Annotated in this window: 55 protein-coding genes, 5 tRNA genes and 2 pseudogenes (2 of these 62 cut by a window edge); 36 read left to right on the top strand and 26 right to left on the bottom strand. The window is 47.6% G+C overall.

Features of this window, described 5'->3' with window-relative positions:
- The 4 genes from GJV52_RS07620 to tyrS form a co-directional block, all read left to right on the top strand.
- Window positions 1-272 carry the 3' end of a hypothetical protein gene (locus tag GJV52_RS07620; RefSeq protein ID WP_100563118.1) on the top strand. The gene continues 403 nt to the left of window position 1, outside the view, so the window shows 272 of its 675 coding nt (coding positions 404-675); its start codon lies beyond the left edge, outside the window; the stop codon is at window positions 270-272.
- Between the two features lie 144 nt (window positions 273-416).
- Window positions 417-1,928: a ubiquinone biosynthesis regulatory protein kinase UbiB gene (gene ubiB / locus GJV52_RS07615; protein ID WP_100563116.1), complete on the top strand. Its 1,512-nt coding sequence runs from the start codon at window positions 417-419 to the stop codon at window positions 1,926-1,928.
- A 192-nt stretch (window positions 1,929-2,120) separates the two neighbouring features.
- Window positions 2,121-3,212 (top strand): redox-regulated ATPase YchF, encoded by a 1,092-nt coding sequence (ychF, locus tag GJV52_RS07610; protein ID WP_100563114.1) that lies wholly within the window; start codon window positions 2,121-2,123, stop codon window positions 3,210-3,212.
- Window positions 3,213-3,283: 71 nt separating this feature from the next.
- Window positions 3,284-4,582, top strand: a complete 1,299-nt coding sequence (gene tyrS / locus GJV52_RS07605) for a tyrosine--tRNA ligase (RefSeq protein WP_100563112.1) — start codon at window positions 3,284-3,286, stop codon at window positions 4,580-4,582.
- A gap of 200 nt (window positions 4,583-4,782) precedes the next feature.
- Here tyrS and GJV52_RS07600 read toward each other — a convergent pair whose 3' ends face one another.
- The 8 genes from GJV52_RS07600 to ccoN all read right to left on the bottom strand — a co-directional run bounded on the left by GJV52_RS07600 (window position 4,783) and on the right by ccoN (window position 12,735).
- Window positions 4,783-6,366: an L-lactate permease gene (locus GJV52_RS07600; protein WP_095502094.1), complete on the bottom strand. Its 1,584-nt coding sequence runs from the start codon at window positions 6,364-6,366 to the stop codon at window positions 4,783-4,785.
- A 512-nt stretch (window positions 6,367-6,878) separates the two neighbouring features.
- Window positions 6,879-7,511: a 7-carboxy-7-deazaguanine synthase QueE gene (locus GJV52_RS07595; RefSeq protein WP_369832019.1), complete on the bottom strand. Its 633-nt coding sequence runs from the start codon at window positions 7,509-7,511 to the stop codon at window positions 6,879-6,881.
- Window positions 7,511-7,933, bottom strand: coding sequence for a 6-carboxytetrahydropterin synthase QueD (gene queD, locus GJV52_RS07590; RefSeq protein WP_095502092.1), 423 nt, complete (start codon window positions 7,931-7,933; stop codon window positions 7,511-7,513). The genes GJV52_RS07595 and queD overlap by 1 nt, the downstream gene beginning before the upstream one ends.
- Window positions 7,934-8,002: 69 nt before the next feature.
- A complete protein-coding gene (gene queC, locus GJV52_RS07585; RefSeq protein ID WP_100563110.1) occupies window positions 8,003-8,662 on the bottom strand; it encodes a 7-cyano-7-deazaguanine synthase QueC in 660 nt (219 codons plus the stop codon).
- 407 nt (window positions 8,663-9,069) lie between these two features.
- Entirely contained in the window at window positions 9,070-10,470 is a 1,401-nt protein-coding gene (gene ccoP / locus GJV52_RS07580) for a cytochrome-c oxidase, cbb3-type subunit III (RefSeq protein WP_100563108.1), read from the bottom strand.
- Window positions 10,471-10,500: 30 nt separating this feature from the next.
- Window positions 10,501-10,665 (bottom strand): cbb3-type cytochrome oxidase subunit 3, encoded by a 165-nt coding sequence (locus GJV52_RS07575; protein WP_095503269.1) that lies wholly within the window; start codon window positions 10,663-10,665, stop codon window positions 10,501-10,503.
- A gap of 4 nt (window positions 10,666-10,669) precedes the next feature.
- On the bottom strand, window positions 10,670-11,281 hold the full coding sequence (gene ccoO, locus GJV52_RS07570) for a cytochrome-c oxidase, cbb3-type subunit II (protein ID WP_100563106.1): 612 nt from the start codon (window positions 11,279-11,281) through the stop codon (window positions 10,670-10,672).
- Window positions 11,282-11,304: 23 nt separating this feature from the next.
- A complete protein-coding gene (gene ccoN, locus GJV52_RS07565; RefSeq protein ID WP_195690029.1) occupies window positions 11,305-12,735 on the bottom strand; it encodes a cytochrome-c oxidase, cbb3-type subunit I in 1,431 nt (476 codons plus the stop codon).
- A gap of 338 nt (window positions 12,736-13,073) precedes the next feature.
- On the opposite strand from ccoN, the gene GJV52_RS07560 reads away from it, so the two are divergent.
- Entirely contained in the window at window positions 13,074-14,825 is a 1,752-nt protein-coding gene (locus tag GJV52_RS07560; protein WP_100563102.1) for a M61 family metallopeptidase, read from the top strand.
- Between the two features lie 56 nt (window positions 14,826-14,881).
- Window positions 14,882-15,322, top strand: coding sequence for a TIGR01244 family sulfur transferase (locus tag GJV52_RS07555; protein WP_095503273.1), 441 nt, complete (start codon window positions 14,882-14,884; stop codon window positions 15,320-15,322).
- An 83-nt stretch (window positions 15,323-15,405) separates the two neighbouring features.
- On the opposite strand, the gene GJV52_RS07550 is transcribed toward GJV52_RS07555, so the two are convergent.
- The 4 genes and pseudogenes from GJV52_RS07550 to GJV52_RS07535 form a co-directional block, all read right to left on the bottom strand.
- Window positions 15,406-15,843, bottom strand: coding sequence for an ExbD/TolR family protein (locus GJV52_RS07550; protein WP_095503274.1), 438 nt, complete (start codon window positions 15,841-15,843; stop codon window positions 15,406-15,408).
- A 3-nt stretch (window positions 15,844-15,846) separates the two neighbouring features.
- Window positions 15,847-16,506, bottom strand: coding sequence for a MotA/TolQ/ExbB proton channel family protein (locus GJV52_RS07545; protein WP_095503275.1), 660 nt, complete (start codon window positions 16,504-16,506; stop codon window positions 15,847-15,849).
- 87 nt (window positions 16,507-16,593) lie between these two features.
- Window positions 16,594-17,544, bottom strand: coding sequence for an energy transducer TonB (locus tag GJV52_RS07540; RefSeq protein ID WP_100563100.1), 951 nt, complete (start codon window positions 17,542-17,544; stop codon window positions 16,594-16,596).
- A gap of 347 nt (window positions 17,545-17,891) precedes the next feature.
- A pseudogene (locus tag GJV52_RS07535) lies at window positions 17,892-18,323 on the bottom strand (Rrf2 family transcriptional regulator); the annotation flags it as partial.
- Window positions 18,324-18,489: 166 nt separating this feature from the next.
- On the opposite strand from GJV52_RS07535, the gene GJV52_RS07530 reads away from it, so the two are divergent.
- Both GJV52_RS07530 and GJV52_RS07525 read left to right on the top strand, forming a co-directional pair.
- Window positions 18,490-18,867, top strand: coding sequence for a hypothetical protein (locus GJV52_RS07530; RefSeq protein ID WP_095503278.1), 378 nt, complete (start codon window positions 18,490-18,492; stop codon window positions 18,865-18,867).
- Between the two features lie 72 nt (window positions 18,868-18,939).
- Complete coding sequence (locus GJV52_RS07525) at window positions 18,940-20,097, top strand: NnrS family protein (protein WP_100563096.1); 1,158 nt, start codon at window positions 18,940-18,942, stop codon at window positions 20,095-20,097.
- A 65-nt stretch (window positions 20,098-20,162) separates the two neighbouring features.
- On the opposite strand, the gene GJV52_RS07520 is transcribed toward GJV52_RS07525, so the two are convergent.
- The 5 genes from GJV52_RS07520 to GJV52_RS07495 all read right to left on the bottom strand — a co-directional run bounded on the left by GJV52_RS07520 (window position 20,163) and on the right by GJV52_RS07495 (window position 25,089).
- The gene (locus tag GJV52_RS07520) at window positions 20,163-21,035 is read right to left on the bottom strand and encodes a prephenate dehydrogenase (protein ID WP_369832055.1); all 873 of its coding nucleotides are present in this window, start codon (window positions 21,033-21,035) and stop codon (window positions 20,163-20,165) included.
- 113 nt (window positions 21,036-21,148) lie between these two features.
- Window positions 21,149-21,943 (bottom strand): 3'-5' exonuclease, encoded by a 795-nt coding sequence (locus GJV52_RS07515; protein WP_095503281.1) that lies wholly within the window; start codon window positions 21,941-21,943, stop codon window positions 21,149-21,151.
- A gap of 742 nt (window positions 21,944-22,685) precedes the next feature.
- Window positions 22,686-23,555 carry a lipid A biosynthesis lauroyl acyltransferase gene (locus GJV52_RS07510; protein ID WP_095503282.1) on the bottom strand — a complete coding sequence of 290 codons (870 nt, stop codon included), beginning with the start codon at window positions 23,553-23,555 and terminating at the stop codon, window positions 22,686-22,688.
- Between the two features lie 130 nt (window positions 23,556-23,685).
- Window positions 23,686-24,228 (bottom strand): crossover junction endodeoxyribonuclease RuvC, encoded by a 543-nt coding sequence (ruvC, locus tag GJV52_RS07500; protein ID WP_095503283.1) that lies wholly within the window; start codon window positions 24,226-24,228, stop codon window positions 23,686-23,688.
- Between the two features lie 54 nt (window positions 24,229-24,282).
- A complete protein-coding gene (locus tag GJV52_RS07495; protein ID WP_095503284.1) occupies window positions 24,283-25,089 on the bottom strand; it encodes a carbon-nitrogen hydrolase family protein in 807 nt (268 codons plus the stop codon).
- Between the two features lie 102 nt (window positions 25,090-25,191).
- Here GJV52_RS07495 and GJV52_RS07490 point away from each other — a divergent pair, with 102 nt between their 5' ends.
- Entirely contained in the window at window positions 25,192-25,533 is a 342-nt protein-coding gene (locus tag GJV52_RS07490) for a porin family protein (RefSeq protein WP_095503285.1), read from the top strand.
- A gap of 59 nt (window positions 25,534-25,592) precedes the next feature.
- On the opposite strand, the gene rfaQ is transcribed toward GJV52_RS07490, so the two are convergent.
- Window positions 25,593-26,672, bottom strand: coding sequence for a putative lipopolysaccharide heptosyltransferase III (rfaQ, locus tag GJV52_RS07485; RefSeq protein WP_100563092.1), 1,080 nt, complete (start codon window positions 26,670-26,672; stop codon window positions 25,593-25,595).
- 139 nt (window positions 26,673-26,811) lie between these two features.
- Between rfaQ and msrAB the strand changes: the two are divergent.
- Both msrAB and GJV52_RS07475 read left to right on the top strand, forming a co-directional pair.
- Window positions 26,812-27,771 (top strand): annotated as a pseudogene (gene msrAB, locus GJV52_RS07480) (bifunctional peptide-methionine (S)-S-oxide reductase MsrA/peptide-methionine (R)-S-oxide reductase MsrB); the annotation flags it as partial.
- Between the two features lie 69 nt (window positions 27,772-27,840).
- Window positions 27,841-28,221 (top strand): hypothetical protein, encoded by a 381-nt coding sequence (locus GJV52_RS07475; RefSeq protein ID WP_095503288.1) that lies wholly within the window; start codon window positions 27,841-27,843, stop codon window positions 28,219-28,221.
- Window positions 28,222-28,346: 125 nt separating this feature from the next.
- On the opposite strand, the gene GJV52_RS07470 is transcribed toward GJV52_RS07475, so the two are convergent.
- The 4 genes from GJV52_RS07470 to dnaA form a co-directional block, all read right to left on the bottom strand.
- Window positions 28,347-29,855, bottom strand: a complete 1,509-nt coding sequence (locus tag GJV52_RS07470; protein ID WP_095503289.1) for a catalase — start codon at window positions 29,853-29,855, stop codon at window positions 28,347-28,349.
- 697 nt (window positions 29,856-30,552) lie between these two features.
- Window positions 30,553-32,946: a DNA topoisomerase (ATP-hydrolyzing) subunit B gene (gyrB, locus tag GJV52_RS07465; protein WP_100563089.1), complete on the bottom strand. Its 2,394-nt coding sequence runs from the start codon at window positions 32,944-32,946 to the stop codon at window positions 30,553-30,555.
- 263 nt (window positions 32,947-33,209) lie between these two features.
- Window positions 33,210-34,313, bottom strand: a complete 1,104-nt coding sequence (gene dnaN, locus GJV52_RS07460) for a DNA polymerase III subunit beta (RefSeq protein ID WP_095503291.1) — start codon at window positions 34,311-34,313, stop codon at window positions 33,210-33,212.
- Between the two features lie 79 nt (window positions 34,314-34,392).
- Window positions 34,393-35,952: a chromosomal replication initiator protein DnaA gene (dnaA, locus tag GJV52_RS07455; protein ID WP_095503292.1), complete on the bottom strand. Its 1,560-nt coding sequence runs from the start codon at window positions 35,950-35,952 to the stop codon at window positions 34,393-34,395.
- 373 nt (window positions 35,953-36,325) lie between these two features.
- Between dnaA and rpmH the strand changes: the two genes are divergently transcribed.
- The 4 genes from rpmH to yidC all read left to right on the top strand — a co-directional run bounded on the left by rpmH (window position 36,326) and on the right by yidC (window position 38,892).
- Window positions 36,326-36,460 (top strand): 50S ribosomal protein L34, encoded by a 135-nt coding sequence (gene rpmH / locus GJV52_RS07450; protein ID WP_002214728.1) that lies wholly within the window; start codon window positions 36,326-36,328, stop codon window positions 36,458-36,460.
- Window positions 36,461-36,462: 2 nt separating this feature from the next.
- Window positions 36,463-36,807 (top strand): ribonuclease P protein component, encoded by a 345-nt coding sequence (gene rnpA, locus GJV52_RS07445; RefSeq protein WP_095503293.1) that lies wholly within the window; start codon window positions 36,463-36,465, stop codon window positions 36,805-36,807.
- On the top strand, window positions 36,804-37,025 hold the full coding sequence (gene yidD / locus GJV52_RS07440) for a membrane protein insertion efficiency factor YidD (RefSeq protein WP_095503294.1): 222 nt from the start codon (window positions 36,804-36,806) through the stop codon (window positions 37,023-37,025). Before rnpA ends, yidD begins: the two co-directional genes overlap by 4 nt.
- Before the next feature lie 223 nt (window positions 37,026-37,248).
- A complete protein-coding gene (gene yidC / locus GJV52_RS07435) occupies window positions 37,249-38,892 on the top strand; it encodes a membrane protein insertase YidC (RefSeq protein ID WP_100563087.1) in 1,644 nt (547 codons plus the stop codon).
- 80 nt (window positions 38,893-38,972) lie between these two features.
- On the opposite strand, the gene GJV52_RS07430 is transcribed toward yidC, so the two are convergent.
- The 3 genes from GJV52_RS07430 to GJV52_RS07420 form a co-directional block, all read right to left on the bottom strand.
- The gene (locus GJV52_RS07430) at window positions 38,973-39,413 is read right to left on the bottom strand and encodes a hypothetical protein (RefSeq protein ID WP_100563085.1); all 441 of its coding nucleotides are present in this window, start codon (window positions 39,411-39,413) and stop codon (window positions 38,973-38,975) included.
- 79 nt (window positions 39,414-39,492) lie between these two features.
- Window positions 39,493-40,203, bottom strand: coding sequence for an SAM-dependent methyltransferase (locus GJV52_RS07425; protein ID WP_095503298.1), 711 nt, complete (start codon window positions 40,201-40,203; stop codon window positions 39,493-39,495).
- Window positions 40,204-40,377: 174 nt separating this feature from the next.
- The gene (locus GJV52_RS07420; protein ID WP_095503299.1) at window positions 40,378-40,968 is read right to left on the bottom strand and encodes a Maf family protein; all 591 of its coding nucleotides are present in this window, start codon (window positions 40,966-40,968) and stop codon (window positions 40,378-40,380) included.
- A 53-nt stretch (window positions 40,969-41,021) separates the two neighbouring features.
- Here GJV52_RS07420 and GJV52_RS07415 point away from each other — a divergent pair, with 53 nt between their 5' ends.
- The 19 genes from GJV52_RS07415 to GJV52_RS07325 all read left to right on the top strand — a co-directional run bounded on the left by GJV52_RS07415 (window position 41,022) and on the right by GJV52_RS07325 (window position 54,893).
- Window positions 41,022-41,522, top strand: a complete 501-nt coding sequence (locus GJV52_RS07415) for a YceD family protein (protein WP_095503300.1) — start codon at window positions 41,022-41,024, stop codon at window positions 41,520-41,522.
- 34 nt (window positions 41,523-41,556) lie between these two features.
- Window positions 41,557-41,736, top strand: coding sequence for a 50S ribosomal protein L32 (gene rpmF / locus GJV52_RS07410; protein WP_095503301.1), 180 nt, complete (start codon window positions 41,557-41,559; stop codon window positions 41,734-41,736).
- Window positions 41,737-41,880: 144 nt separating this feature from the next.
- A complete protein-coding gene (locus GJV52_RS07405; protein ID WP_100563083.1) occupies window positions 41,881-42,408 on the top strand; it encodes a phosphoribosyltransferase in 528 nt (175 codons plus the stop codon).
- Between the two features lie 140 nt (window positions 42,409-42,548).
- Window positions 42,549-43,622, top strand: a complete 1,074-nt coding sequence (gene plsX, locus GJV52_RS07400) for a phosphate acyltransferase PlsX (protein ID WP_095503303.1) — start codon at window positions 42,549-42,551, stop codon at window positions 43,620-43,622.
- Window positions 43,623-43,809: 187 nt separating this feature from the next.
- On the top strand, window positions 43,810-44,772 hold the full coding sequence (locus GJV52_RS07395) for a beta-ketoacyl-ACP synthase III (protein WP_100563081.1): 963 nt from the start codon (window positions 43,810-43,812) through the stop codon (window positions 44,770-44,772).
- A gap of 53 nt (window positions 44,773-44,825) precedes the next feature.
- Window positions 44,826-45,197 carry a DUF1294 domain-containing protein gene (locus GJV52_RS07390; protein WP_229436934.1) on the top strand — a complete coding sequence of 124 codons (372 nt, stop codon included), beginning with the start codon at window positions 44,826-44,828 and terminating at the stop codon, window positions 45,195-45,197.
- A gap of 9 nt (window positions 45,198-45,206) precedes the next feature.
- Entirely contained in the window at window positions 45,207-46,133 is a 927-nt protein-coding gene (fabD, locus tag GJV52_RS07385) for an ACP S-malonyltransferase (RefSeq protein ID WP_100563079.1), read from the top strand.
- A gap of 150 nt (window positions 46,134-46,283) precedes the next feature.
- Entirely contained in the window at window positions 46,284-47,276 is a 993-nt protein-coding gene (locus GJV52_RS07380) for a hypothetical protein (protein WP_100563077.1), read from the top strand.
- A 3-nt stretch (window positions 47,277-47,279) separates the two neighbouring features.
- Window positions 47,280-48,134, top strand: coding sequence for a glycosyltransferase family 2 protein (locus GJV52_RS07375; RefSeq protein ID WP_095503307.1), 855 nt, complete (start codon window positions 47,280-47,282; stop codon window positions 48,132-48,134).
- On the top strand, window positions 48,134-48,967 hold the full coding sequence (locus GJV52_RS07370; RefSeq protein WP_097784576.1) for a glycosyltransferase family 25 protein: 834 nt from the start codon (window positions 48,134-48,136) through the stop codon (window positions 48,965-48,967). The genes GJV52_RS07375 and GJV52_RS07370 overlap by 1 nt, the downstream gene beginning before the upstream one ends.
- Before the next feature lie 183 nt (window positions 48,968-49,150).
- Window positions 49,151-49,902 (top strand): IS5-like element IS1301 family transposase gene (locus GJV52_RS07365; protein WP_096121706.1). Its coding sequence is split into 2 segments (ribosomal slippage): window positions 49,151-49,370 and window positions 49,370-49,902, totalling 753 coding nucleotides; the frame shifts between segments, so codons are not numbered across the junction.
- Between the two features lie 93 nt (window positions 49,903-49,995).
- On the top strand, window positions 49,996-51,042 hold the full coding sequence (locus GJV52_RS07360) for a glycosyltransferase family 4 protein (protein WP_154212881.1): 1,047 nt from the start codon (window positions 49,996-49,998) through the stop codon (window positions 51,040-51,042).
- Window positions 51,043-51,270: 228 nt separating this feature from the next.
- Complete coding sequence (fabG, locus tag GJV52_RS07355; protein ID WP_095501593.1) at window positions 51,271-52,017, top strand: 3-oxoacyl-ACP reductase FabG; 747 nt, start codon at window positions 51,271-51,273, stop codon at window positions 52,015-52,017.
- A gap of 297 nt (window positions 52,018-52,314) precedes the next feature.
- Window positions 52,315-54,297 (top strand): cation:proton antiporter, encoded by a 1,983-nt coding sequence (locus GJV52_RS07350; protein ID WP_100564073.1) that lies wholly within the window; start codon window positions 52,315-52,317, stop codon window positions 54,295-54,297.
- 71 nt (window positions 54,298-54,368) lie between these two features.
- Window positions 54,369-54,444 (top strand) — tRNA-Val (locus tag GJV52_RS07345).
- A gap of 34 nt (window positions 54,445-54,478) precedes the next feature.
- Window positions 54,479-54,555 (top strand) — tRNA-Asp (locus tag GJV52_RS07340).
- Window positions 54,556-54,591: 36 nt separating this feature from the next.
- A tRNA-Val gene (locus GJV52_RS07335) sits at window positions 54,592-54,667 on the top strand.
- Between the two features lie 34 nt (window positions 54,668-54,701).
- A tRNA-Asp gene (locus GJV52_RS07330) sits at window positions 54,702-54,778 on the top strand.
- A 39-nt stretch (window positions 54,779-54,817) separates the two neighbouring features.
- A tRNA-Val gene (locus GJV52_RS07325) sits at window positions 54,818-54,893 on the top strand.
- A gap of 187 nt (window positions 54,894-55,080) precedes the next feature.
- Here the strand turns inward: GJV52_RS07325 and GJV52_RS07320 are convergent.
- Window positions 55,081-55,620, bottom strand: coding sequence for an OmpA family protein (locus tag GJV52_RS07320; protein ID WP_095501591.1), 540 nt, complete (start codon window positions 55,618-55,620; stop codon window positions 55,081-55,083).
- Between the two features lie 230 nt (window positions 55,621-55,850).
- On the opposite strand from GJV52_RS07320, the gene glyQ reads away from it, so the two are divergent.
- Both glyQ and msbA read left to right on the top strand, forming a co-directional pair.
- A complete protein-coding gene (gene glyQ / locus GJV52_RS07315; protein WP_095501590.1) occupies window positions 55,851-56,756 on the top strand; it encodes a glycine--tRNA ligase subunit alpha in 906 nt (301 codons plus the stop codon).
- Window positions 56,757-56,914: 158 nt separating this feature from the next.
- On the top strand, window positions 56,915-57,671 hold the 5' end (the start) of the coding sequence (gene msbA / locus GJV52_RS07310; RefSeq protein ID WP_100564071.1) for a lipid A export permease/ATP-binding protein MsbA. Its footprint extends 1,094 nt past the window's final position; the window shows 757 of its 1,851 coding nt (coding positions 1-757); the start codon lies at window positions 56,915-56,917; the stop codon falls past the right edge of the window.

Genomic DNA, 57,671 nt, shown 5'->3' with positions numbered 1-57,671 from the left:
AGCGCATTGAATGGCAAGAAAAACTGGCCTTTGAGCACAAAAAGCAAACTGAAATCGCCCACAAGCTCAAACAAGAACGCGAACGCGAAGAGAAAATTCTGCGTAAACAGATTCGTGCGGAATTAGAAGAAAAATTGCTTGAAGAGTTAGGCAAAAATCCCGATTTAGTCGCCATTGCAGCCAAACGCAAAAATATCTTAATCGGTGTGGTCGCTTTTATTCTGATGATTATCTTAGTGGCAGCAGGTTATTTTTCCGCTAAATTGCTGTAAATTTTCTGACCAAAGGCCGTCTGAACCCATTCGTTTCAGACGGCCTTTTTGTTTGCCTCCCCATTTATGCTCAATAGAATGTTTTGGCTCAAGCCTTGCAATGATTTATAATTCGTCCATCTTCAGCGCAACCGAATGCCCACCATGAAATGGCTCAAACGCATTAAAACCATCTTCCGCACACTTTATCTTTACGGACTCTCTGATTTATTTATCAACCACATCCAGCAAGATTGGTTGCGCAACATCATCGGCAAACTGCCGCAATCTGCCGAATATCAAGACCAAACCCTGCCCGTACGTTTACGCTTGGCTCTGGAAAGTCTCGGCCCGATTTTCATCAAATTCGGCCAAGTTTTATCCACCCGCCCCGATTTGATTCCCTACGAATACGCGATTGAACTGGCGAAACTGCAAGACCGCGTCCCGCCGTTTGACGCGCAACTGTCACGCCGCCAAATCGAAAAAGCCTTAGGCCAATCGATTGAAACCCTGTATGCCGAGTTTGAAACCGAACCGGTCGCCAGTGCCTCGATTGCCCAAGTGCATAAAGCGCGTTTGCACAGTGGCGAAGCAGTGGCGGTGAAGGTATTGCGCCCGAATATCCTGCCGGTTATCGAACAGGATTTGGCACTGATGCGCTTAGGTGCCGGCTGGTTGGAACGCTTATTCGCAGACGGCAAACGCCTGAAGCCGCGCGAAGTCGTCGCTGAATTCGACAAATACCTGCATGACGAATTAGATTTAATGCGCGAAGCCGCCAATGCCAGCCAGCTTGGCCGCAACTTCGCCGGCAGCGACATGCTGATTATTCCCAAAGTATTTTACGATTATTGCAGCCGCGATGTATTGACCATCGAATGGATGGAAGGCACGCCGGTTTCTGACATCCCCGCGCTCAAAGCCAAAGGCATCGATCTAAAAAAACTGGCCGATTACGGCGTGGAAATTTTCTTCACGCAAGTATTCCGCGACGGTTTTTTCCATGCCGACATGCACCCGGGCAATATCTTGGTCGCCGACGACAACCGCTACATCGCGCTTGATTTCGGCATTGTCGGCAGCCTGACCGACTACGACAAACGCTATTTGGCGATTAATTTCCTCGCCTTTTTCAACCGCGATTACCACCGCGTCGCCACCGCCCACATCGAATCAGGCTGGGTGCCGGCCGATACGCGCGCGGAAGAACTCGAAGCCGCCGTGCGCAGCGTGTGCGAACCGATTTTCAACAAACCAATTTCGCAAATTTCATTCGGCTTGGTACTGATGCGCTTGTTTGAAGTGAGCCGCCGCTTTAATGTCGAAATCCAACCGCAACTGGTTTTGCTGCAAAAAACGCTGCTCAACATCGAAGGCTTAGGCCGCCAACTCGACCCTGATTTGGATTTGTGGGCGACCGCCAAGCCGTTTCTCACCAAATGGATGAACGAGCAAATCGGCCCGAAAGCCTTATTCAATAACCTGAAAAACGAAGCCCCCGACTGGACGCAAATCCTGCCGAGCCTGCCGCGCAAACTCAATGCGCTGGTCGATGAAAACCGCCAACAGGAAATGCGCGATGCGTACCTGCATTTGATTAAAGTGCAGCAACGGCAAAGCCTGTGGCTCGGTTTGATTGCCATTGCCCTGCTGCTGATTTTGATTTTTAAATAAGTGAAGGCCGTCTGAAAGAATCTGTTTTCAGACGGCCTAAATGATTTAGCCAAGATTTCATTTACACGATACATTATTCGAGGCCGTCTGAAAAGCAACACACCTTTTTCAGACGGCCTTGTCATCCAACCTTACAAACGAATTATGCTATAATTGCCCGTTTAAAATTTTTAGCAAATATCAGGAAAAAACATGAGCTTAAAATGCGGCATCGTCGGCCTGCCCAATGTCGGCAAATCCACCCTGTTCAACGCCTTAACCCAATCGGGCATTGAAGCGGCCAACTACCCTTTCTGCACCATCGAACCGAATGTCGGCATTGTCGAAGTGCCTGACCCACGCATGGCCGAATTGGCGAAAATCGTCAATCCGCAAAAAATGCAGCCTGCCATTGTGGAATTCGTCGATATCGCAGGTTTGGTGGCCGGTGCCAGCAAAGGCGAAGGCTTGGGCAACCAATTCTTGGCCAACATCCGCGAAACCGATGCCATCGTGAATGTGGTGCGCTGTTTTGATGATGAAAACATCGTCCACGTTGCCGGTAAAGTCGATCCGATTGCTGACATCGAAACCATCGGCACCGAATTGGCCTTGGCCGACTTAGCCAGCGTGGAGAAAGCGATTGTCCGCGAAGAAAAACGTGCCCGCAGCGGCGACAAAGATGCACAAAAATTAGTCGATTTGTGCAAAAAATTATTGCCGCATTTAGACGAAGGCAAGCCCGTACGCTCATTCGGCTTGGATGCCGAAGAATTGGCCATGTTGCGCTCATTATTCCTGCTCACTGCTAAACCGGCCATGTACGTCGGCAACGTGGCTGAAGACGGTTTTGAAAACAACCCGCATCTCGACCGCTTAAAAGAATTGGCTGCCAAAGAAAATGCACCGGTTGTGGCCGTATGCGCCGCCATGGAAAGCGAAATTGCCGAATTGGAAGACGATGAAAAAGCCGAATTCCTCGCCGAAATGGGCTTGGAAGAACCAGGCTTGAACCGCCTGATTCGCGCCGGCTATGACTTGCTCGGTCTGCAAACCTACTTCACCGCTGGCGTCAAAGAAGTGCGCGCATGGACCATTCACAAAGGCGACACCGCTCCACAAGCCGCCGGCGTGATTCATACCGATTTCGAACGCGGCTTCATCCGCGCCCAAGTGATTGCCTATGAAGACTTCGTGGCCTTAGGTGGCGAAGCCAAAGCCAAAGAAGCCGGCAAAATGCGCGTCGAAGGCAAGGAATATGTCGTGAAAGACGGCGATGTGATGCATTTCTTGTTTAATGTGTGATTTGATAAATGCTTGCAACATTCAGACGGCCTGAGTCAATAAAGGCCGTCTGAAAACATCATGGAACGAATATGAGCTTATTAAAAGACCTACAAGCGCGTGGTTTGATCGCGCAAACTACTGATATTGAAGCTTTGGAAGCTTTGTTAAACGAACAAAAAATCGCTTTATATTGCGGCTTTGACCCAACCGCCGACAGCTTACACATCGGCCATTTGTTGCCGGTATTGGCATTGCGCCGTTTCCAACAGGCCGGCCATACACCGATTGCGTTGGTCGGCGGTGCAACCGGTATGATTGGCGACCCAAGCTTTAAGGCTGTAGAGCGCAGCTTGAATTCTGCCGACACCGTAGCCGGTTGGGTGGACAGCATCCGCAATCAGTTGAAACCGTTTTTGAGCTTTGAAGGCGACAATGCCGCAGTAATGGCCAATAATGCCGATTGGTTCGGCCAAATGAACTGCTTGGATTTCCTGCGCGACATCGGTAAGCATTTTTCAGTCAATGCAATGTTGGCGAAAGAATCGGTGAAACAGCGTATCGACCGTGATGATGTGGGTATTTCGTTTACCGAATTTGCCTACACGCTGCTGCAAAGTTACGATTTTGCCGAGCTGAACCAACGCCATGGTGCATTGCTGCAAATCGGCGGTTCCGACCAATGGGGTAACATCACCAACGGCATCGACCTCACCCGCCGACTGCATCAAAACCAAGTATTCGGTTTGACCCTGCCGCTGGTGACCAAATCAGACGGCACCAAATTCGGCAAAACCGAAGGCGGCGCGGTATGGTTGAATGCGAAGAAAACATCGCCGTATCAATTCTACCAATTCTGGCTGAAAGTGGCCGATGCCGATGTGTATAAATTCCTGAAATTCTTTACGTTCTTGAGCATTGAAGAAATCGATGCCATTGAAGCCAAAGACCAAGCCAGCGGCACCAAGCCTGAAGCACAACGCATCTTGGCTGAAGAAATGACCCGCTTAATTCACGGTGAAGCAGCTTTGGAAGCGGCTCAACGCATTTCTGCCAGCTTGTTTGCCGAAGACCAAAGCAACCTGACCGAAGCCGACTTTGAGCAACTCGCCCTTGACGGCTTGCCTGCGTTTGAAGTATCCGGCAGCGTCAATGTGGTAGAAGCCTTGGTAACCAGCGGTTTGGCGCAATCAAACAAAGAAGCCCGCGGCTTTGTCAACAGCAAAGCAGTCGTGATTAATGGTGCCGCCGTGACCGAACCGAACAATCCGAACCATGCTGCAGAAAAACCGGACGATGCTTATTTACTGACCGATGAACACAAGCGTTTTGGTAAATACACTATTCTGCGCCGTGGTAAACGCAACCATGCTTTATTGGTGTGGAAATAAACGGATTTAGATTTCTAATCTACTGACGAGGCCGTCTGAATATATTTTCAGACGGCTTTTCTCATTGAAACGAAACATACAAACTTTTCAAATGATATATTTGAATAACATTCCAGATTCTATTAGCCAATCATACTCATCATAAAAAAATGCCGTCTGAAACTTTTCAGACGGCATTTCAATGGTTATTTAAAAATTGATTACATGAAGAAAATCAGCGCCACCAAGACGGCAATCACACCATAAATCGCCATCGGAATCACGGTTTTCTTAATAATCGCACCTTCGGATTTATCGATACCCAATACGGTACACACGGCGATAATGTTGTTGATACATACCATGTTACCCATCGCACCACCTACCGACTGCATGGCCAAAATCAGTGTTACCGACAAGCCGGTATCCAAAGCGATTTGCTGTTGAATTGGGCCAAATGTCAGGTTAGATACAGTGTTCGAGCCTGAGAAGAATGCACCGATGGCACCTAAGTAAGGCGAGAAGTAAATCCAGTTGTCACCGGCAACCGCTGCAAATTCTTTACCGATGATTTTCACCATCGAATCATCACCGCCGACCATCATCAATTTCACCATAATCAGCGCACCCATCAAAGCGAGCAATGGTTTTTTGGTTTGATTGAAGGTGCCAACATAGAATGTCCATGCATCTTTGAATTTGGTTTTATATAGCAGGATACAAATCCACACGGTAATCACAAACGGAATCCAAGCCGGCACATACAGGGTTTGGTAACGTTCTGATACTGCTTCACCGAAAATGTTGCTAAACATAATGGTCAGCGATTGGGTGACGGTAATGTCGCTCAAACCCGGCAGCGAGAAGCTGAACCATGGCTCAGTGCTGGTAAGCAAACCTTTAATACCGAGCTGTTTGATACGGGTAATCACCAGCATACCGATCAGCATACCCAATGGTGCCAAGGCTTTGGCTACTTGCGCCAAAGGCACTTTTTCCATGTTAACATCTTTTGGATAGTCTTTGCTCAAACCCCAGCCTTTGTTGGCGGCAAATACAGAAATCATCAAACCGATGGCACCGGCCACCAAAGCAGGGAACTCTTCATTCACCATTGCCAATGCAACGTAAGGAATGGTACATGAGAACACGCTGATGCCGATAAAGCCCAAGTTCTTGCGAATTTCTTCTTTAGAAACGATGAAGCTCAAGCCGATCACCGGAATCACAAAAGCAGCAAAGAAGTGGATGATACCGGTTTGCTTACCGATACTCAAAATATCGGCAGGCGTCAGATTCAACGGCGCAAAACCAAACCAAGTCGGGGTACCCACCGCACCGAACGATACCGGCACTGAGTTCATCACCAACGTAAAGATGGCTACACGCAAAGGGTTGAAGCCCAAGCTCATCAAAATTGGGGCGGCAATCGCAGCAGGCGTACCGAAACCGGATGCACCCTCAATCATAAAGGCAAACGCCCAACCGATAATCATCAATTGCGCAATCGGATTTGGGTTAATGTTGGCCAACCATTTACGGATGATGTCGATACAGCCAGTAGTTTCCATCATGCGGTTAAACATAATCGCACCGAAAATCACGGTAATCGGCGTCAAAGTTGATACCAAACCGGAAGCAGCAGTGGCATTCAACAACATGAAATCATCACCAAAATAGGTGATCTTAATCATATAAATCAACGCCGCCACAATCGGTAAAGCGATATAGGAAGGCATGCTGTTTTTTTTCACCATCAACCAAATCAGCAAAACGATGGGAAAAATACTGAGAAAAAGTGCCATACAGAAAATCCTTGTATTACGTGTAAAGCATCCAATCAAGACAACCAAATAAAAAACGCTTGTCTTAATCTACCCTAAACCTGCAGCGACTAAGGAAGCCGTAATTTAAAATTGGTCACACCAATTTACTTATTATGCCGATTACTTTACGTAATCCTATGTAAGCGGTCAAGTTTTTTCTGATTATCGTTAGGTAAATCCATTAAAATGCAAAGAATTATTTTTTAAAATGAATATGTTATTAGGAATACTTCAAAAGTATTAGAAAAAATACCAAATGATTTTCAAAACCTGTCTGTTTTCTTGAGCATAAATCTTGGCTTATGTTCAATAATAAATTAAAAATATTCATCTATATTTTTTGATTATTGAATATACATTCATAAAAATCTCAGAACTGTTGAGAAAATACTACAAAAGAACTACATCTCAATAGTCTTTACTCAAAGCTTAAATATAATAAAGGCCATCTGAAATACACTTCAGACGGCCTCGGTATGAATGTTTAACGTTTACTCAATTCCTGCCCATTTATGCGTTTGCACACTTAATTGCCAATGCACGGTTGTATGGGCGCGGCTGTTGAGCAGACCGATTTGGCGGATGGTATCGTAAATGTTCATCACACCATTTCGCTCACAAGGCGATAAATAAAAATGCTCGGCTTGAATTTTTCGTTCCATCTGTTCGCAAAAGGCCAACACATCACCATCGGCAACAATGCGCACTTCATCGGCTTTTTCAATGCAGCTTTTAGCATATTTATCTGCGTAACACGCCTTTGGGCTGGTGGCGACAAAATCAATTTGTATGGGCGTAGGATTCAGGCCATTGGTTTCCATACATAAATAATAACCTGCCGCTTTCAGCGTGTTGAGCAAGGTATCCAAATGCGGCTGAATGGTTGGCTCACCACCGGTAATGATGATGTTACGCGCACGATAATTTTTCAGACGGCCTAAAATCTCGTGCAGGCTCATCATTTCAAAACGCAGATAATCGGTATCACACCACGAGCAGGCCAAGTTACATTTACCCAAACGGATGAAAATAGCAGGCATACCAGTGTTGTAGCCCTCGCCTTGCAAGCTTTCGAATATTTCGACAATGCGGTATTGCGGGTTAGCAGGCTCAATCGGCACCATCATGCGCCCTCATATTCGGCGCAGGAAGTCGGCGTTTCCCAGAGCTTGACGCTGCATACTTTTAAGCCGGCTTGCTTTAATCGCGTAAACATTTCCATGCTCATATTTTCGGCGGTGGTGCGATAATTTAAGCGTAAGATTTTCATGTTCCAGCCGTCTAATAAAGCGGCAATTTGGCTTTCACGCTCGTTGCTGCCATCGTAGATAAAGGCATGATCAAAGGGATCAATGATCTCTTGTTTGACTATGGCTTTTAAATCGGTGAAATCCATCACCATACCGTCTTTGGCACCACCTTGAATTAAGCCGTCTGAAACGGTAATTTCGAGTTTGTAGGTGTGGCCGTGTAAGTTTTGGCACTTACCATCGTGACCATCTAACATGTGAGATGAATCGAAAGAAAAGATTTTAGTGATTTTCATGATGTATTCTTTGAGGCCGTCTGAAACTTTTCAGACGGCCTTTGTTGTAGAAAATAAGAAAGAATCTGTTCAGATGGCCTGTTTACTTTCCAGATATTCCTGTAACCCGCGTTCGCGCAACACGCAGCTTGGGCATTCTCCGCAGCCGCCGACCACGCCGTTGTAACAGGTATGCGTTTGCTCACGGACATAATCCAAATAGCCCAACTCATCGGCCAGCGCCCATGTCTGCGCTTTGGTCAGGTACATCAAAGGCGTGTGGATTTGGAAATCATAGTCCATCGCCAAATTGAGGGTAACATTCATGGATTTCACAAACACATCGCGACAATCGGGATAGCCGGAAAAATCGGTTTCGCAGACCCCTACGATGATGTGTTTGATGTTTTGACCTTTGGCGTAAATAGCGGCATACATTAAAAACAGGGCATTGCGGCCATCGACAAACGTATTCGGCATACCGTTAGCGGCCGTCTGGATATCTGCACCCTCTTCCATCAAAGCATTGTGGGTAATCTGCCGCATTAAGCTCAAATCTAATACAGTTTGCGCAATGCCTAAATCCTGGGCAATCCAATGCGCGCGTTCCAATTCGATGGAGTGGCGCTGACCATAGTGAAAAGTAATGGCTTGGACATTGTCCCGGCCATAGGTTTGAATCGCCTGAAGCAGGCAAGTAGTAGAATCTTGGCCACCGGAAAAGATGACCAAGGCTTTTTGATTGTGCATATTGATTCCTAGTTTTGGTATCGCGGGAGGGTTACGAACCGCGTGAATAGAAAAAGAAAACCGTCTTTTCAGACGGCCTTTTTGAAAGAAATTTATTATAACCGATTTTTCAGACGGCCTTAAATAGTTTATAACTGCTTCTATTAATTAGGCTGAGACCTTCGTAAAACTCAATTTGAACTACGAAAACTATACTCGTCATTCCCGAGCAGGTGGGAATCCAGTGTGTCAAATTACTAAAGAAGTTAAACACTCCTGAAGCTGATCGGTCTGAATTCCCTCCAGCACGGGAATGACGGTTTAAAAATTCCTAAAAATTTACTAGTTTTACAAAAGCCTCAGGCCGTCTGAATATAAACAGCTGAATGCAAAAAAGCCACTCTTTCGAGTGGCTTTTCATCAGAAGATTAACCTTCCAATTTGACTTCTACGCGACGACCTTGAACGTCATTACCTTGTGCGGCAGTTGTGTTTTCAGGTTTACGCAATTCGATGCTTTCAGCTTTTACACCTTGTGCTTCAAAAAATGCCTGAACTGCTTGGGCACGTTTTTTAGACAATTCGGCATTCGCTGCAGCGTCACCAGTGCTGTCGGTATAACCGCTTACCACCAAACGTTTACCTTCTTTAGCGGCTGTAACCAAATCAGCTACGACGGTTTCTGCATTAGCAGCCACATCGCTTTTACCGGTTGCAAAGAAGAATACTGCGCCATCGTTTGCATTGTAAGATACTTCAGCAACGTCAGCGGCCGGTGCAGTATTTGCAGTTGCAGCAGGTGCGCTGGCAGCAGAAGCTGCTTCAGTTGCAGGAGCGGAAGCTTCACTCGCAGCGACAGCCGGAGCCGCAGCGGCAGGTTCTACTTTTTTCGCTGGTGCTTTACCGTCTTTATTTGACAAGCCCCAAACATAGGCGGTCATGATGTGTAATTTATCTTTATCCAAGAAATTACCCCATGCCGGCATTTGGTTATGGCGACCGTTGGTAATGGTTTCGATAATGGCTTTTTGCGTACCGCCCCACAACCAAACGTCATCAGTCAAGTTAGGACCCAAACCTTGGATACCTTGGCCTTTGTCACCGTGACAGGTGAAACAGTTGGCCGGAGCACCGTTAAACAAAGCCTGACCGCGGGCAGCGCGTTCTTCGTCGTATTGGTCTTTACCTTTAGACAAAGACATTACATAGTTCGCAACGTCTTTCACACGTTCTTCACCCAATTGCGGACCCCATGCAGCCATCACACCGGTACGGCCTTTTTCGATGGTTTCAGAGATTTGCTCAGGCTCGCCACCCCACAACCAATCGTGGTCGGTCAAGTTAGGGAAACCTTTAGAACCTTTGGCATCCGAACCGTGACATTGGATACAGTAAGTATCGAACATGTTTTTACCGATTTGTTGGGCTTGCGGATCTTTCGCCACTTGCTCAATCGGCATTTTGGCAAACTTAGCATACAGCGGTTGGTATTGTTCGTTTGCTTTAGCCACTTCTTTTTCGTATTGGTTGTGACTGGTCCAATTCAAGATACCTTTCCAGTCGCCTACCCCCGGATACAGCACCAAGTAAACGGCACCGAAAATCCAAGTGAAGACATACAACCAAAACCACCAACGCGGCAACGGATTGTTATATTCTGCAATACCGTCCCATTCGTGGCCTGTGGTTTCGACTTCCTCGCCTTTTTTCGGCTGTTTCACCACATTTTGTGAGAAAAGCAGCCAAGCCAAACCGATAAAGCTGAGCAGGACAATGGCGGCAATGTATATATTCCAGAAATTACTGGTAAATTGGGATGTTGTGTTCATTCTTTTGCTCCGTGACCACGGATTAACCGGTTATCGCCCGTTTTTATCAGACGCATCTTCATTATTGTCAAAAATACTGCTGGCTGCTTCATCATAATTTTGTTTATTGCGTCGGCTGAACACAATATAGATGACCAGCATGAAGCTGACAAAAATCAGCAGCGTAAAAAGCGAGCGAATCCAGTTAATATCCATGATGTTACCTTACGTTTTTCAATGCCAAGCCCAAACCTTGCAAGTAGGCAATCACTGCATCCAGCTCGGATTTGTTGGTCAACATTTCCGGTGCTTTTTGCAATTCTTCATCGCTGTAAGGCGTGCCTACGGCGCGCAATGCTTTCATGCGTGCCACAGTGGCTTCAGCGTCTACCTTGTTACGTGCCAACCATGGGAATGCCGGCATATTGGATTCAGGAACCACGTCACGCGGATTCAGCAAGTGGATGCGGTGCCATTCATCAGAATAGCGACCACCAACACGCGCCAAATCAGGACCGGTACGTTTCGAACCCCATTGGAACGGACGGTCGTAAACAGACTCGCCGGCAACAGAGTAATGACCGTAACGCTCGGTTTCTGCACGGAAAGGACGAATCATTTGTGAGTGGCAGTTGTAACAACCTTCACGCACATAAATATCACGACCCGCCACTTGCAGCGCATTGTAAGGCTTCACACCCGGAGCAGGTTCGATGACTGCTTTCGTGCCAAACAAAGGCACAACTTCAATCAACAAGCCGAAACTGATTACAATCACAGTGAAAATAATCAGAAAGCCGACTTTTTCTTCAGCTAATTGTTGTAATTTCATTTGGTAGCCTACTTTCTTGTTATTTAGTGGTGTTGTTGAGAAACCGCAGGGATCTCAGCTTCAACAGGTTTGCCACTGATTGCAGTACGGTAAACGTTGTACGCCATGATACACATACCAGCCAAATACATCAGACCACCTACTACACGGATTGCATAATAAGGCATAGTACGTTTTACAGACTCAACAAATGAGTAGGTCAAAGTACCGTCGTCATTCAACGAACCCCACATCAAACCTTGCATCACACCGGCAATCCACATCGCAGCGATGTACAACACCACGCCGATGGTGGCAATCCAGAAGTGTGCTTCAATCAATTTCACGCTATGCATTTGGGTTTTACCAAACAGACGCGGAATCAGGTAATAAATCGAACCGATGGTTACAAAACCTACCCAACCCAATGCGCCGGCGTGTACGTGTGCAACAGTCCAGTCGGTGTAGTGGCTCAAGGCGTTAACGGTTTTGATCGACATCATCGGGCCTTCAAAGGTCGACATACCGTAGAAAGACAGGGAAACGATCAAGAATTTCAAAATCGGGTCGGTACGCAGTTTATCCCACGCGCCAGACAAGGTCATGATACCGTTGATCATACCGCCCCAAGATGGTGCGAACAGAATCAGCGACAAAACCATACCCAAAGATTGTGTCCAGTCAGGCAATGCGGTGTAGTGCAAGTGGTGAGGACCTGCCCACATATAAGTGAAAATCAATGCCCAGAAGTGAACCACAGACAAACGATAAGAGTAAACCGGACGGCCTGCTTGTTTTGGAACGAAGTAGTACATCATGCCCAAGAAGCCTGCAGTCAGGAAGAAACCTACCGCATTATGGCCATACCACCATTGAACCATTGCATCGATGGCACCGGCATACACCGGGTAAGACTTCATGAAGTCGGCAGGAATGCTGATGTTGTTCACAATGTGCAGCAAGGCAACGGCCAAGATGAAACCGCCGTAGAACCAGTTGGCCACGTAAATGTGTTTTACTTTACGTTTGGCGATGGTGCCGAAGAATACGATTGCGTAAGCCACCCATACCAAAGTAATCAGGATATCGATTGGCCATTCCAATTCGGCATACTCTTTAGCTTGGGTAAAACCCATCGGCAAAGTGATGACTGCTGCTACAATAACCGCTTGCCAACCCCAGAAGGTAAATGATGCCAACCAGCCGCCAAACAGGCGGGTATTACAGGTACGCTGCACCACATAATAAGAAGTGGCAAACAGACCACAGCCACCAAATGCGAAAATTACCGCATTGGTGTGCAATGGACGCAGACGGCCAAAGTGGAACCAAGGTCCGATTTCAGATAAATTAAGAGCCGGCAAGTATAATTGGGCGGCGACAATCACACCGACCAACATACCCACGATGCCCCAAACTACAGTCATGATGGCGAACTGGCGCACCACTTTGTAGTTATAAGTTTGTGTGTCCATGGGAGTCTCCATAAATTATGGGAATTGAAAATTTTTGCTTTACCCGCCCGAATGTTTTCTACGTTTCCACAAAAAACATTAAGGCAAAGTATAAATTTTTCTAAATTTAACATATATACAAGATTGAGCCAAGCAATATTACATTTCTTCCGCTCAAGCGAATATGTAACCTAAAAAATAAAAAATTATAATAATCAAATAATTAAAACAAATGAGCTCTAATAAAAGGCATACATTTTTTTCAAGCCCCGTTTTTTTAAAGGCTTTTTGATGTAAATTAAATATCAGACACTGTATGCCAACGTTATTCATTAATTTTAACAAACTAAGCAATAGATATGATTAATTACAAAATCTCATTCCGCCCTTTGAGTCATGAATATCAAATTACATTGAGTTTCAATCAAGACAATGATTTACCTATTGAATTCAGCCTACCCAACTGGGTGCCGGGCAGCTATCTGATTCGTGATTTCTCCCGACATATCACGCAATTAAGTGCTTCTTGCAATGGCCATACTGTTGCATTGACGCAATTGACCAAAAACAAATGGCAGGCAAACGGCCAAAAAGGTGAGTGGCAAATTTGCTACACCGTTTATGCGTTTGACTTATCCGTACGCGGTGCGTTTTTAAGCACCGAACGCGGCTTCTTCGATGGCGCTTGTCTTTTTTTAAAGATTCATGGCTGCGAAAACCTGCCACACAGTGTTTCCCTAAAAGACTTTCCCAACCAATGGCAAATCGCTACTACCCTACCGCAAACCGCCACACACCAATTTCAGACGGCCTCTTATGCCGATTTAATCGACCACCCTGTCGAAATGGGCAAGATTGAATTTTTAGACTTTACCGCAACCGGCATTCCCCACCGCATTGCCCTGAGCGGCTTTTATCGCGATTTTGACCGCCAACGTTTTGTCGATGATATTCAAAAAATTTGCGAAACCGAATTGGCCATGTTCTCTGAGCCTGCGCCGTTTCAAGAATATCTGTTTATGCTGCATGTCGGCGACAACATCTACGGCGGCCTCGAACACATCAGCAGCACCGCCCTTTTGGCCGACCGCAACAGCCTGCCGCCGCACAATATGGGCGAAGCCAACGAAGCCTATACCCAATTGCTCGGCCTGTTCAGCCACGAATACTTCCACGCCTGGAATGTGAAATCGATTAAGCCCGAAGCATTTGTGCCTTACGACCTCGATCAAGAAAGCTACACTGAGCAACTGTGGGCATTTGAAGGCATCACCTCTTATTATGATGATTTGTTCTTGGCACGCAGCGGCGTGATTGACAGCAATGCTTATTTAAATCTGCTCGCCCAATCGATTACCCGTGTGCAACATACAAAAGGCCGTCTGAAACAAACCTTGGCCGAATCCAGCTTCACCGCATGGAACAAGTTTTACAAGCAAGATGAAAACAGCAGCAATGCCATCGTCAGTTATTACCAAAAAGGTGCGCTGGCGGCATTGTGTTTGGATGTACTGATTCGCCAAAAAAGCGGCGGCAAGCATTCATTAGACAGCGTGATGCAGCAGCACTATCGCGATTGGGTCAACACCGGCCAAGGCATTCCGGAAAAACAATGGCAAGAGCGTTGCCAACAGATCACCGGCTTGGATTTGCAATCATTTTTTCAGACGGCCTTATACGGCACCGATGACCTGCCCTTGCAAGAATGCTTGGCGCACGTCGGCGTCACATTGGATTGGCAGCCCTTGCCGCGCAGTCATGGCGGTGGCTTGGCGGGCGAAACCGTTTGCGTCAAACTCGCCAGCGATTTCGGCGCACGTTTCAAACAAAGCGGCGACAGCGCCACCCTGACACACGTATTTAATGGCGGCAGCGCAGAAAATACGGCTTTGTGTCCACAAGACAAAATCATCGCGCTTAACGGCTATGCCTGCACTGACTTGGCCGCGCAATGGGCGCAATTGGCTGTCGGCGAACGCGCCACACTGCACTTTTTCCGCAGCGGCGTACTGCACCAAACGCACATCACCGTGCAAGCCGTGGAAGCGAATACGGCTTTGTTGAAAGTTGCCAACCAAGATTTGGTAGATAAATGGTTGTTTAACCGCTAAACTTTCAGATGGCCTGATAAAAGGCCGTCTGAAAATTGTCGAAAGGAAGGAAAATCATGGCTATTTTGAAATTGAGCGAACAATTATATGTATCACCACAACTGACCGAACAAGATGCAAAAGATGCCGCGCAATTGGGCATTCAAACCGTTATCTGCAACCGCCCGGACGGTGAAGAAGAGAATCAACCTTCTACCATGCAAGTGCAACAATGGCTGTCGGCAGAAGGCATTACTTCATTCAAACATCAGCCTGTTGTCGCACCGAATATCACCGCTGCCGATGTTGTCGCATTTCAAGATTTATTGCAGCAAGCCGGCCAACCCGTTTTGGCCTATTGCCGCACCGGCACGCGCAGTTCTTTATTGTGGGCTTATCATCAAGTGCAAAACGGCATGAGCGTTGCCGAGGCCAAAGCTGCTGCTGCCGAAGCCGGCATTGATTTAAGCAATTTTGAAGCACGTTTGCAGGAAGCTGCCAAGCATAAATTAGCTTAATTCCGCATCGTAAAAGGCCGTCTGAAACGTTTCAGACGGCCTGTTCAACAGATAAGCGGAAATATTTCCACCGCTTTCAACGGTTATTCTGCTTTGGTCTCTGTAACGAAACCGATTTTGCTGATACCGGCTTCGCGCGCAGCACCTAGGGCTTTGTTGACATAATCGTATTCCACGGCCTTATCCGCTGCAATGGCGACGATAGCATCTTCGTTTGCCGTTTTGGCTTCTTTCAAACGGGCGGTCACTTCTTCGATGGTGATTTTCTTATCGGAATCGCCACCGATATAATAAGCACCATCCGAACCAATCGTCACACGCAAAGGCTCTTTGGGCTGCGTATCTTTTTTCGCTGCCTGTTCGGAAGCAGTTGGCAGCTCCAGCGGAATCGAATGCGTCAATACTGGCATGGTAATCATAAACACAATCAGCAACACCAGCATCACATCGACCAAAGGCGTTACATTAATGTCAGACATCGGTGCATCTTCATCACCGGAATTCATTGAACCGAATGCCATATCTTAATCCTTTTGATTCAGCAGACGAACGTGCAAATCATGCGCGTAAGCGTCTAAGTCTTGGGAAACGGTTTTCTTACCGCGGTTTAAGAAGTTGTAAGCCAATACCGCCGGAATCGCCACAAACAAGCCGGCTGCAGTCGCCACTAAAGCTTCGCCAATCGGGCCGGCCACGGCGGCGATGCTCATTTGGCCGCTTTCGCTGATGTTAATTAACGCGTGATAAATACCCCAAACGGTACCAAACAAACCGATAAATGGCGCAGTAGCACCAATCGAAGCCAACGCCGTCATGCCGCCATCAAACTGGCGCATGGTCTGATTCATGCTGGTGCGGATTTGGCCGACTAAGAATTCATTCAGCGGCAATGCGTTGGCCAAGGTTTTGGTGGTGCTTTGGCGATAGTTATCATAAGCATGAACGGCGTCAGTGGTCAGCGTGCTGATCGGCGCATCAATGTTTCTGACTTTCTGCACAGCATCATTTAATGTGAACGAATCCATGACTGCTTTTTTGGCCGCCGCATTACCTGCTTTGGCTTTGCGCAGCTTAATCACACGCACAATCAAAACGCTCCAAGTCACAATGCTCATGATGACCATCAATAAAAATACACTGATTAAGACGTAATCGCCCGATTCAAACACTAATCCTAAATTCATGGTTTTTCCAAAATCAAAATAAATAAATCAAACATTTGGCGGCAGACTGTTGGGATTCAGCCCACCGCATGACTGCTTTCAGACGGCCTATCCACCTAAACTGAAGCGCACCGGTACACGGTAGCTGGTCCAAACATTGGTGTTAAAGTGGCCGGATTTGGCGGCATTGCGTGCTGCGCGATCTAAGCGTGATGAGCCGCTGCTCTTGGCAACCGATACTGAAGCGACTTTCCCGCCCGGCGCCACCAATATATTCAGCACAACGGTACCTTCTTCACCATTCTCTTGCGATAAAGCAGGATACGGCGGAGTCGGAATGGAGCCGGTGGCTTTTACCGGATTGCTGCGACTGCTGCCCGGGCCGCTACCGCCGCCTGCGCCGCTGCCGTCACCGGAACCGCTTTCACCTTTTTTACCGCCTGAACCACTGCCACTACCTTCACCGCGACCGCTGCCTTCACCTTTGGTGCCACTACCACTGCCTTTTCCTTCACCTTTAGCAGATGAACCACCTTTACCACTCTCGCTGCCTGCTTTTTCAGATGCACTACCACCGGCTTTTTCTGCCGGTTTCTCGGCAGGTTTTTCTGCTTTAGGCTCTGGCACCGGTTTCGGTTCAGGCTTGGGCTCGGGTTTTGGCTCGGGCTTAGGTTCCGGCTTAGGCTCGGGTTTCGGTTTAGGTTTTTCGACCGGTTTCGGTTTTTCTTTAGGCTGCTGAATATCTGCGTCTGCTTTTTTGGTAATCACCGGTTTAATCACCGGCTTCGCCTCTTCTACCGGTTTCGGTTTAGGTTTGGGCTCAGGACGCGGTTTAGGTTTCGGTGGCGGCGGCGGTGGTGGCGCTTGCACTGGAGCAGGCGCACCGGCACCTTCCGGTGCACCATCGCCGCCACCGAAATCACCTAATTCAACAAACTCGATATGCTCAACGTCAACAATGTCGGGCTTATGGGCTTTCCATAATAAGGACATCAATCCAATGTGCAAAAGAGCGACCACAGCAACCACCGTGGGGTTTATCATTCGATCTTTTTTCATAGTACGCGTATGGTAATAGCAATTATTCCTGTTTGCAACTTATTTTTACACAATCCAGCCAAACAACAGGCTTGTTACCATTCAAATAATCACTTTAAAAACCATCAAATTAAAGAAGACTGAATGTAATATTCATTCTCACATCAATCCTAAAACAAACGGCTTTATTCCGGCAATGTATTGGAAATAAAGCCGTTAGAAAAAATATCAATTTACTGGCGAAGCATCTAAACTCAGTTCACCGTATCGATGCGAATCGCGTTTGACTGCGCCACTTTCTCCGGTACATGGTCTAGATTTTCAGATAGCGGCGACGGCATAATTTCTACAGGCTCATGCTCGGGCAAAATGTCGATTTTCGGGAAATACAGCAAATCGTAGGTAGGTTTGTTCAACAAATCTTCCAGCGTAAAGCCATCGAGATAATTGAAAAACGATTTAATTGCACCGCCAAGAATACCGGCCAAGCGGCAAGACGGTGTAATCAGGCAATCGTTGTTATTACCCATGCATTCAACCAACTGCATAGGCTCCAAATGCCGTATCACGGCGCCGATGTTGATTTTGTCTGCAGTCATGGCCAGCTTTAATCCGCCGCCCTTGCCGCGCACGCTGGTGAGAAAACCGCCTTTGACCAAGGCAGTCACCACTTTCATCAAATGGCTTTTAGAAATGCCGTAAGTGTCGGCAATGGTGCTGATGTTGACCAACGAGTCATCGTTGATGGCGGTATAGATTAAAACGCGCAATCCGTAATCTGTATGCTGGGTTAGATACATAACGATCTCTGCTCTGAATCAGGTTATATCTGTTATTTAAAATCAGCCGCTCTAATGATTCATCATAGAATTCGGGCGGTATGTGTTTGACTTTATATAGAATTAAGTTTCATAATATATGAAACTTATAAATTAATCCAGTAAAATCCAACACGGGCCACTGATTATGACACCATTGAAACGCCATCCCGCGCTAATTGATTTGTCGCGCGAACACCATCACTCCCTTTCTTTATGTGTGCGTATTCTGCGCACGCCGTCTGAAAGCCATCAGGCCGAACTCGAGCCGCACTTTGTTGAATTAATGCAACATTTCGAAGAAGAAGAAAACCAGTTTGCACCGCATTGGCCGAATATTACACCCGAGCTGCGTGTCCGTTTTGAACACGACCACACCAAACTGCGCCAAATGATGGCGCAACCTGAATACACCAGCGAAGCATGGAACCAAGAATTCGCCACTACACTGCGCGACCACGCCCGCTTTGAAGAACGCGAGCTTTTCCCTGCAGTTGAGCCTTACTTAGATAACGTAACGGCTTAAACATAATATAAGGCCGTCTGAAACTTTCAGACGGCCTATCCACTATTGACCATAATCATTCAAGGAACCACCATGAACGCATTGTTCAAACACCCTGTTTGGGCCATGGCTTTCCGCCCGTTTTACTCGCTGGCCGCCCTTTACGGTGCGCTGTCGATTTTACTGTGGGGCTTCGGCTATCAAGGCACACCCGAGCTGCCCGGCTTTTACTGGCACGCGCATGAAATGATTTGGGGCTATGCCGGTTTGGTGGTGATTGCCTTTCTGCTCACCGCCGTTGCCACGTGGACCAGCCAGCCGCCTACCCGCGGTGCAGTGTTGGTCGGCTTAACCGCGTTTTGGCTGTTGGCACGCATTTGCGCATTTATTCCCGGCTGGGGCGCGGCAGCCAGCGGCATTTTCGGCACGATTTTCTTTTGGTATGGCGCGGTGTGCATGGCGTTGCCAGTGTTCCGCACCAAAAACAAACGCAACTATGTCGCCGTGTTTGCCATTTTTGTGTTGGGCGGCACACACGTCGCTTTTCACCGCCAACTCAGCCCGTTTGACCCTGCTGCCTTGCTGGTCGGCCTGCAATCCGGCCTGATTATGGTAGCCGGTTTCATCGGCTTAATCGGCATGCGCATCATCTCGTTTTTCACATCCAAACGCTTAAATATCCCACAAATCGCCAGCCCGCAATGGGTCGGCCACGCATCTTTATGGCTGCCGATGTTGACCGCCATGCTGATGGCGCACCAAATGCTGTTGCCGCTGGCTGCCTTGTTTGCCTTTGCAGCAGGTGTCATCAGCTTGGTGCAGGTGTATCGCTGGTTGCATAAAGATGTGTTGAAAGAACCGATGCTGTGGATTTTATTCGCCGGCTATTTCTTCACCGGATTGGGCTTGATGGCAGTCGGCATTTCCTACTTCTCGCCGTCGTTCCTAAACTTGGGCGTGCACTTAATCGGCGTCGGTGGCATTGGCGTATTGACCTTAGGCATGATGGCGCGCACCGCGCTCGGCCACACCGGCAACGCAATTTATCCGCCGCCCAAATCAGTGCCAGTGGCATTTTGGTTGATGATTATTTCAACTTTGGTGCGCATTTTGGCTACCTTCGTTCACGGCACGGCTTACACCCACAGCATCCGCCTGTCGGCCGTGCTGTTTGCCGCTGCTTTGTTGCTTTATGCGTGGAAATACATTCCTTGGCTGATTCGTCCGCGCGTTGACGGCAAACCGGGTTAAGCCTATTTATGTTTAAGGCCGTCTGAAAGCGTTTGCTTTCAGACGGCCTTATTGATTGCTGACAACTACTGCCCTTTCAACCACTCATCGCGTGTGTTTTTAGCTTCTTCAAAATATGTGTACAACGCAGCTTTATTTTCCGTTGCCAGCAGATGTTCCAAAGTATCCAATTGCCGACGGATACCACCGATCAAATCCTGCAGGCTGTTTTTATTGGCTAAACAAATGTCCGTCCAAATCGCCGGGTGGCTGGAGGCAATGCGGGTAAAATCACGGAAACCGGAAGCCGCAAAGCTCAAATAGGCTTGTCCATCGGGATGATCGAAAATTTCGTGTACAAAGGCAAAGGCCAACAAATGCGGCATGTGCGACACGGCGGCGAAAATGGCATCGTGTTCGGCCGCGCTTAAACGAAACGTTTGTGCACCCACCGCTTGCCACAGCGACTCCAGCCGTTCAAGGCCGTCTGAATGTTCGTTACCGTGTGGTGTGATAATCAGCTTTTTGTCTTGATAAAGACCAAATTGCGCCGCCAACGCGCCATGTCGATCGGAACCGGCAATCGGGTGCGCGGCAATACAGCGCGGCAAATGTTCGGGCAGATAAGTGCGGAAAGCTTCGACAGCAATTTGCTTGGTGCTGCCAACATCCGACACCAGCGCATCGGCCTGCAAAAACGGCTCGATGGCCTGACAAATCGTCGTCAAAGTCGATACCGGCGTAGCAATCAACACCAAATCCGCCCCGCTGATGCTCTCGGCATTGATTTCGGTAAACGCGGCATCAATCACACGCCGTTCTAATGCACGGTCAAGGTTTTCGCGGTTTAAGTCGATGCCGACCACCGTTTCCACCAGCCCCAAGCGTTTCAAATCCAGCACAAACGAGCCGCCTATCAGCCCAACGCCGATAAGGGTGATTTGTTTGAGTGGGGTAATGGCAGACATGACAGACGACAGTGTGAACAAAAAAAACGAGTTTACCTGATTAAGCGTTGGGAGTAAAAGGCCGCCTGAAACAGATTGCGTTTCAGACGGCCTCATTCAAATATTCATCGCCATTGGCCGACAAATTCCTGCCAATGCAATTTATCTTCGGCTTGCTCTTTGAGATAGTTTTTCAAGCGTTTGACCTCGACTTCGTATTCGTCGCTGTCCAAAGCGCCGCTCATCAGGCGGAAACGCAGATACATCAGATAAGTATTGGCGGCATCGGTTTCACAATAATCGCGGATGTCTTTCAGACGGCCTTGATAATACGCTTCCCACACTTTGCTGCCGTCCATACCCAATTTGCCGGGAAAGCCGCACAGCTTGGCCATGTCGTCCAGCGGCACGTTGGCACGCGGTTGATACAGCGCGAGCAAATCCATCAAATCGCAATGGCGGTTGTGGTAGCGGCTGATGTAGTTGTTCCATTTAAAATCACGGCTGTCGCCAAAATCACCTTCACCCATGTCCCAATAACGCGCGGCGGCTATGCCGTGTATCATGGCGCGATAATGCAATACCGGCAAATCGAAACCGCCGCCGTTCCAGCTCACCAGCTGCGGCGTGTGGTTTTCAATCAACTCGAAAAACTTGGCAATCACTGTCTCTTCGCTGTCGTCGATTTCGCCAATGGTGCCGACATGGATTTTCTCGCTGCCCCAACGCATACAGCACGAAATCGCCACCACTTGATGCAGATGGTGTTGCATAAAATCACTGCCGTTTTGCGCGCGCCGTTTTTGTTGGGCGAATAACACCACTTCGTCATCCGACACACTTTGCGGCAAATCGTAAAGCAGTCGGATGCCGTTGACATCGGGAATGGTTTCAATATCAAAAGCGAGTATCGGGGTCATGACATGCTCCTTGGATCAGGATATGGGCATTGTGACACGAAGCCGTGGATAAAAAAAGAGGCAACCCCCCACAGGATTGCCTCAATACCTCAAATCAGAGATTTACGCTTCACAAACAATACAGGCTCTCGCCTGCGGCTTTATTAATGCAGCTCAACTCTGCATTAATAAACAGTCGTTTCATCGGCAGGAATCACACCGGAAAAACGCCCGTTAAGGGAACTTGGCGATATTCAAAATCCTTTTGGCTGAATATCTTGTAACTCGATATAGTGAAATGTACGCGTTTTTAGCGCGCTTGCCAAGTGTTTTTTTGAAAAATTCTCTTTTTCTTCTAAAAATAGAATATTTCTCTTAAAATAAAATTATATTAGAATAATTTCTAAAATTTAATTTTTAAAAAATAAAATACTGATTTTCTCTTAAATTTAAAATTTAAAATCTTATTCCAAAATAATAAAATATTTAAATTTGAACTAATTTTTCACAAACTATTGTTTTTAAAAACATTAAATTTAATATATTAATTAAATATTCAGATTATATGAAAATTAAATGAAGCAAATGATTTCATAGCCATCATCTCAATCTTTCAGACGGCCTAATTCCCTTTTAAATTAAGCATACGGCGTTTTTCTCACATACAAACATGTATGAATAAATATCAGCCTGCTACTCAATTAAACAGAAATAAAAAAGGTTCGGCAGCCACCGAACCTTAATTTTTTGTAACTGTATGTAATCAATAAAAGCCCGCTTCGCCTTCCGGACGGGTTTTAAAACGCTTATGCAACCAGAAATATTGCTCGGGAATCTCACGCGCGCGCGCTTCGATGAAGTCGTTCATGCGCTGGGTGTCGGCGACCACATCTTCGCTGGGAAAATGTTCCCATGGCTCGTAAAAACGCAAAGTCACGGTATTATCGGCCTCACGAAACGGAATCGCCGGAATCACTTTGGCATTCGCCATGCCGGCAATGCGGCTCAAACCGGTAATCGTAGCCGTCGGAATCCCAAAAAAATCGACAAAAATCGAATCATTGCGGCCGAAATCCTGATCCGGCAGATAAAGAAACGGCGCATCGCTTTTGCGCAACTGCTTGATAATCGCGCGCAGGCCTTCCGTGCGGCCAATCAAAAACACATTATCATAGCGGTGACGGCCTTTTAAAATCTGCTCGTCCATCGCTTTGTTTTTTTGATGCGAATACATGCTGGTCAGCGGCACATCCTGATTGAGCGTGTACACCGCCATTTCAAACGCGGTAAAGTGCGGATAGAGCAAAATCACTTTTTCACCCGCCGCCAACGCATCATCAAGATAATGTTTGTTTTCATAGCGCACCAAGCTGCGCAAGCGCTCGGCAGGTGTGTACCAATACAGGCCGTATTCCAACATCAGCTTGGCCATGTGTTGGAAATGGCGTTTTAACACCGCTTCACGTTTGTCATCGCTCCACTCGGGAAAACATTTTTTCAGGTTCACCTGCCCCACTTTGCGGCGCGGTTTCACGACATAATACGCCAGCCAACCCACCGCATCAGCGATTTTGTGGATCAGCTTGAAGGGCAACAGCTGCACCAGATACAAAATAAAAAAAGCAAATTTCATTATTCAGACGGCCTGTGTGTGAAGTGTGGCTATTATAGCAGTAAAGGCCGTCTGAAATTTTTGCTGGTTTCAGACGGCCTGTTTTTTAAGCAAGTGTCACTTTTACAGAATCCAAGCTTTTCAGACGGCCTCAACCATGAAACCGCCCACCCTTAATCTGCAAGCCATTGCGGTTGATTTGATTGGCCAAACCGTGATTGCGCAGCGCGTGGGTGAGCGCCACGGCCAAGCCATCGGCGGCATCGGCTTGCGGCGTACCCGATAAACCCAACATCTGCACCACCATGTGCTGCACCTGTTCTTTCGCCGCCTTGCCCTGCCCGACCACCGCCTGCTTGACCTGCAAAGCGGTGTATTCATATACCGGCAAACCGCGCATCACCATAGTGGCAATCGCCGCCCCCCGCGCCTGCCCCAGCATCAGCGTGGCCGCCGGATTCACGTTGACAAACACCTGTTCGATGGCGGTTTGATTGGGTTGGTACACATCGATGATTTCGTTGATGTGCTCGCAAATCACGCCGATACGGCCGGCCAGTTCGTCGCCGGGAATGGTTTTGATGCAGCCTGAAGCAACATAGCTGTGTTCACGACCATAGACGTCAATCACGCCGAAACCGGTAATGCGGCTGCCGGGGTCGATACCTAAAATGCGGATGGGTTTCTTATTCATTGGATTCAATTTGGGAAACAAGCCGTCTGAATTGGTTTCAGACGGCCTTTGTATTTAAAGCAAACGGTGTTGCAAAGCAGGCAAGCGCGTGCGCACGCTGCTAAGACGGCTGGCATCCAAATCGGCCACCACCACGCCTTCGCCTTCCGGCAACACGGCCAACACTTCGCCCCACGGGTCGATGATCATGCTGTGGCCAAAAGTGCGGCGTCCGCTTTCGTGTTTGCCGCCCTGCGCCGAAGCGACAACGTAACATTGGTTTTCCACCGCCCGCGTGCGCAACAGTAATTCCCAATGCGCTTCGCCGGTCGTGTAGGTAAAGGCCGCGGGCAACAACAATACGTCAAACGGCGCCTGCATGCGGAAAAATTCGGGAAAACGCAAATCGTAGCACACACCGGCCGCCACGTTCAGCCCGTCCACCTGCCAATCAGGTACTTCTTTGCCTGCAGTGATGGTGTCGGCTTCGGCATAGCGTTCGCCCAAACCGGAAAAGCCGAACAAGTGCATTTTGTGGTAGTGCGTCAAAGATTGGCCGTCTCGGTCGTAAGCCAGCATGGTGTTCATCACTTTGCCGTCTTCATCGCTGGTTAACGGGATGGTGCCGCCGAACAAAACCACCTGATTGTCACGCGCGGCTTCGCTTAAGGCCGTCTGAAGTTTGCCTTCGCCCAAGCTTTCGGCAAAAGCGATTTTATCGGTATCCTGCCGCCCCATAATCGGCCAGTATTCCGGCAGCAATACCCAATCGGCGCCCTTTTCGGCAGCTTCTTTCACCAAGTGGCGCATGGTTTGAATGTTGGTATCGGGGGCGGTCGTGGAAACCATCTGCACGGCGGCAGCGCGGATTGTGTGAGCCATATCATTTCCTTTCAGACGGCCTTTACCTGAACCGTCATTCTTTTACAGCCAAGTCGGTTATACTGACCCCATCTTATTTTCTTTTGACGCGAAAGGCAAATCATGAAATCCACCGCCTTGATCCTAACCACCCTGCTTCTGCCCGCGCTGGCGTGTGCCGAAGTGAAAATCTACGGCGAACTCAAAAGCGGCGTGGAAAGCTCGCGCACCAAAATCAACGGTAAATCCGTTTCCAACACCCAAGTCGCCGATCAAGGCAGCTTTATCGGTTTGCGCGGCTCTTACCCGATTGGCAGCAACGGCAACCAAATGACATGGCAATGGGAGCAAGACGCGCCCACTGTTTCTGATAAACGCAACGGCAACAACGGCTCATTGCGCCAAGAATGGCGCGAACGCAAACAACGTGGCGAATCGTATATCGGCTTTGGGAAAGACCGCTGAAATTAAACAGGCCGTCTGAAACCAGTTTTTCAGACGGCCTGTTGGTAATTAAGCAACTGCTAACGCGGCAAGCCTAATTTGGCTGCAATTTTTTCCCACACCACTTCCAAAGGAATCGCGCCGAGCAAACGCGTTTTATCATCGGTATTGATGCTTTCCGGATGCGGCAATTCGCCGAAATCACCTGCCCACACCACGTCAGCCTGCTGCGAATACGGCCGCCAACGGCCAACCCATGTCGGGCCGAATAGAGCGACTTGCGGTTTATCCAAAGCCGCCGCAATGTGCATGGGCACAGAATCTACGCCGAAAAACAATTGCGCGCCGTCGATTGCGGCGGCCAGTTCGCGCAGGTTGAGTTTAGCACCCATGTCCCACACCTTCACACCGGCAGGAATATTCAGACGGCCTAAAATTTCATCCAGCATATTGCGTTCAGCTTCGTCAGGCGCAGCGGTCAGCACCACATGGCAGCCGTGATTGAGCAAAAGCTGCACCACCGCTGCATTTTTGCCGTCTTCCCAACATTTAAACAACCAGCGCGAACCGGGATGCACCAACACATAATCCTCGCCGCGCCAGCCTTGTTGGCGTAATTTCTCTTGCCAACCGTGCCGTACTTCATCACTGATGGTGAGCAGCGCTTTCGCTTCGCCGCAATCCGCACGTGTCAACAATGGCGGCAACACCGCCAAATGCCGCTCGATCACATGATGGTTTACGCCCAAATCAGGGTTGATAAAATCATGAAAAAAACGCCATGCCGCGTTATCGCGTTTTTCATAGGCCAAGGTCGCGCTGCATTCGGCACAGAATTTGGCAATAAACGCCGTGCGCCATTGGTCGGACAAATTAAATGCCCAATCATAGCTGCGCGCTTTAAGCTGCTTGAATAAATCGGTTTCATGCTGAATCTGCGCCTTCACCCCTTGCTTTTTCCATGTGCGATCCACGCCGAAAATATGGGTAATTTCGGGATTATCGCGGATAATGTCGGCAGTTTCCTGATACACCAGCATATCGACTTCGCAAGCGGGAAAACGCTGTTTGATGGCAGCCACTACTGGCGTGGTCAGCAACACATCACCATGATGGCGCAATTTGATGATTAAAATTCGTTGGGGGTCAGCGATGGACATAATAAGCTTTCGTGAGCTTTCAGACGGCCTGATGATTTTGGCACAAAATTAAGAATAATTCGCAATTGTAAAACGAATAGAAATTTTAGGGAATGCCCCCATATGTAAGTGATTCAATTTTAAACGGAGAATGACCATGACACACACCATTTATCTGGCCGGCGGCTGCTTCTGGGGCGTGGAAGCCTATTTTCGCCGCATTCACGGTGTCGCAGAAGCGGTATCGGGCTATGCCAACGGCCGCACCGAAAATCCGTCTTACGAAGACGTTTGCCACCGCAACACCGGCCACGCCGAAGCGGTGAAAGTGGTGTTTGACGACGAAAAAATCAGCTTGGCCAATGTGTTGCAATATTATTTCCGCATCATCGACCCGACCTTACTCAATCGCCAAGGCAACGATGTCGGCGAGCAATACCGCACCGGCATTTATTATACCGAAGCTGGCGATAAAGCAGTTATCCGCGCCACTTTAGCCGCCGAGCAGCAAAAACACGCCGCGCCGATTGTGGTCGAATGCGAACCTTTACAGCATTTCTACCCTGCCGAAGACTACCACCAAGATTACTTGGGCAAAAATCCCAACGGCTATTGCCATATCGACATTCGTTTGGCGCACAAACCCTTATCCGCCGATAATACTGCCCCGCGCGTGTTCAGCAAGCCGTCTGAAAGCGAAATTCGGGCAAAATTGAGCGACGAAGAATATTACGTCACCCAGCAAAGCGGCACCGAACGTCCGTTTTCCCACGCTTACGACCATCTATTCGAGCCGGGTATTTATGTCGATATTGTCAGCGGCGAACCTTTGTTCAGCTCGGCCGATAAATTTGATTCCGGCTGCGGCTGGCCGAGCTTTGCCAAACCGATTGCACGCGAACACATCACCGCGCTGGAAGATTTGAGCCACAATATGCGCCGTATCGAAGTGCGCAGCAAAGTGGCCGATTCACATTTGGGTCACGTTTTCCCCGACGGCCCGCAAGCGCTCGGCGGCCTGCGTTTCTGCATCAACGGTGCCAGCCTACGTTTTATTCCGTTAGAAAAAATGGACGAAGAAGGCTACGGCGAATGGAAATATTTGATTGAGGCCGTCTGAAACTTTTTTATCTTCAAAACAAGGCCGCCTGAAATTTCAGACGGCCTCTAAAATGATTTAAATACCAACATGCAAATCCGAAAAACTCTATCCGAAATCAGCGACATATTGCACAAACAAAGCGGCAAAAACATCACACTGAAGCAAATTGCACCGAATGAAATCCGCGCCAATTATTTGGTCAATATCGACATGACATTGATTGGCCATGGCGCCGATCATTTGTTGTTCCAATACCATCTCGGCTGGGGTGCGAGCCTATTGGCAAAAGGCGCATCCGGCTTGTTTGGTAACATCAAAACCAAAAAATTATCAGTCGATATGGAGAAGCAGACCATTCAAATCAATTTAAGCGTGTTTGGCGAATTTAAAGACATTTTGAAAACGCACAAAATCACCGCCGCCCAAATCGAGCAAACGGTATTGGTTGTCGATTTGGAAGCCAAATAATTGAATCCAGTGTTTTATCATACAAAAAGGCCGTCTGAATTTTCAGACGGCCTTTATTCATATCAAACCTTAATCTTGATTTGGGTGAATCAATACATCAATCCACTCGTTGATTTCCAACCACATTACAGCAAACCCGGTTGCCCCAGCGCAGGATCGGTCGCGCGGGCAGCTTGTGCGTCGGCAACGGTCATGCCCAAGGCTTTGGCAACGCCTTCGCCATAAGCAGGGTCACACATGAAGCAGTTGCGGATATGGCGGTGTTTGATGAAGTCTGCCGCATCGCCCATGGCCGCCGCAGTGTTGTCAAACAAGGCTTGTTTTTGCGTGTCGTTCATCAGGTTGAACAAGGCGCGCGGTTGGCTGAAGTAATCCGCATCATCTTCACGGAAATTCCAGTAATCGGCATTACCGTTGATTTTCAAAGGCGGCTCGGCAAATTCAGGCTGTTCTTGCCACAGGCCGTAGCTGTTTGGCTCGTAGTGTTTCAGGCTGCCGTAGTTGCCGTCAACGCGGTTCAAACCGTCGCGAGCATTGCTGTGTACCGGACAACGTGGCGCGTTTACCGGAATTTGATTGCGGTTCACGCCCAAGCGGTAACGCTCGGCATCGGCATAGTTAAACAAACGCGCTTGCAGCATTTTATCCGGCGATGCACTGATGCCCGGCACCAGATTGCTCGGCGCAAAGGCAGCTTGTTCGACATCGGCAAAGTAGTTTTCCGGATTTTTGTTCAGCTCAAACTCACCCACTTCAATCAGCGGGTAATCGCCTTTCGGCCATACTTTGGTCAAGTCAAACGGATGGTAAGGTACTTTTTCCGCTTCGGCTTCCGGCATGATTTGCACATACATTTTCCATTTCGGGAAATCACCGCGTTCAATCGCTTCATACAGGTCTTTTTGGTGACTTTCGCGGTCTTTACCGATTACGGCTTCTGCTTCGGCATCACTCAAATTTTCAATACCTTGTTGGGTACGGAAGTGGAATTTCACCCAGAAACGCTCGCCGGCTTTGTTCCAGAAGCTGTAAGTATGCGAGCCAAAACCATGCATATGACGATACGATTTAGGAATACCGCGATCCGACATCACGATGGTTACTTGGTGGAAAGCCTCCGGCAATAAAGTCCAAAAATCCCAATTGTTGGTAGCAGAACGCATATTGGTGCGCGGGTCACGCTTAACCGCCTTGTTCAAATCCGGAAATTTGCGTGGGTCGCGCAAAAAGAATACCGGCGTATTATTGCCAACCATGTCCCAGTTGCCTTCGCCGGTATAAAACTTCAAGGCAAAACCACGGATATCGCGTTCGGCATCAGCCGCACCACGCTCACCGGCCACAGTCGAGAAACGGGCAAACATCTCGGTTTTTTTGCCCACTTCACTGAAAATCGAAGCACGGGTATAGCGGGTAATGTCGTTGGTCACGGTAAAGGTGCCGAATGCACCGCTACCCTTGGCGTGCATGCGGCGCTCAGGAATCACTTCGCGGACAAAATCGCCTAATTTTTCATTCAGCCACAAATCTTGCGACAGTAACGGACCGCGCGGGCCGGCGGTCAGGCTGTTTTGGTTGTCGGCAACCGGCGCGCCGTTGCTCATGGTCAGGTGGTTCACAGGGCATTTATTCATGGTGTTGCTCCTTGGTATTGAATTTAGATGGAAATCTTTAAAGCAGGCTTGGTTTACGCTGCTTTGATGACTTTTCTTATCATGGTCGGATAATGACTGCCGCCAGATACGGTTTGCTTGCTGCTATGAAACAAACTATACCTGAAGATTTTAGCTATTAAAACTATGAAACCGATTATAATTTGCTATTTTAAATCTAAATTTAAATATTGGTAGCTTTAAACTATTAATATTCTGTCGAAGCGGTCATCCATTCTGTTTTATGCAGTGTGACACAAAGCGCAGCCAATAGCAGAATTTTTACGAAAAATTAAATCAAATGAATAGGATAATTCTCAAAACAAAGTATTTATTCCATTTTAAATACAATCATTTAATCTTGTTTCAATCATCATATCTCACGCCATTATCCGTTTCAGACGGCCTATTACGCTCGAAAACTTAACGCAATAATTACATTATGAGACCTTTGCAACACCCTAGATTTGAGTGCAGTTCAAAGTTGTAGCAGCACAGAAAGCGAAGGCATATCATTAAGATAGGCAAGCTTTCGAGCAACGCACAACGAAGAAATGTGCCAAAGATAGGGATTTTGCAAAGGTCTCATTCTCATTGGTTTGATTCAATCATCATCAATACCATACAAAAAAGCCGTCTGAAACACAGTTTCAGACGGCTTTGGGATACATTCACTCAATTAAGCATCAATATTTTGCGCAATCAAGGCATTGTTTTCGATAAACGCACGACGCGGTTCCACTTCATCGCCCATCAAAGTGACAAACACTTCATCGGCAGCAATGGCATCTTCAATGCGCACTTTCAGCAAACGGCGCACGTTCGGATCCATAGTAGTTTCCCACAATTGCTCAGAGTTCATCTCACCCAAGCCTTTGTATCGCTGAATACTCATGCCTTTTTGTGCGGCGCTCATCAAGATATTCAAGGCTTCCTCGAAGCTGGCAACCGGCTGTTCATTCTCACCTTTCACCAACACCGCTTCTTCACCCATCAAACCATCCAATATTTCAGCGGTTTGCACGATGGTCTGATACGGCTTGCTGCTCAAGAATTTTGGCTCGATGTAGCTGATGGCCACGTTGCCGTGCAACTGGCGGGTAATCTTGATGAAATGGCTGCCTTCTTGATGACCTTCGATGCGTTGTAGCGCAATTTCCTGATCTTTCAACAAGCTGCTCAGTTCCGCAATGGCTTGGTCGGTGCTTTCCGCTGTCGATAAATCCACCGGCTTGGCATGCAGCATAGCATTCAACACCAAGCTGTCAATCACGCGGCTTTCTTGTTCAATCACGGCTTTAGCCAACAGGAATTGTTTAGCGATTTGCGCCAATTCTTCACCCTCGATGGTGCGGCCGTCTGAAACCAATTTGGCTTTATCCACCGCCAAGCCCAACAACCATTGGTCTTTTTCAAATTCGTCTTTCAAATAGCGCTCTTGCTTGCCGTATTTGGCTTTGTACAAAGGTGGCTGGGCGATGTAGATGTAGCCGCGCTCGACCAATTCAGGCATTTGACGGTAGAAGAAAGTCAGCAACAAAGTACGGATGTGTGCGCCATCGACGTCGGCATCGGTCATGATGATGATGCGGTGGTAGCGCAATTTTTCCGGATTGAATTCTTCTTTGCCGATGCTCGCGCCCAAAGCGGTAATCAACGTTGCTACTTCTTGGCTGGCCAGCATTTTTTCAAAACGCGCTTTTTCCACGTTGAGAATTTTACCTTTCAGCGGCAAAATCGCTTGGAATTTACGGTCGCGGCCTTGCTTGGCCGAGCCGCCGGCGGAATCACCCTCGACCAGATACAGTTCTGACAAGGCCGGATCTTTTTCCTGACAATCGGCCAATTTACCCGGCAAGCCCAAACCGTCCATTACGCCTTTGCGGCGGGTAATTTCGCGGGCTTTACGCGCAGCTTCGCGCGCACGTGCTGCATCAACGATTTTGCCGGTGATGATTTTGGCTTCGTTCGGGTTTTCTTCCAAAAATTCGGTCAAGGCTTGGTTGATGACTTCGTTCACCACCGGGCCGATTTCGCTCGACACCAGTTTGTCTTTGGTTTGTGATGAGAATTTTGGGTCTGGCAGTTTTACTGACAACACGCAGGTCAAGCCTTCGCGCATGTCGTCACCGGCGGTTTCGACTTTGGCTTTTTTTGCCACTTCATTGGCCTCGATATAGGCATTCAAAGTACGCGTCATCACACCGCGCAAAGCCGCCAAATGGGTGCCGCCGTCGCGTTGCGGAATATTGTTGGTGAAACATTGCACCGATTCTTGGTAGCTGTCATTCCACTGCATGGCGCATTCCACGCTCATGCCGTCTTTTTCGCCGGTGGCATAAAAGATTTTTTCGTGCAGCGGCGTTTTTTTGCGGTTCATATATTGCACGAAACCGGCCACACCGCCACTCAAGGCGAAGCTTTCGTGTTTACCGTCGCGCTCATCGGTCAATTCGATGTCCACGCCGTTATTCAGGAACGACAATTCGCGGATGCGTTTGGCCAAAATATCAAAACTGTATTCGACATTGCCGAAGATCTCTTCGCTGGCACGGAAACGCACGATGGTGCCTTTTTTATCCGACGCCCCCAATTCGGCCAATGGTTTTTCCGCCGCGCCGTTTACAAATTTCACAAAATGCTCTTTACCGTCGCGGTAGATGGTTAAGGTCACCCAATCAGACAAAGCATTGACCACCGACACACCCACGCCGTGCAGGCCGCCGGAGATTTTGTAGCTGTTGTTGTCAAACTTACCGCCCGCGTGCAACACGGTCATGATGACTTCGGCAGCCGAGCGGCCTTCTTTCGGGTGAATACCGGTCGGCATACCACGGCCGTTGTCGGACACACTAACGGAATTGTCGGCGTGAATGGTGACGGTAATTTTGTCGCAATGACCGGCCAAGGCTTCGTCGATCGCATTGTCGAGCACTTCAAATACCATATGATGCAGGCCGCTGCCGTCCTGCGTATCGCCGATGTACATACCCGGGCGTTTGCGCACCGCTTCCAAGCCTTCTAAGACTTGGATACTGTCTGCGCCGTATTCTTCGTGTTTTTGGTCGGTCATAATCTTTATCTTTTTGAAACTAAATAGAAAAATAGGCCGTCTGAATGCTTTTTCAAGCGCGCTTGCAAGTGATGGAAATCGATGTTGGCCAAACCTGTAACGCAACGGCAAATAACACGTTATTATACCTGATTTTGTTGGATATTTCAGCCTTTATGTATGCAAATGTTCCATGAAAAAATGCCGTCTGAAAACAGTTTCAGACGGCATGATTATGATTGCAAAACCATCACTTTTCAGACGGCCTCGCAGCTATATTTTCATCAAATGCGCATTGGCATCACAATGTATTTGAAATCAGGATTATTCGGCATGGTGAACAAGGTCGAGCGATTGGCATCACCGAAAGCAAGCTGCATGTCGTCAGAATGGATATTACGCAATACGTCCATCAAATAGCCGATGTTGAAGCCCACTTCCAGTTCGCCGCCTTGATAAGCGATTTCCAATTCTTCACGCGCTTCTTCCTGCTCGTTGTTGGAGCAAACCACGCTCAGCAAGCCTGGTTGCAAGAATAAACGCGCGCCACGGAATTTTTCATTGGCCAGAATTGAAGCACGCTCCAAAGCGCCCAGCAATTCGGTGCGCGATACCAAGAAGATTTTATCGTTGTCCAACGGAATCACGCGGTTGAAATCGGGGAATTTACCGTCGATGACTTTACTCACAATCACCGTATCGTTGCAGCGGAAACGTACTTGGTTATTCAGCAATTCCACGCTGATGGCTTCGCCTGGATGGTTTAAGAGTTTAAACAGCTCCAACACTGTTTTGCGCGGCAGAATCACTTCGGCTTTCGGCAACTCGGCTTCAATGGTGGTCGCGGAATACGCCAAGCGGTGGCCGTCGGTCGCCACCAAGCGTAATTGGTTGCCTTCGACCTGCATCAGCAAGCCGTTGAGATAATAGCGGATATCCTGCACCGCCATGCTATATTGCACTTGCGACAACATGTTTTTAAAGGTTTCCTGCGTCAGCGAAAAAGCAGCGCTCACGTCTTCACCCACGCTCATCAATGGGAAATCTTCCGCCGGCAGGGTTTGCAGCGCGAAACGCGATTTACCCGCTTTCAAAGTCAGGCGGTTATCCGCCCAATCCAGCGACACAATCGCCGTATCCGGCAGCGCACGCAGAATGTCTTGGAATTTCTTGGCATTAGTGGTGATGCGGAAATCACCCGCTTGGCTTTCCGGGCCGTGGGTGTTGATTTGGATTTCCAAGTCGGTCGCCAAGATATTGGTTTGGCCGTTGCTGCTTTCGATTAATACGTTAGACAGAATCGGCAAGGTATGGCGGCGTTCCACAATACCGGTAACGGCTTGCAGCGGCTTGAGAATGCTGTCGCGGTCGGCTTGCAAAATTAACATGGGGAAGTCCTTTGGATTTTGTTTGGTTTTGTTGGTTTTCGGTTTCAGACGGCCTAAAAGTTATCAGGCCGTCTGAACATCAGTTCTGAATCATAATCAAGAGTTTTTCATAATCCTGCGCCAATTCAGGATCTTCTTCGCGCAGTTTCGCCACAGCCTTCACCCCGTGCATCACGGTGGTGTGGTCGCGACCGCCGAATGCATCGCCGATAGACGGCAGGCTTAAATTAGTGAGCTCTTTGGTCAAACTCATCGCCACTTGGCGCGGGCGGGCAATGTTGCGCGTGCGTTTTTTACCCAGGATATCGCTGATTTTAATGCGGTAATATTTGGCGGTGGCATCGATAATCAAATCAGCGGTAATCACTTTGTGGCGCACGGCAATAATGTCTTGCAAGGCATCGCGCGCCAAATCAATGTCGATCGGCTTATTCATAAAGCGGCTGCTGGCGCTGACGCGGTTGAATGCGCCCTCCAATTCGCGCACATTCGAGCGAATCAGATTGGCAATGAAAAATGCTGCTTCTTCGGTCAGATTCACGCCGGCAGATTCGGCTTTTTTCTGCAAAATCGCTACGCGCATTTCCAATTCAGGCGGCTCCAGCTCCAGCGTCAAACCCCATGAGAAACGCGATTTCAGGCGGTCGTCCATGTCTTCTATTTTGGCCGGCAATACATCGCAAGTCAGGATTAACTGTTTCTTTTCATTATGAAAATGGTTATACAGATAGAAAAATTCTTCCATCGTGCGGTCTTTGCCTTTGATGAACTGGATATCGTCGATAATCAGCAAATCATATTGCTTGTATTGCTGCTTGAACACATCATAACCATTGGAACGCACGGCGCTCATAAAGCTGCGGATGTAATCATCGGAATGCATATAGCGCACTTTGGCATCGGGCTTGTTTTTCAGCAATTCATTACCGATGGCCTGCACCAAGTGGGTTTTACCCAAGCCGGTGCTGCCGTATAGGAAAAACGGGTTGTAGCTTTGCCCCGGATTTTCTGCAATCGATTGCGCCGCGGCGGCGGCAATGCGATTACCCTTACCTTCCACCAAAGTATCAAACGTGTAATCTGATGATAAATTGGTTGCCTGATAGCGTGCCTCTTCCGCCTCACGCTGCACTTCCTGCTTAATTTTGCTGGGCGCAGGTTTGTCTTCAGCCGCTTCCGACGCAGCTTTGCTTTCCGGCAAGGTTTTCAAACGCTCGGCCAAAATATCGGCAGCGGATTTTTTCGGTGTCGGTTTGGCCGTTGGTTCAGACGGCATGGTTAAATCGGCTTGCGCAGCTTCAACACTCGTTGCTTGTGCCGTGGTGTTCTCAACGGTTTCAATTGCCTGATTCTCTGCCGCAGGCGCATTGTTTTGCGCCGCCATGTCATAGCTTTGCCCCACACCGACTTTAAACACCAGCGCAGCTTGCTGCGGCGCCAATTGCACACGCACAGCATCAATCTTGGCAGCAAACTGATTTTTCAACATATTGACGGCAAACTGGTTCTTGCCATACACCACCCACACGCCGCCTTCCTCGCCCACGGTCAACGGTGCAATCCATTGCTGGAATTGTTGCGCGGGTAAGGTCAGGTTCAGACTCAAAAGGCACTGCGGCCAAAATTCAGCTAAGGTCATGGAATGGCTCAAATCGTGAAACAGTTGGGGAAAACAAAGGCAGGGAAAACAGCAAAGGCCGTCTGAAAATAAAAGGAACAGCTTGATAACACACTGTTTTTCAGACGGCCTGAAATCTATGTAAGCATATACAGATTCAGCGATTATACTGAATTTTATCCACAACCGCATCAAATTTTTATCCACAATCGGCAGCTTTATCCGACCTCATCGCGCCGCTTGCGTATTTCACCATCCTTGCCTTGCACTTGATAAATGTTAAATCCAACATATTCCGCCTGCCTGAACAAACGAAGTTGCTATATTGATTGACAAAAGCCTGAAATTGGGGTGTAATTCACGGTTTAATTCTACCGATTTTTTAGGAAAAGACATGAAACGCACTTATCAACCTTCCGTTACCAAACGCAAACGCACCCACGGTTTCTTGGTTCGCTCTAAAACCCGCGGTGGTCGCGCAGTATTGGCTGCACGTCGCGCCAAAGGCCGCAAACGCTTGGCTGTGTAATTTTGAATTACGGCTTCGGCAAGCAGTATCGCTTATTAAAAACGGATGATTATTCATCCGTTTTTGCGTTGAGAAACCGCAAAAGCCGCGATTTACTGCATGTTTCGCAATCCGGTGACAACGGCTTGGGGCATGCGCGCCTAGGCTTGGTGGTCAGCAAAAAAACCGCCAAACGCGCCAACAAACGCAATTACATGAAACGTGTGATTCGCGATTGGTTCCGCCGCCACCGCGACCAACTGCCGCCGCATGATTATGTGGTGCAGGTACGCCGCTTGTTTACGCGCGACAACGCGCCCGAAGCCCGCGACCAGCTCGCCCAACTTATGATGCGGAAACGCCGATGAAATCGCCTTTGGCTAAAGTAATGCTGCTGATGATTCGCTTTTATCAATACGCCATCAGCCCGCTTATTCCGCCACGCTGCCGCTTCACCCCGACTTGTTCGCAATATGCTGTAGAAGCAGTGCAGAAACATGGTGCCTTTAAAGGCGGCTGGCTGGCATTAAAACGCATCGCCCGCTGCCACCCTTTCGGCGGTTCCGGCCACGATCCCGTGCCTTAGCATGAACATAAAACGGGATTCTCTTTCTTTCACTTTGCTTCCCGTTTTACCGCTCACTATATAGATGCCGTCTGAAAATAAGGGATTGCCTTCATACCCATCTGCATGAAAATCATCGCTTATCGGCATGATTTCCTTTTATTTCTCAGTGATTTCTATATAATGCCGTCTGAAGCAATATTCAGCACTTTATTTACCTATCCAGCAATTCCAGGAATTTCTTATGGATTTCAAAAGACTTATGGCATTTTTTGCCATCGCCTTGTTGATTTTGATGGGCTGGGAAAAACTCTTCCCATCACCAAAACCGACACCGGCACAACAACAAGCCGCTCAGCAGCAACAGCAAGCGGCCGTTGCCCAGAATGAAGCCGCGCTTACCGCCGCCACACCAATTACCGTGACCACCGATACCGTGAAAGCGGTTATCGATGAAAAAAGCGGTGATTTGCGCCAGATGACTTTGTTGAAATACCAAGCCACCGGCGACGAAAGCAAAAACTTCGTTTTGTTTAACGACAGTAAAGAATACACCTACGTTGCCCAATCCGAATTACTGGATGCGCAAGGCAATAATGTCTTAAAAGGCGTCAACTTTACTGCCGCACAAAAAGACTATACCCTCAACGGTGACAAAGTCGAAGTGCGCTTGAGCGCGCCGGAAACCAACGGCCTGAAAATTGACAAAGTATATACCTTCACCAAAGACAGCTACTTGGTGAACGTACGCTTTGATGTTGCCAACAGCACCGGCCATCCGGTGAATCTGACGGCCAACTACAATGTCGTGCGCGACGACAGCGAGCCGGAAGGCCAAGGCTACTTTACCCATTCTTATGTCGGCCCGGTGGTGTACACCCCTGAAGACGACTTCCAAAAAGTCGATTTTTCCGACTTGGATGACGATGCCAAATCCGGTAAAAACGAAGCTGAATACGCCCGCCAAACCAAAACCGGCTGGCTGGGCATGATTGAACATCACTTCATGGCCACTTGGATTTTGCAACCGAAAGACGGTCAAACCGTTTGCGCCCAAGGCGACTGCAAAATCGACCTGAAACGCCGCAACGACAATCTTTACAGCGCCGGCGTGAGCGTGCCTTTAGCCGCTATTCCGGCCAACGGCAGCAGCCAAGCCGTGATGAATCTGTATGCCGGCCCGCAAACCACCGATACTTTGGTGCAAGTAGCCGACAACCTGCAATTGGCCAAAGACTACGGCAAAGTGCATTGGTTTGCCTCACCGCTGTTCTGGCTGCTGAACGAATTGCACGATTTAATCGGCAACTGGGGCTGGGCGATTGTGGCCTTGACCATCATCGTCAAAGCTGTGCTGTATCCGTTGACCAACGCTTCTTACCGCTCAATGGCAAAAATGCGCGCCGTTGCGCCTAAGCTGCAAGCGATTAAAGACAAGTACGGCGACGACCGCATGGCGCAGCAACAAGCCATGATGCAGATGTATAAAGACGAGAAAATCAACCCACTGGGCGGCTGCTTGCCTATGCTGTTGCAAATCCCCGTGTTCATCGGCTTGTACTGGGCATTGTTCGCTTCGGTAGAATTGCGCCAAGCACCTTGGCTGGGCTGGATTCAAGACTTGAGCCGTCCTGACCCATGGTTTATCCTGCCGCTAATTATGGCCGCGACCATGTTCATCCAAACCTATTTGAACCCGCCGCCAACCGACCCTATGCAGGCGAAAATGATGAAAATCATGCCATTGATTTTCTCTGTAATGTTCTTCTTCTTCCCTGCCGGTTTAGTTCTGTACTGGGTAGTCAACAACCTGCTGACCATCGCCCAACAATGGTGGATCAATAAGAGCATTGAAAAACAACGCGCCCAAGGCGAAGTGGTTTCTTAACGTGAAATAAAACAAAGGCCGTCTGAAAACGATTTTTCAAACGGCTTTTTTGTATGTTCAAACTCAACGTCATTGAGCGATTAAAACATCAATTCTTCCGGAAAATTCACCACAATTTTGCGCTTTTTGCTGCATTTAACCTGCGTCACATACTGCTCTTCACCATTGACCAAGCGATGCACCGTCACGCCATACACCGTTTCATGACGTGGCGACAATCTATCCATCGATGAAAACAGCGCATATTGATAATCACCGTTTTGCAGCACCAAATTCGTCCACAAATCACGCCCGATACCACCCCAACGCGGCGAACGGTCAATTGCTTCCTGCCTGTTGTTTTCAAACACCAATTCCGCACGCTTAGGCTTACCAAACTGATAACGGAATTTCCCACCCTGCTCGCTTACACGCACTTGTTTGCCTTGAGCATTGGTGCAGAAGAAAATTACATGATCGGCAGCATGAACAAACGGCACAAACGACATCAACATCATGAACACATAATTTTTTGTTTTCATCACCGCATTCCTTTGATTATACCGACTCAACATTACAGGCCGTCTGAACACATCACAACCTATACAGCTTTCAGACGGCCTACCCCGCATGCAGCACAAATATTGTCGGCCGTTTTTTCAAATTCGGTAATTCACCCAATTTTTTCCAATCGGCAACCGTTTTGCTGATGATGGTTTGCATCGGCAAGGTTAAATCGCAAGCAATGCACAGGCGTGTTTCGGGATGCAGGTTATCCAAAACATCCGCCAGCAAGGCATCGTTGCGGTATGGGGTTTCGATGAACAACTGAGTTTCGTTTTGGCTGCGGCTGCGTTTTTCCAAGGCTTTCAAGGCTTCAATGCGCTCGCTTTTTTCAGACGGCAGATAGCCTTTAAAAGCAAAGTTTTGCCCGTTTGCACCCGATGCCATCAAGGCCAATAATAAGCTCGATGGCCCAATCAGCGGCCGCACTTCAAAGCCATGTTTATGTGCTAGTGCCACCAAATTCGCGCCCGGATCTGCCACCGCCGGGCAACCGGCTTCGCTGACAATACCCATGCTGCGCCCTTCTTGTAAAGGCTTGAGCAACTCTGGCAGGGTTTTCAAGTCGGTGTGTTCGTTGAGCGTTTGCAAATTCAATTCGCGGATAGGCGTGGTCACGCCCAAGTGCTTCAAATGTGCGCGGGCGGTTTTTTCGGCTTCGACGACAAAATCGGTCAAACCGACAATCTGCGCTTGCTCATGCGGCAACAAACACGGCGTATCGGGTGCGCCTAAAGGGGTTGGAATCAGATATAAAATGGGGGACATGATTTACTTTCTATTCAATAGGCCGTTTGAACCTTTCAGACGGCCTTATAGTCGTTTTAAATAGAAATAATACAGCGTTGCCAGCGCCCTTATGTACTACTTGTACACGGCGGTCGCTGTCGCCTTGTCTTATTTCTATTTGAAACGACTATATCATCTTCTTCAGACAGACTCTTACAACACTTCCACACCTTCATGGTGTAAAAAATCAATCAGGCGAAAAATCGGCAGGCCGATGAGCGCATTGGGGTCGGTGCTGTCGATTTTTGCCAACAACGCCGCACCCAAACCTTCGCTTTTGGCCGCGCCGGCGCAATACACGGCATCGGGTTCACGCTCCAGATAACGGCGGATTTGCGTGTTGGTTAATTCGCGCATGGTCACGACGGTGTGGTCAACATGCTGCTGCATACGGCCAGATTTAGTGTTCAAAAGCACGATTGCACTGTAAAATTCTATGCGTTTACCGCTGAGCTCGGCCAGCATTTGTTGTGCATTCGCCACGTTCATCGGCTTGCCCAATTGACGCTGATTGCACCATGCCACTTGGTCGGCGCCGATAATCAAAGCGTTTGAAAATTGTGCCGCCAACGAGCGTGCTTTACCTGCCGCCAAACGCAAAGCGGTGCTTTGCGCGTGTTCGCCTTCAATCGGTGTTTCATCAAAATCCGGTGAGGCCGTCTGAAAAGCCAAGCCCAATCGCGCCAGCTGCTCGCGGCGAAATACCGAACTCGACCCTAAAATTAATGGCAGTTTTTCACTCATTTTTGCTTAAAAATATTGACGTTAGACTGCTGAAATTATATCATACCCCGTTTATGTTAGACCCTAATTTGATTGACCCAGAAGTTTTCGCCGCCGAAAAGCAGAATCTGCAAGGCAGTTTCCTGCTCAATGAGTTGGACGAACGTGTTTGGTCGCACGAATATCCGGCTGACAAGCAAACCAAAGTTTCGTTTACGCTGCAAGGCGGACGCGACCGCTTGCAGCGACTGTTTCTTGATTTGACGGTACACGCCGATATGCCGCTGCTTTGTCAGCGTTGCGTGAAGCCTATGCCGTTCGAACTCAACGAAACCAGCCGCATTGTTTTGTTTGCCGATGACGAGCATTTGGACGATGCCATGCTTTCCGACGAGGAATTGGAAGGTATGCTCATCACCAAATCGCTTGATGTGCGAGAATTGGTTGAAGACCAAATCCTGATGGCTTTACCGTTTTCACCGCGTCACGAAGACTGCAACAATGTTTCGCTGGAACACGTCAATCAGGACAAACCCAACCCTTTCGCTGTTTTAAAAGGTTTGAAAAACAGTTAATTAGAACACAGTATTATTTATCTAGGAGCTTGAAATGGCCGTTCAACAAAACAAAAAATCCCCTTCTAAACGCGGTATGCACCGTTCACACGATGCGCTGACTGCACCTGCACTGTCTGTTGACAGCAACACCGGTGAAGTACACCGCCCACACCACATTTCACCTAACGGCATGTACCGTGGTCGCAAAGTGGTTAAAGCCAAAGGCGAATAATTTATTCGACTGACTGAAAAAGCCAGAATATTGCCCTGCAATGCTGGCTTTTTTACGTTACATCTCTGATATGAATGGATGGCAGCAAGCGTATCACACGCGAACTGCCTCGATTCGTCACATTTTCTCAATCGAGACGTTAAAATGACTCAGAAAATCTGGTACACATACGATGATATTCATCGCGTGATCAAAGGCTTGGCTGAAAAAATTCAAAACTCCGGCGTTAAATACGATGCCATGATTGCCATCGGCGGCGGCGGCTTTATCCCTGCCCGTATGTTGCGTTGCTTTTTGGAAATCCCGATTTACGCCGTTACCACTGCCTATTACGACAGCGACAACCAAGGCCAAGTGACTGAAGAAGTGAAAAAAGTGCAATGGCTTGATCCTTTGCCGGAAGCGTTGAAAGGCAAAAACGTGTTGGTCGTTGACGAAGTGGACGACAGCCGCGTGACCATGGAATTTTGCCTGACCGAATTGCAAAAAGAAGATTTCAACACCATCGGCGTGGCCGTGTTGCACGAAAAAATCAAAGCAAAAGTCGGCAAATTGCCGGAAAACATCCCTTATTTCAGCGGCATTACCGTAGAAGACTGGTGGATCAACTACCCATGGGATGCGCTCGATATCGACGAGCATAACCAATTGGCCGCACAAGGCCGCGGTTGATATTTCGATAGATTGCTACCAAATACAATCGTATCAAGCAGCACAACCCTTCTTAAGAAATGCCGCTGATTCACGGCATTTCCGTTTTCAGACGGCCTTAAATTCAATTAGGCCGTCTGAAACACAAAACGGAGAACAACATGATTACATTAGCCGTAGATGCCATGGGCGGTGACGCCGGCTTAACGGTTACCGTGCCGGGTGCCATTGCTTTTTTGAAAAATCAGCCCGACGTGCACTTAATGATGGTCGGCGATGAAGCCGCCCTTCAGCAAGCATTAAAATCTGCCAATGCCCCGATGGGTCGCATCAGCATTATTCCGGCCAGCCAAGTGGTTGAAATGGATGAAGCGCCGCAATTGGCACTGAAAAACAAAAAAGATTCATCTATGCGTGTGGCCATCAACCAAGTGAAAGAAGGTAACGCGCAAGCTGCCGTTTCTGCCGGCAACACCGGCGCACTGATGGCGACTGCCCGTTTTGTGCTCAAAACCATCCCGGGTATTGAGCGCCCTGCCATCGCCAAATTCATGCCTTCCAGCAATCCCAACCATTTCACCTTGATGCTGGATTTGGGTGCCAACGTGGATTGCAGCGCTGACCAACTCACTCAGTTTGCCGTGATTGGCAGCGAATTGGTGCAGGCTATGTTTCCTGAAAAAGGCCAACCACGTGTCGGCCTGCTCAATGTCGGCACAGAAGACATTAAAGGCACAGAAACAGTCAAACAAACCTTCAAGCTGCTCAAAAGCAGCAAATTGAATTTTATCGGCAATGTTGAAGGCAACGGCGTATTCAACGATCAAGTTGATGTGGTCGTGGCCGATGGTTTTGTCGGCAACATCATGCTGAAAACCATTGAAGGCGCAGTAAAATTCATGAGCGGCGAAATCAAGCAGGAATTCAGCCGCAATGTGTTTAACAAACTGGCCGCCGTGACCGCCCTGCCCGCACTCAAAGGCATGAAAGCCAAGCTTGATCCGCGTAAATTCAACGGCGCGATTTTCTTAGGCTTGCGCGGCGTAGTCATCAAGAGCCACGGCGGCACCGATGAAATCGGCTTTATGTATGCGCTGGAAGAAGCCTATCACGAAGCCAAATTTGCCAGCTTAGCCAAAATCGAACAAGGCGTGGCCGAACAATTGGCTGCTTTGGAAGAAGTGCGCGAACAAGAAGCCTTGGATAGCGGCGCTTCCCATATCAGCACCCCTTAATCGCGAAATCATTTTGTGAAAAAGGCCGTCTGAAACATAATGTTTCAGACGGCCTTTAAATGATTGGTTAACCCATTCAAAGAATTTACCTAATCCTTTATTAAAGCAACGGTTTTTTGTTACAAAAATCCTGACTTTTCGCTTACAATACAGCATCTGTTCCAATTATTTCAAAGGGCTTTTCATTATGCAATATGCCAAAATTTTAGGCACCGGCAGCTATCTTCCCGCCAACCGCGTCAGCAACGATGATTTGGCGAAAAAAGTGGATACTTCCGACGAGTGGATTGCCACGCGCACCGGTATCAAATTCCGCCATATTGCAGCCGACAACGAAAAAACCAGCGATTTGGCGGTGCACGCCGCACAACGCGCATTGGAATCGGCTAAGCTTACCGCCGACAATATTGATTTAATCGTTGTAGCCACCACCACGCCCGACATGCAGTTCCCATCAACCGCTACCATCGTGCAGCAAAAACTCGGTATCACCAACAGCTGCCCTGCTTTTGACGTGCAGGCCGTGTGCGCCGGTTTCATGTATGCCTTAACCACCGCCAATGCCTATATTAAAAGCGGGATGGCCAAAAATGTGTTGGTGATTGGTGCAGAAATCTTCAGCCGCATTCTGGATTGGAACGACCGCACCACTTGCGTATTGTTCGGCGATGGTGCCGGCGCAGTGGTTTTAGGCGCATCCGATGAGCCGGGCATTATTCACAGCAAATTAAAAGCCGACGGTAATTATCTGGATTTATTGAACGTACCGGTGCAAATTGCCGACGGCCAAATCTGTGGCACACCTTACTTAAAAATGGACGGCCCGGGCGTGTTTAAATTCGCCGTAAAAATGCTGTCACAAGTGGCTGACGATGTGATTACCGAAGCCGGTTACCAACAAGATCAAATCGATTGGTTGGTGCCACATCAGGCCAATAAACGCATCATCGACGCCACCGCCAAACACTTGGGCCTGAGCACGGATAAAGTCATCCTGACTGTACAAGATCACGGCAACACCTCTGCCGCTTCGATTCCGTTGGCTTTAGACCACGGTATCCGCAACGGCCAAATCCAACGCGGCCAAAACCTGCTACTCGAAGGTATCGGCGGCGGTTTCGCATGGGGTGCCGTATTGGTGCAATACTGATGCGCCCTTCTTGGCTGCCACACCATGCTTTTCAATATACCAAGCCAATTTTTTTGACCAACAGCCTGATTGCCGTCACATTTATCATATGCGTTACAGCTGTTTCTAAAATATTGGCCGGCGTGTATTTTGCCGTCAGCATCGTGTCTTACCTGATGTATAAGTTTGATAAACAAATCGCGCAGACCACAAAAAAGAAACGCCAAGCATACCAAGGCAGAATTCCGGAAAAAAACCTGCATATTCTTGATGCACTTGGCGGCTGGCCCGGTGCCTTGGTTTCGCGCACCGTTTACCAACACAAAACCAGCAAAATCAGTTTTATCCGCATTTTTTGGCTGACCGTGGCAATAAATATTGCCATAGCCTATGCCCTGCTGATACATTACGCAGATAATCCTCTTCTCTCATTATTAAGAAATTAAAGGAATATCATGTCTTTTGCATTTTTCTTCCCTGGCCAAGGCTCGCAAAGTTTAGGAATGATGAACGGATTTAGCGAACAAGCCGTCGTTAAAGCCACTTTCGACGAAGCCTCTGCCGCATTGGGTCAAGACTTATGGGCAATGATTAACGGCGACAATGCCGATCTGATCGGCCAAACCGTTAACACACAACCGATTATGCTCGCTGCCGGCGTCGCCACCTACCGCGCCTACTTGGAAGCTGGCGGTCAAGCACCGGCTGTAGTGGCCGGCCACAGCTTGGGCGAATACACCGCATTGGTAGCCGCTGAAGCATTAGAATTTGCCGATGCCGTAAAACTGGTTCGCCTGCGTGCAGAATTAATGCAATCGGCCGTACCGCAAGGCGTGGGCGCCATGGCAGCCATCTTGGGCTTGGAGGACGAGCAAGTCAAAGTCATCTGCGCTGCTGCCGAACAAGGCGAAGTAGTGGAAGCCGTTAACTTCAATTCACCCGGCCAAGTCGTTATTGCCGGTAATGCCGACGCCGTAGAACGCGCCATGGCTGCCGCCAAAGAAACCGGCGCCAAACGCGCTCTGCCTCTGCCTGTATCCGTCCCTTCACATTGCAGCCTGATGAAACCTGCTGCCGAAAAACTGGCCGAAGCCTTAAAAACAGTCGACATCAAACAACCACAAATCCGCGTGATTCACAACGCCGACGTGGCCACTTACGACGATCCTGAAGCCATTAAAGATGCCTTGGTTCGCCAACTCTACAGCCCCGTGCGCTGGACAGAAACCGTCAATGCCTTAGTCAATGAAGGCATTACCGAATCGGCCGAATGCGGCCCGGGCAAAGTATTGGCAGGTTTGGCTAAACGTATCAATAAAGAAGCTTCATGTAGCGCGTTGGTTTCTAGCGATAATGTGAAGACTTTTGCTGAAGCGCATTGATTTAATTTCATCTCGCAACATATGTTCAGACGGCCTTTATATCAATAATAGGCTGTCTGAACATATCCATTATAATATAAAATATATAATTTACACCTCTCTATTAACAGCAATACTGTATAAATAAAAAGCTAAAGGGATGAAAACCACATGCTGCCTAATAAACCTAAAATAATATTTGGTATGCCTAAAGTAGCTGGATTAGATACTTTGATAGAAGAAGCCTTAAGATTGGAAGGCTTTGATGTGATTAGTCTCCCACTATTGGCAAATTCAAGCGGACGTTATCCTTCATTACTTCACAGAATTTATGCAAAATACCGTAAAATTGTCTATAAAGACAAAGATATCGCTATAGAAATGAAAAGCGAAGTATTACGTCATAAGCTTGAAAAATTATTAGGAAATAGTCGCGTTGATTACACGCTCATGATAAGCGCAGATATATACAGCACTTCACTAATCGAATTTATCAAAGAGAAAACCACGGCATCTTGCGCCAATTACCAATTTGACGGGCTTCATCGCTTTCCCAAAATTTATGACTGCATTCCATTATTCGACCATTTTTATGTATTTGATGAAAGCGATATCAGTAATACTGATTACCCTGTGGATATGGCTACGAACTTCTACTTCCCACATCTCTGCGAAGATTTGCCACAACCTCAATATGACTTCTACTTTACCGGTTCACATCAAATTTCTCGCTTGCATCATATTAATGACTTTGTAGACTGGGCAACAGGTCAGGGATTTACGCTAGATTTCACAATCATTGGCAAAAATATCCGCAATGACTATTTACCTCAAATCCACACAAAAAATGATTTAATTTCTTTTAGAGACAACATTATAAATAGCCAGCTCAGCCGTGTATTAGTGGATTTTGTGATTAATGAACATAAAGGCTTATCATTCCGTACCTTTGATGCATTGGGCATGAAGAAAAAATTAATCACGACAAATACTGAAGTAAAAAAATACAATTTTTATCATCCTGATAATATTTTTATCTGGTCTGAAAACAATTCAGACGACCTGAAAGACTTTTTGCAGCGCCCATATCATCCGATTGCCCCAGAAGTTTCACAGCAGTATGCATTCAGCAATTGGATAAAACGCATTTTACATATCGAGTAAAAAATGATTAAGACACAGCCTTTAGTATCCATTATTATCCCCTGCTACAACACCGCTGCCTATGTTCGTGAAACATTAGAAAGTGTCTATAATCAAACATATCAAAACTTTGAGATTATCGCCATTGATGACGGCTCAACTGATAATACATTGGAAATCTTACATGAGTGCGCTGTTACTGAGCCACGTTTAAAAGTTATGTCACAAGAAAATACATATGTTGTTAAAGCACGTATGAATGCAATTCAACAAGCAACAGGTAACTATTTAGTATGTTTAGACTCAGATGACAAACTAGATGAAACTTATTTAGAGAAAACAATTAATATTGCAGAAAAATCCCCTGATATCGCTGTGGTATATAGTAATTTGTACTTGTTTGGTAAGAAAAATAAAATCGGCCAACTAAAACAAATTACAACAGAACAGCTCCTATTAAATCATGGCATGTATATTTCCGCACTAATAAAAAAATCAGCATTCGATGCAGTTAATGGATTTGATATTTCCTTAACTCACTATGAAGATTGGGAATTATTTATTTCAATTGCCAAAAGTGGTGGGGAAATAAAATTTATTGATGAACCTTTATTTTACTATCGTCAGCGTGAAGATGAATCCTCTATCTGTAATACAGCTAGCGAAGCAAAACAATCTGAAAATTTTATAAAAATCTACACAAAACATCATGACTTTTACCAACAGAATGGTATTTATGCCCATAGAATGATTGAAGCCTTAGATAAATATAAAATACAAAAAATTAAATATTATAATCAACCAATAAGGAAATGGTTTTACCAAGTTTTTAAACATAGTCGCTGGAAAAAAATCTGCCAACAATATGGGATCAAATAATGTTAAAAAATTATGTGATAAGTTTGAAATCTGCAAATAAAAGACGGCAACATATTACAAAACAATTTTCTCAGCAGAATGTCTCATTCCATTTCTTTGAGGCATTAATGCCTTCTGAGCAACTAAAAATAGCTATCCGCCATTTCTGCCCTGTTTTGGAAAATAGTAGAAAATTAACCGATGGCGAAAAAGCTTGTATGATAAGCCATATTGCACTATGGCAAAAATGCATAGATGAAAATCTGCCTTACATAGCTATCTATGAAGATGATGTCTACCTAAGTAATGATTCAGGCACCTTCTTAAACAATATCAATTGGCTGGAAGAACGTTTTACCGATAAAGCGGTAGTTATTAGATTAGAAGCTTCTTGGATTCCTGCTGAACATTACCATTGCTCCATTATTTCTAAAGTTATTAGACGAGAGTTTTTAACTTTAGCAACGACTCAACACGGTACTGCTGCTTATATTATCAGCAATCAAGCAGCTAGAATATTATTGCAGAAATGTCATGCTTTAAATGAATCACAAATCCAACCTTTTGACCATTTGTTGTTTGATATTTGGCTTAATCAACCAAATTATTTTATTTGTCAACTTAGTCCTGCTATAGCAATTCAAGCAGACCAACATCAACAAGAAACTAATTTAACCAGTCAATTACAAACTGCAAGAAAAGAAAGACAAAATTTAGAAAATACTCCCAAGTATACATTAAAAGACTATTTTATACGTCTTCTTACAAAGCCCAAACGCCAGCGAGAGAAACAAATATACTCTGCTATTGAAGCATATCAAAAAAGTAGAAAAACCATTGTTCCTTTTAAATAAAATAATCATATGAACAAGTTTAACATTAAAATTAAGAGCCTTATTAGCCACCCGTTCAGCCCCAAAAAACGAAAACAAAAACGAGAGAAATTATATGAATTAGGGCGTGTCCCTAATTTGAATAAGCCCAAAAGAGCCCTATTTTAACCCTATATTCCAACGAAATATAGGCAAACACAAACAATGGCGAGAACCGCAATAACTGACAACATATGGGAACAATTACAAACAACCATGAAAGCGCACGGCTGTCATCAATGGAAGAACGACCGTACCGTGATGGAAGCCATACTATGGAAGCTAAGAACAGGTGCACCATGGCGAGACATACCTATTGAGCTAGGGTCATGGAAAACCGCTTATAACCGCTTTAACCGATGGTCTAAAAAAGGCTTGTGGCAGAATTTTTTTTTGATCTACGAAAAGAAATTGACAAAGAATGGGTATTCATCGACGGAAGTTATGTACGGTGTCATCAACATGCAAGTGGAGCTCGGCGTGGTTTCGATAGAGCAATTGGACAAAGCCGTGGCGGAAACACGACAAAAATACACCTATGTGTGGACTCGCATGGAAATCCGCTCGATTTTAAAGTCACTGGGGGTAACGTGCACGACAGTCAAGTTGCAAACGACTTGATAGAAGTCATACAAGAAGCCCAGTATTTTATCGCTGACAAAGGGTATGACTCGCAAGAAATCAGAGATAAAGCGATAGAACACGGTATGAAAGCTATTATACCAAAGCGTAAAAATGCCAAGAAACCTAACCCTGATTTTGATAGCTACCTTTATAAATTACGCCACTTAGTCGAGAATGCATTTGCACGATTAAAGCAGTTTCGTAGTATTGCTACTCGCTATGAGAAATTAGCTCGTAATTTTAAATCGATGCTTTACTTGGCTTGCTCTATTATTCATGCTAAGTTAAATTGAGGACACGCCCTAGTAGCTTATCAGGTTTTTTGATAATTTTGCTTCCTAAGTCCCTTGATTATTGTTACCTTACAAAAAAAACTTTAAACTCATATGTCCCACTTAAACATCGCCATCAACTGCTTCAGAAAAGGCGGAGGTATGGAAAGCTATACCTTCGACTTGGTTCGCGGATTAAATACAGAAAACATCCGCCCCACTGTTTATGCCACACAGATTGACCAGACCATGGCTGAATTTGCTATGGCTGATGTAGTGCATATCAACCAAAAGCGGATACCGAAAAAATTACGCCCCTTTTTCTTCACCCACCAACTTACCAAGTACAATATTCAAGGCAAACTCATCGCCTGCAATCCCAGCGATCATGCCGATGTTTTAGTATGTGGCGGCACCCATTTAGGTTATCTCAAACACATGAAGCAAAACGCGAATTTGTTGGATAAACTGACCATCCGCCGCAACCGCACCAACTATGCCACCGCAAAAAGCATCATGGCTCATTCGGCGATGATGGCGCAGGAATTGACCGGGTATTACGGCGTGCCGTCTGAAAAAATCCGCGTGGTATATCCACCTGCCGATACCGAACGCTATTTTCCTCAGCCCGAGCGAGTGGCCGAACTGCGCCGTCAATTTGGTTTCGGCGATGATGAAACCGTTTTTGTGTTTCCTTCCACCGGCCACAAACGCAAGGGGCTGGATGTATTGACGGCATTTTTCGAGCAAACCGATTTGCCCGTTCGCTTGGTTGTGGCCGGTTCGCCCTTGCCCCGCCCGATGAAAAACGTCACCGAATTGGGTTTTTGCAAAAACATGCCGGATTTATACCGTGCCGCCGACTTCACCATCATGGCTTCACTATACGAACCTTTCGGCTTGGTCGGCATAGAATCCGTTTTATGTGGCACGCCGGTTGTGTTCGCCGATAACATCGCCTGCACCGAAGTAATGAATGAACAAGCCGGTTTATTTTTCCAACGCGACAATCCGGATTCACTTGCCGCCGCCATTATCCAAGCGCACGAGCGAAAACAGCAGGGTACTCACAAAATAAGCAACCCACGTTCCGCCCTCAGCTACGACCCTACGCTGGCCACACACATCCAAGCCTTAAAAGAAATGCTAGCAGCGGTTTAAATATTGAGGCCGTCTGAAATCCATAACCAAGATTTCAGACGGCCTTTTCATTATGATATACCTAACATTAGATTAAAAAGCCTATTTATGCTATAAAGGCCGTCTGAAATCCATAACCAAGATTTCAGACGGCCTTTTCATTATGATATACCTAACATTAGATTAAAAAGCCTATTTATGCTATAAAGGCCGTCTGAAAATTCATTTTACGCAACGAAAGGATCCTGGATGAGTAATCAAGATTTAAGCGGCAAAATCGCTTTAGTTACCGGCGCATCACGCGGTATCGGTGCGGCGATTGCCGATACATTGGCCGCAGCCGGTGCCACCGTGATTGGTACGGCCACCAGCGACAGCGGTGCAGCAGCGATTGGTGAGCGTTTGGCGCCATGGGGCGGCCAAGGCCGTGCGTTGAATTCTGCTGAGCCGGAAAGCATCGAAACATTGATTGCCGAGATTGAAAAAGAATTCGGCAAACTGGATATTTTGGTCAACAACGCCGGCATCACGCGCGATAACCTGTTGATGCGCATGAAAGAAGAAGAATGGGACGACATCATGCAGGTCAACCTGAAATCTGTCTTCCGCGCCTCTAAAGCCGTGTTGCGCGGCATGATGAAACAACGCAGAGGCCGCATCATCAACATCACTTCCGTAGTCGGCGTGATGGGTAATGCCGGTCAAACCAACTATGCCGCTGCCAAAGCAGGCTTAATCGGTTTTGCTAAATCAATGGCACGCGAAGTCGGCAGCCGTGGCGTAACCGTCAACTGTGTAGCACCGGGCTTTATCGACACCGACATGACCCGCGTCTTGCCGGAAGAAACCCGCAAAATGTTTGAAGCGCAAACTTCTTTAGGCAAATTCGGCGAAGCGCAAGACATCGCCGATGCGGTTTTGTTCTTGGCTTCCGACCAAGCCAAATACATCACCGGCCAAACGCTGCATGTCAACGGCGGTATGTTGATGCCTTAATGTTTGTATGAATAAGAGAGGCCGTCTGAAAAATCGTTTTCAGACGGCCTTTTGTCGATAAAATCCTGAATCTCCCTTATTTTTTGCTATAATTTATAGTTGTTTTAAATAGAAATCAGACAAGGCGACAGCGACCGCCGTGTACATCGAGTACATAAGGGCGCTGGCAACGCAGTATGATTTTTATTTGAAACGACTATCTTTCGCCGTTTGCATAAATCCCCGCCCCTGTTTCGCTAAGATTTTTTCAGACGGCCTTGCGCACTCTTCTCTCTATTCATAACAAGGCCGCCTTTTATGCATGAGTTTTCTCTTGCCCATGTCGTCATCGTTCTGCTGGTTTCGGTTATTACCGTTATCTATTGCCGCAAATTCAATATTCCTTCCATGCTCGGTTATCTGTTGGTCGGCTTTATCGCCGGCCCGGGCATGTTCAGCCTGATTCCGAAAAGCCACGCCACAGATTATTTGGGTGAAATCGGTATTGTGTTTTTGATGTTCAGCATCGGTTTGGAATTTTCGCTGCCGAAACTCAAGGCGATGAAAAAGCTGGTATTCGGCTTAGGCGGTTTGCAGGTCGTCATCAGCATGTTGGCGATTATGGGGATTTTAATGCTGATGGGCACGCCGTTTAACTGGGCGTTTGCCGTCAGCGGTGCATTGGCGATGTCGTCCACCGCAATTGTGAGCCGCATTTTGTCGGAGAAAACCGAATTGGGTCAGCCCCACGGCCAAATGTCGATGGGTGTGTTGCTGATGCAGGATATTGCGGTGGTGCCGTTGATGATTCTGATTCCGGCGCTGGCGGGCGGCAGTGAAGGCAATTTGTGGGCGGAACTGGGCTGGGCGGGCTTGAAAATGGTGGTCACGCTCGGCGTGTTGTTCTTTGTTGGCAATAAAGTGATGTCGCCTTGGTTCCGCATGGTGGCCAAGCGTAAGTCGTCTGAATTATTCATGATCAACGTTTTGCTGGTGACGCTGGGCGTGGCCTACCTGACCGAACTGGAAGGCTTGTCACTGGCTTTGGGGGCGTTTGTTGCCGGTATGTTGCTGTCAGAAACCGAATACCGTTTTCAAGTAGAAGACGATATTCGTCCGTTCCGCGATATTTTGCTCGGCTTTTTCTTTATCACCGTCGGCATGAAGCTGGATATTCAGGCGCTGATTAATAATTGGCAGATGATTTTAGTGTTGCTGGCGATGCTGGTGGTGTTGAAAGCGTTGATTGTGTTCCTGATTGCCTTCCGCATGAGACATCCGGTCGGCGACAGTATGAAAGCTGCGTTGTATTTGGCGCAAGGCGGTGAATTCGGTTTTGTAATGTTGGCGATTTCCAGCAAAATCAACATGGTTTCGCCGGAATTGGAACAAGCGGCTACCGCTGCCGTGTTGCTGTCGATGATCATTGCACCGTTCTTGCTGGGCAGCAGCGATAAAATTATCAACCGTTTTATCAAATCCAACTGGGACATGAAAGCGTTGGATTTGCACAATATGCTGGTCGAAACCATGAGCAAATCCGACCACGTTTTGATTATCGGTTTTGGTCGCGGCGGTCAAACAGTCGGCCGTATTTTGGCGCAGGAAAACATCCCCTACTTCGCGCTGGATTTGGATGTCGAGCGCGTTCAAGTTGCCCGCAGCGCAGGCGAACCAGTGGCATTCGGCGATGCCAAACGCCGCGAAGTATTGGAAGCCGCAGGATTAGCGCGTGCCAAAATGGTGGTATTGACACTCAACAACATGGCCGAAGCCAAACATGTGGTCAACCACATCATTGCCCTTCATCCGACCATGCCAATTTACGCACGCGCCATTGACGACGATTACGTCAAGAGCCTGACTGAAATGGGCGTAGAAGAAGCCGTTTCCGATACCAAAGAAACCAGTTTGGCCTTAGCCAGCTATGCCATGTTGGCCAATGGCTCACCCTACAACCATGTGCATCAAACCATCATGAATATCCGCCGCAACGGTTATGCCTTTTTAGAGGACTTATTCGTCGGCAGCGATGACGAAACCATTTTCTCTGAAGAACACAAACACATCTGCCGCCATGCCTTTGCACTAACCGGTGAAGCCTACGCCATCGACCACCCTGTGCGTGATTTGCCTTTGGCCGATTTGGGCATCAAATTATTATTCGTCCGCCGCAGCGCCAGCCGGATTGAAGATTTTGATTCGAACTTCACTTTAGCTTCCGGCGACATCTTAGTTGTTGCAGGCCCGCAAGATAAAATTATTTCTTTTGAAAACTGGAGTTTGCAAGGAGAAGCTTGATTATGCAAAAATAAAACTTGCGTAAAATAACGATTTTTGATTTAATAGCGTCTTCGCAGTTTTGCGTCAATGGGTGATTAGCTCAGTTGGTAGAGCGTCTGCCTTACAAGCAGAATGTCGGCGGTTCGACTCCGTCATCACCCACCAAGTTTCTTGCAATTGTGGCAACACAATTGCTTGCGCGGTGGTAGCTCAGTTGGTTAGAGTACCGGCCTGTCACGCCGGGGGTCGCGGGTTCGAGCCCCGTCCGCCGCGCCAAACCTTTTTCAGATATTGAGGTCATCAATATCTTTCGGGTGATTAGCTCAGTTGGTAGAGCGTCTGCCTTACAAGCAGAATGTCGGCGGTTCGACTCCGTCATCACCCACCAAGTTTCTTGTAGTTGTGGCAACACAATTACTTGCGCGGTGGTAGCTCAGTTGGTTAGAGTATCGGCCTGTCACGCCGAGGGTCGCGGGTTCGAGCCCCGTCCGCCGCGCCAATATAAAAAAGCACCGAAACTCGGTGCTTTTATTAATACGGGTGATTAGCTCAGTTGGTAGAGCGTCTGCCTTACAAGCAGAATGTCGGCGGTTCGACTCCGTCATCACCCACCAAATCAAAAAGCCTTATGCATTGCATAAGGCTTTTTTATGCTTATTGTGTCAGGCGGCCTTTAGCAATCATGCATCATCTTTACTGGATATTAGCAAACCTGCTGGAGAATCTAGAAAGTCCCACTCATGAAAAATGCCGTCTGAAACTTTTCAGACGGCATTATCAATTGTCTTCAAACAATCGGCTTTATTCCAGCACTACTTCCACTCGGCGCGCTTCTGCATTGCTGCCGCTGCCTTCGGTATCTGCTGGCTTGCGCAATTCAATTTGCTGTTCCGCCACACCAAAGCCCATCAGGGCATTTTTTACCGCCAAGGCACGGTCTTTAGACAATTGCTCGTTAAACGCTTGATTACCGGTTGAATCGTGAAAACCGGACACCACCGCTTTTTGACCGTTTTTCACACCAGCCAATACATCTTTCAATGCTTCTTGTGCACCGGCAGCCAAATCGGATTTACCGGTCGCAAAGTAGAATTTTACGATACCGTTTTCCACAAATACCGCAGCCGCGTCATCGGCAAGATTATGCGCCGCGCCATGCGCTGCAACAGCATGATCATGCGCCGCCATTTCAGTTTGGCCATAATTTGGCGAACCTTCAATTTTACCGGTTTCCCAACCCCAAACAGAAAGGAACAAGGTTACAACCGTTGCCAAAGCTGCGGCGCCACCGGCAATCCATAAACCCAGACGTTGTTCTTTGTGATTGTCATTATCCGACATCTTCTATTTCCTCTTTTAAGTTAAACCATTAAAAAGCATTCAGCCGCCATTATACCTAAAAAGCCGTATTTGTAACGCAACTTCTCTGATCTTAAATGCCGCTGTCGCCAACAATCGCGATAATCATACAAGGCCGTCTGAAAAATCCGCGGATACCGACGGACAAAACTATTCAAAACCTCATCAAAACAGTAAAATAAAGCCTTTCGATTATCTGAATAACAAAAGCCATGCTGACTTTCCAACAAATCATCTTCAAATTGCAAACATTCTGGGCCGACAAAGGCTGCACCCTAATCCAACCTTTCGACATGGAAGTCGGCGCCGGCACCAGCCACCCTGCTACTTGCCTGCGCGCACTCGGCCCTGAGCCTTGGTATGCCGCCTATGTGCAACCGAGCCGCCGCCCGAAAGACGGCCGCTACGGCAACAACCCCAACCGCCTGCAACACTACTACCAATTCCAAGTTGCCCTGAAACCGGCACCGGCCGATATTCAAGATTTGTATCTCGACTCATTACGCGAACTGGGCATCGATCCGAAAGTACATGATATCCGTTTTGTTGAAGACGACTGGGAAAACCCAACCTTGGGCGCATGGGGCTTGGGCTGGGAAGTATGGCTCAACGGCATGGAAGTCACCCAGTTTACCTATTTCCAACAAGTCGGCGGCATTGATTGCTCACCGGTATTGGGCGAAATCACCTACGGCATCGAGCGCTTGGCGATGTATCTGCAAGGCGTAGAAAACGTGTACGACTTGGTTTGGTCACACACGCCCGACGGCCAAGCCGTCACTTACGGCGACGTGTACCACCAAAACGAAGTGGAACAATCCACCTACAACTTCGAATACAGCGATGCTGAATGGCTGCTGCGCCAGTTTAACGACTACGAAGCGCAAGCCAAACGCCTGCTGGATATCGACGACACCAGCCTTGCCCTGCCAGCTTACGAATTGGTATTGAAAGCCGGCCACACCTTCAACCTGCTTGATGCCCGCGGCGCCATTTCCGTGACCGAACGTGCCACCTACATCGGCCGCATCCGCACCTTGAGCCGCATCGTGGCACAAAAATTCGTGGAAAGCCGAGAGCAATTAGGCTTCCCATTGATTAAAAACAAAGCAGCATAAAAATTTCAGACGGCCTTGATTCCATCACAAAGGCCGTCTGAAATTTAAATCCGGTATGTTTGTTTGCTAAACATATCCAATCAAGCCATAACCCGCTAGTCTAAACAGGCCGTCTGAAAGCATTTAGGCGACAAAGCTTTACCCACTAAAAGTGCCCTATGATAGAAAAACTCACCTTCGGTCTCTTCACCAAAGCCGACACGCACAATTTCATGCGCCTGCTCACTTATGTGAAGCCCTACAAAGCGCGCATTATTTGGTCGTTGCTGGCCATTGTCGGTGTGGCCGCCACCGAAAGCTATCTGGCCGCCTTTATCGCACCTTTGGTCAATCAAGGCTTTGCTGCTCCCAGCGCACCGCCGGAATTAAATGCCGCCAGTGGCATTGTAGCCACTGTGCAAAACTGGAAAGACCAGTTTAACCACATGATTTGGGGCACCGAAAATAAAGTTTGGACGGTTCCGCTGTTTCTGATCGTGATTGTCTTGATTCGCGGCATCTGCCGCTTCGCCAGTACCTATCTGATGACATGGGTATCGGTGATGGCTGTAAGCCATATCCGCCGCGACATGTTCCAACACATGCTCACCCTTTCTTCAGATTACCATCAAAAAAATCCATCCGGTACCGTCTTGATGAGCATGGTTCAGATGGCCGAACAATCCATCAGCAACGCCAGCAATGTGTTCATCACTCTTACCCGCGATACCTTAATCGTCATCGGTTTGGTATGCGTATTGCTGTATCTTAACTGGCAATTGACCTTAATTGTATTGCTGATGTTCCCGCTTTTGTCATTGCTTTCACGCTATTACCGCAACCGCCTCAAAAGCATCATCGCCAGCGCGCAACTCAGTATTGGTAAGCTCAATAATGTGGTGACAGAAGTACATCAAGGCCACCGCGTGATGAAAC

The organism is Neisseria brasiliensis, assembly GCF_009671065.1.
GTDB classification, from domain to species: domain Bacteria; phylum Pseudomonadota; class Gammaproteobacteria; order Burkholderiales; family Neisseriaceae; genus Neisseria; species Neisseria brasiliensis.
The sequence above is the reverse complement of the archived record's forward strand: the minus strand, read 5'-3'. Positions and strand labels throughout refer to the sequence as shown.

Excerpts from the sequence above, each read along its gene's own strand:
- ubiB (WP_100563116.1), top strand. The coding sequence starts at position 417 with ATGAAATGGCTCAAACGCATTAAAACCATCTTCCGCACACTTTATCTT.
- ychF (WP_100563114.1), top strand. The coding sequence starts at position 2,121 with ATGAGCTTAAAATGCGGCATCGTCGGCCTGCCCAATGTCGGCAAATCC.
- tyrS (WP_100563112.1), top strand. The coding sequence starts at position 3,284 with ATGAGCTTATTAAAAGACCTACAAGCGCGTGGTTTGATCGCGCAAACT.
- GJV52_RS07600 (WP_095502094.1), bottom strand. The coding sequence starts at position 6,366 with ATGGCACTTTTTCTCAGTATTTTTCCCATCGTTTTGCTGATTTGGTTG.
- GJV52_RS07595 (WP_369832019.1), bottom strand. The coding sequence starts at position 7,511 with ATGGTGCCGATTGAGCCTGCTAACCCGCAATACCGCATTGTCGAAATA.
- queD (WP_095502092.1), bottom strand. The coding sequence starts at position 7,933 with ATGAAAATCACTAAAATCTTTTCTTTCGATTCATCTCACATGTTAGAT.
- queC (WP_100563110.1), bottom strand. The coding sequence starts at position 8,662 with ATGCACAATCAAAAAGCCTTGGTCATCTTTTCCGGTGGCCAAGATTCT.
- ccoP (WP_100563108.1), bottom strand. The coding sequence starts at position 10,470 with ATGAACACAACATCCCAATTTACCAGTAATTTCTGGAATATATACATT.
- GJV52_RS07575 (WP_095503269.1), bottom strand. The coding sequence starts at position 10,665 with ATGGATATTAACTGGATTCGCTCGCTTTTTACGCTGCTGATTTTTGTC.
- ccoO (WP_100563106.1), bottom strand. The coding sequence starts at position 11,281 with ATGAAATTACAACAATTAGCTGAAGAAAAAGTCGGCTTTCTGATTATT.
- ccoN (WP_195690029.1), bottom strand. The coding sequence starts at position 12,735 with ATGGACACACAAACTTATAACTACAAAGTGGTGCGCCAGTTCGCCATC.
- GJV52_RS07560 (WP_100563102.1), top strand. The coding sequence starts at position 13,074 with ATGATTAATTACAAAATCTCATTCCGCCCTTTGAGTCATGAATATCAA.
- GJV52_RS07555 (WP_095503273.1), top strand. The coding sequence starts at position 14,882 with ATGGCTATTTTGAAATTGAGCGAACAATTATATGTATCACCACAACTG.
- GJV52_RS07550 (WP_095503274.1), bottom strand. The coding sequence starts at position 15,843 with ATGGCATTCGGTTCAATGAATTCCGGTGATGAAGATGCACCGATGTCT.
- GJV52_RS07545 (WP_095503275.1), bottom strand. The coding sequence starts at position 16,506 with ATGAATTTAGGATTAGTGTTTGAATCGGGCGATTACGTCTTAATCAGT.
- GJV52_RS07540 (WP_100563100.1), bottom strand. The coding sequence starts at position 17,544 with ATGAAAAAAGATCGAATGATAAACCCCACGGTGGTTGCTGTGGTCGCT.
- GJV52_RS07530 (WP_095503278.1), top strand. The coding sequence starts at position 18,490 with ATGACACCATTGAAACGCCATCCCGCGCTAATTGATTTGTCGCGCGAA.
- GJV52_RS07525 (WP_100563096.1), top strand. The coding sequence starts at position 18,940 with ATGAACGCATTGTTCAAACACCCTGTTTGGGCCATGGCTTTCCGCCCG.
- GJV52_RS07515 (WP_095503281.1), bottom strand. The coding sequence starts at position 21,943 with ATGACCCCGATACTCGCTTTTGATATTGAAACCATTCCCGATGTCAAC.
- GJV52_RS07510 (WP_095503282.1), bottom strand. The coding sequence starts at position 23,555 with ATGAAATTTGCTTTTTTTATTTTGTATCTGGTGCAGCTGTTGCCCTTC.
- ruvC (WP_095503283.1), bottom strand. The coding sequence starts at position 24,228 with ATGAATAAGAAACCCATCCGCATTTTAGGTATCGACCCCGGCAGCCGC.
- GJV52_RS07495 (WP_095503284.1), bottom strand. The coding sequence starts at position 25,089 with ATGGCTCACACAATCCGCGCTGCCGCCGTGCAGATGGTTTCCACGACC.
- GJV52_RS07490 (WP_095503285.1), top strand. The coding sequence starts at position 25,192 with ATGAAATCCACCGCCTTGATCCTAACCACCCTGCTTCTGCCCGCGCTG.
- rfaQ (WP_100563092.1), bottom strand. The coding sequence starts at position 26,672 with ATGTCCATCGCTGACCCCCAACGAATTTTAATCATCAAATTGCGCCAT.
- GJV52_RS07475 (WP_095503288.1), top strand. The coding sequence starts at position 27,841 with ATGCAAATCCGAAAAACTCTATCCGAAATCAGCGACATATTGCACAAA.
- GJV52_RS07470 (WP_095503289.1), bottom strand. The coding sequence starts at position 29,855 with ATGAATAAATGCCCTGTGAACCACCTGACCATGAGCAACGGCGCGCCG.
- gyrB (WP_100563089.1), bottom strand. The coding sequence starts at position 32,946 with ATGACCGACCAAAAACACGAAGAATACGGCGCAGACAGTATCCAAGTC.
- dnaN (WP_095503291.1), bottom strand. The coding sequence starts at position 34,313 with ATGTTAATTTTGCAAGCCGACCGCGACAGCATTCTCAAGCCGCTGCAA.
- dnaA (WP_095503292.1), bottom strand. The coding sequence starts at position 35,952 with ATGACCTTAGCTGAATTTTGGCCGCAGTGCCTTTTGAGTCTGAACCTG.
- rpmH (WP_002214728.1), top strand. The coding sequence starts at position 36,326 with ATGAAACGCACTTATCAACCTTCCGTTACCAAACGCAAACGCACCCAC.
- yidD (WP_095503294.1), top strand. The coding sequence starts at position 36,804 with ATGAAATCGCCTTTGGCTAAAGTAATGCTGCTGATGATTCGCTTTTAT.
- yidC (WP_100563087.1), top strand. The coding sequence starts at position 37,249 with ATGGATTTCAAAAGACTTATGGCATTTTTTGCCATCGCCTTGTTGATT.
- GJV52_RS07430 (WP_100563085.1), bottom strand. The coding sequence starts at position 39,413 with ATGAAAACAAAAAATTATGTGTTCATGATGTTGATGTCGTTTGTGCCG.
- GJV52_RS07425 (WP_095503298.1), bottom strand. The coding sequence starts at position 40,203 with ATGTCCCCCATTTTATATCTGATTCCAACCCCTTTAGGCGCACCCGAT.
- GJV52_RS07420 (WP_095503299.1), bottom strand. The coding sequence starts at position 40,968 with ATGAGTGAAAAACTGCCATTAATTTTAGGGTCGAGTTCGGTATTTCGC.
- GJV52_RS07415 (WP_095503300.1), top strand. The coding sequence starts at position 41,022 with ATGTTAGACCCTAATTTGATTGACCCAGAAGTTTTCGCCGCCGAAAAG.
- rpmF (WP_095503301.1), top strand. The coding sequence starts at position 41,557 with ATGGCCGTTCAACAAAACAAAAAATCCCCTTCTAAACGCGGTATGCAC.
- GJV52_RS07405 (WP_100563083.1), top strand. The coding sequence starts at position 41,881 with ATGACTCAGAAAATCTGGTACACATACGATGATATTCATCGCGTGATC.
- plsX (WP_095503303.1), top strand. The coding sequence starts at position 42,549 with ATGATTACATTAGCCGTAGATGCCATGGGCGGTGACGCCGGCTTAACG.
- GJV52_RS07395 (WP_100563081.1), top strand. The coding sequence starts at position 43,810 with ATGCAATATGCCAAAATTTTAGGCACCGGCAGCTATCTTCCCGCCAAC.
- fabD (WP_100563079.1), top strand. The coding sequence starts at position 45,207 with ATGTCTTTTGCATTTTTCTTCCCTGGCCAAGGCTCGCAAAGTTTAGGA.
- GJV52_RS07380 (WP_100563077.1), top strand. The coding sequence starts at position 46,284 with ATGCTGCCTAATAAACCTAAAATAATATTTGGTATGCCTAAAGTAGCT.
- GJV52_RS07375 (WP_095503307.1), top strand. The coding sequence starts at position 47,280 with ATGATTAAGACACAGCCTTTAGTATCCATTATTATCCCCTGCTACAAC.
- GJV52_RS07370 (WP_097784576.1), top strand. The coding sequence starts at position 48,134 with ATGTTAAAAAATTATGTGATAAGTTTGAAATCTGCAAATAAAAGACGG.
- GJV52_RS07360 (WP_154212881.1), top strand. The coding sequence starts at position 49,996 with ATGTCCCACTTAAACATCGCCATCAACTGCTTCAGAAAAGGCGGAGGT.
- fabG (WP_095501593.1), top strand. The coding sequence starts at position 51,271 with ATGAGTAATCAAGATTTAAGCGGCAAAATCGCTTTAGTTACCGGCGCA.
- GJV52_RS07350 (WP_100564073.1), top strand. The coding sequence starts at position 52,315 with ATGCATGAGTTTTCTCTTGCCCATGTCGTCATCGTTCTGCTGGTTTCG.
- GJV52_RS07320 (WP_095501591.1), bottom strand. The coding sequence starts at position 55,620 with ATGTCGGATAATGACAATCACAAAGAACAACGTCTGGGTTTATGGATT.
- glyQ (WP_095501590.1), top strand. The coding sequence starts at position 55,851 with ATGCTGACTTTCCAACAAATCATCTTCAAATTGCAAACATTCTGGGCC.